General features: G+C 59.6%; 52 protein-coding genes (1 of these 52 cut by a window edge). 36 read left to right on the forward strand and 16 right to left on the reverse strand.

The features are described from left to right. Nucleotides 1-110 precede the first annotated feature (110 nt). Complete coding sequence (locus ACZ9IM_RS13875) at nt 111-770, reverse strand: methyltransferase family protein (protein ID WP_427623038.1); 660 nt, start codon at nt 768-770, stop codon at nt 111-113. A gap of 239 nt (nt 771-1,009) precedes the next feature. Here ACZ9IM_RS13875 and ACZ9IM_RS13880 point away from each other — a divergent pair, with 239 nt between their 5' ends. Further along, nucleotides 1,010-1,942 carry a pyridoxal-phosphate dependent enzyme gene (locus ACZ9IM_RS13880; RefSeq protein WP_427623039.1) on the forward strand — a complete coding sequence of 311 codons (933 nt, stop codon included), beginning with the start codon at nt 1,010-1,012 and terminating at the stop codon, nt 1,940-1,942. Nucleotides 1,943-2,007: 65 nt separating this feature from the next. On the opposite strand, the gene ACZ9IM_RS13885 is transcribed toward ACZ9IM_RS13880, so the two are convergent. Then, the gene (locus ACZ9IM_RS13885) at nt 2,008-2,304 is read right to left on the reverse strand and encodes a DUF2388 domain-containing protein (RefSeq protein WP_008012177.1); all 297 of its coding nucleotides are present in this window, start codon (nt 2,302-2,304) and stop codon (nt 2,008-2,010) included. A gap of 277 nt (nt 2,305-2,581) precedes the next feature. Here ACZ9IM_RS13885 and ACZ9IM_RS13890 point away from each other — a divergent pair, with 277 nt between their 5' ends. Continuing rightward, nucleotides 2,582-3,700, forward strand: a complete 1,119-nt coding sequence (locus tag ACZ9IM_RS13890; protein ID WP_476224244.1) for an NAD(P)/FAD-dependent oxidoreductase — start codon at nt 2,582-2,584, stop codon at nt 3,698-3,700. Between the two features lie 224 nt (nt 3,701-3,924). Continuing rightward, entirely contained in the window at nt 3,925-4,431 is a 507-nt protein-coding gene (locus ACZ9IM_RS13895; protein ID WP_008070680.1) for a DinB family protein, read from the forward strand. A 196-nt stretch (nt 4,432-4,627) separates the two neighbouring features. Here the strand turns inward: ACZ9IM_RS13895 and ACZ9IM_RS13900 are convergent, their stop codons facing one another. Next, on the reverse strand, nt 4,628-6,022 hold the full coding sequence (locus tag ACZ9IM_RS13900; RefSeq protein ID WP_476224245.1) for a sensor histidine kinase: 1,395 nt from the start codon (nt 6,020-6,022) through the stop codon (nt 4,628-4,630). After that, the gene (locus ACZ9IM_RS13905; protein ID WP_123494142.1) at nt 6,000-6,683 is read right to left on the reverse strand and encodes a response regulator transcription factor; all 684 of its coding nucleotides are present in this window, start codon (nt 6,681-6,683) and stop codon (nt 6,000-6,002) included. Before ACZ9IM_RS13905 ends, ACZ9IM_RS13900 begins: the two co-directional genes overlap by 23 nt. A 161-nt stretch (nt 6,684-6,844) precedes the next feature. Between ACZ9IM_RS13905 and ACZ9IM_RS13910 the strand changes: the two genes are divergently transcribed. The 3 genes from ACZ9IM_RS13910 (at nt 6,845) to ACZ9IM_RS13920 (ending at nt 9,070) form a co-directional block, all read left to right on the forward strand. Then, on the forward strand, nt 6,845-7,168 hold the full coding sequence (locus ACZ9IM_RS13910; protein WP_123360836.1) for a YdcA family protein: 324 nt from the start codon (nt 6,845-6,847) through the stop codon (nt 7,166-7,168). Between the two features lie 182 nt (nt 7,169-7,350). Beyond that, nucleotides 7,351-8,298, forward strand: a complete 948-nt coding sequence (locus tag ACZ9IM_RS13915) for a hypothetical protein (RefSeq protein WP_427623042.1) — start codon at nt 7,351-7,353, stop codon at nt 8,296-8,298. Between the two features lie 232 nt (nt 8,299-8,530). Further along, nucleotides 8,531-9,070 (forward strand): hypothetical protein, encoded by a 540-nt coding sequence (locus tag ACZ9IM_RS13920; RefSeq protein ID WP_476224246.1) that lies wholly within the window; start codon nt 8,531-8,533, stop codon nt 9,068-9,070. A gap of 228 nt (nt 9,071-9,298) precedes the next feature. Here the strand turns inward: ACZ9IM_RS13920 and ACZ9IM_RS13925 are convergent, their stop codons facing one another. Further along, nucleotides 9,299-9,910 (reverse strand): glutathione S-transferase, encoded by a 612-nt coding sequence (locus ACZ9IM_RS13925; protein WP_476224247.1) that lies wholly within the window; start codon nt 9,908-9,910, stop codon nt 9,299-9,301. Nucleotides 9,911-9,998: 88 nt separating this feature from the next. After that, nucleotides 9,999-10,919 (reverse strand): MurR/RpiR family transcriptional regulator, encoded by a 921-nt coding sequence (locus ACZ9IM_RS13930; protein ID WP_007907898.1) that lies wholly within the window; start codon nt 10,917-10,919, stop codon nt 9,999-10,001. Between the two features lie 310 nt (nt 10,920-11,229). Between ACZ9IM_RS13930 and ACZ9IM_RS13935 the strand changes: the two genes are divergently transcribed. From ACZ9IM_RS13935 to ACZ9IM_RS14005, 15 genes are all read left to right on the forward strand, one after another. After that, nucleotides 11,230-13,167, forward strand: a complete 1,938-nt coding sequence (locus ACZ9IM_RS13935; RefSeq protein ID WP_476224248.1) for a bifunctional 5-dehydro-2-deoxygluconokinase/5-dehydro-2-deoxyphosphogluconate aldolase — start codon at nt 11,230-11,232, stop codon at nt 13,165-13,167. 202 nt (nt 13,168-13,369) lie between these two features. Next, a complete protein-coding gene (gene iolE, locus ACZ9IM_RS13940) occupies nt 13,370-14,260 on the forward strand; it encodes a myo-inosose-2 dehydratase (protein ID WP_427623046.1) in 891 nt (296 codons plus the stop codon). Continuing rightward, on the forward strand, nt 14,260-15,069 hold the full coding sequence (gene iolB / locus ACZ9IM_RS13945; RefSeq protein WP_123494154.1) for a 5-deoxy-glucuronate isomerase: 810 nt from the start codon (nt 14,260-14,262) through the stop codon (nt 15,067-15,069). Before iolE ends, iolB begins: the two co-directional genes overlap by 1 nt. Nucleotides 15,070-15,099: 30 nt before the next feature. Next, entirely contained in the window at nt 15,100-16,602 is a 1,503-nt protein-coding gene (locus ACZ9IM_RS13950) for a CoA-acylating methylmalonate-semialdehyde dehydrogenase (RefSeq protein WP_476224249.1), read from the forward strand. 26 nt (nt 16,603-16,628) lie between these two features. Next, the gene (locus tag ACZ9IM_RS13955; RefSeq protein ID WP_123494158.1) at nt 16,629-17,450 is read left to right on the forward strand and encodes a TIM barrel protein; all 822 of its coding nucleotides are present in this window, start codon (nt 16,629-16,631) and stop codon (nt 17,448-17,450) included. A 147-nt stretch (nt 17,451-17,597) separates the two neighbouring features. Next, the gene (iolD, locus tag ACZ9IM_RS13960) at nt 17,598-19,529 is read left to right on the forward strand and encodes a 3D-(3,5/4)-trihydroxycyclohexane-1,2-dione acylhydrolase (decyclizing) (RefSeq protein WP_476224250.1); all 1,932 of its coding nucleotides are present in this window, start codon (nt 17,598-17,600) and stop codon (nt 19,527-19,529) included. A gap of 31 nt (nt 19,530-19,560) precedes the next feature. Next, nucleotides 19,561-20,586, forward strand: coding sequence for a bifunctional inositol 2-dehydrogenase/D-chiro-inositol 1-dehydrogenase (gene iolG / locus ACZ9IM_RS13965; RefSeq protein WP_123494162.1), 1,026 nt, complete (start codon nt 19,561-19,563; stop codon nt 20,584-20,586). Between the two features lie 153 nt (nt 20,587-20,739). Further along, nucleotides 20,740-21,600: a sugar phosphate isomerase/epimerase family protein gene (locus ACZ9IM_RS13970; RefSeq protein ID WP_448724532.1), complete on the forward strand. Its 861-nt coding sequence runs from the start codon at nt 20,740-20,742 to the stop codon at nt 21,598-21,600. A gap of 149 nt (nt 21,601-21,749) precedes the next feature. Then, nucleotides 21,750-22,802, forward strand: coding sequence for a Gfo/Idh/MocA family protein (locus ACZ9IM_RS13975; protein ID WP_476224251.1), 1,053 nt, complete (start codon nt 21,750-21,752; stop codon nt 22,800-22,802). A gap of 144 nt (nt 22,803-22,946) precedes the next feature. Beyond that, complete coding sequence (locus ACZ9IM_RS13980; protein WP_185022027.1) at nt 22,947-23,117, forward strand: hypothetical protein; 171 nt, start codon at nt 22,947-22,949, stop codon at nt 23,115-23,117. 52 nt (nt 23,118-23,169) lie between these two features. Beyond that, the gene (locus ACZ9IM_RS13985) at nt 23,170-24,096 is read left to right on the forward strand and encodes a sugar ABC transporter substrate-binding protein (RefSeq protein ID WP_007907891.1); all 927 of its coding nucleotides are present in this window, start codon (nt 23,170-23,172) and stop codon (nt 24,094-24,096) included. Nucleotides 24,097-24,165: 69 nt separating this feature from the next. Continuing rightward, nucleotides 24,166-25,731 (forward strand): sugar ABC transporter ATP-binding protein, encoded by a 1,566-nt coding sequence (locus tag ACZ9IM_RS13990; RefSeq protein ID WP_123494373.1) that lies wholly within the window; start codon nt 24,166-24,168, stop codon nt 25,729-25,731. 56 nt (nt 25,732-25,787) lie between these two features. Beyond that, complete coding sequence (locus tag ACZ9IM_RS13995) at nt 25,788-26,810, forward strand: ABC transporter permease (RefSeq protein ID WP_007907889.1); 1,023 nt, start codon at nt 25,788-25,790, stop codon at nt 26,808-26,810. A gap of 327 nt (nt 26,811-27,137) precedes the next feature. Then, nucleotides 27,138-27,542 (forward strand): TraR/DksA family transcriptional regulator, encoded by a 405-nt coding sequence (locus ACZ9IM_RS14000; RefSeq protein WP_007907888.1) that lies wholly within the window; start codon nt 27,138-27,140, stop codon nt 27,540-27,542. 630 nt (nt 27,543-28,172) lie between these two features. Beyond that, nucleotides 28,173-29,396 (forward strand): methyl-accepting chemotaxis protein, encoded by a 1,224-nt coding sequence (locus tag ACZ9IM_RS14005; RefSeq protein WP_476224347.1) that lies wholly within the window; start codon nt 28,173-28,175, stop codon nt 29,394-29,396. A gap of 26 nt (nt 29,397-29,422) precedes the next feature. On the opposite strand, the gene ACZ9IM_RS14010 is transcribed toward ACZ9IM_RS14005, so the two are convergent. From ACZ9IM_RS14010 to ACZ9IM_RS14020, 3 genes are all read right to left on the reverse strand, one after another. Next, nucleotides 29,423-29,662, reverse strand: a complete 240-nt coding sequence (locus ACZ9IM_RS14010) for a DUF2789 domain-containing protein (RefSeq protein WP_063343278.1) — start codon at nt 29,660-29,662, stop codon at nt 29,423-29,425. A 139-nt stretch (nt 29,663-29,801) separates the two neighbouring features. Further along, nucleotides 29,802-30,032 carry a hypothetical protein gene (locus ACZ9IM_RS14015; RefSeq protein WP_008067701.1) on the reverse strand — a complete coding sequence of 77 codons (231 nt, stop codon included), beginning with the start codon at nt 30,030-30,032 and terminating at the stop codon, nt 29,802-29,804. Between the two features lie 157 nt (nt 30,033-30,189). Then, nucleotides 30,190-30,438 carry a hypothetical protein gene (locus ACZ9IM_RS14020; protein ID WP_123494172.1) on the reverse strand — a complete coding sequence of 83 codons (249 nt, stop codon included), beginning with the start codon at nt 30,436-30,438 and terminating at the stop codon, nt 30,190-30,192. Nucleotides 30,439-30,848: 410 nt separating this feature from the next. Between ACZ9IM_RS14020 and ACZ9IM_RS14025 the strand changes: the two genes are divergently transcribed. The 4 genes from ACZ9IM_RS14025 to ACZ9IM_RS14040 all read left to right on the forward strand — a co-directional run bounded on the left by ACZ9IM_RS14025 (nt 30,849) and on the right by ACZ9IM_RS14040 (nt 33,324). After that, nucleotides 30,849-31,319 (forward strand): hypothetical protein, encoded by a 471-nt coding sequence (locus tag ACZ9IM_RS14025; protein ID WP_008067697.1) that lies wholly within the window; start codon nt 30,849-30,851, stop codon nt 31,317-31,319. Then, nucleotides 31,319-31,522 (forward strand): hypothetical protein, encoded by a 204-nt coding sequence (locus ACZ9IM_RS14030; RefSeq protein ID WP_008012114.1) that lies wholly within the window; start codon nt 31,319-31,321, stop codon nt 31,520-31,522. The genes ACZ9IM_RS14025 and ACZ9IM_RS14030 overlap by 1 nt, the downstream gene beginning before the upstream one ends. A gap of 119 nt (nt 31,523-31,641) precedes the next feature. After that, nucleotides 31,642-32,658, forward strand: a complete 1,017-nt coding sequence (locus ACZ9IM_RS14035) for an ABC transporter substrate-binding protein (RefSeq protein ID WP_123494174.1) — start codon at nt 31,642-31,644, stop codon at nt 32,656-32,658. 228 nt (nt 32,659-32,886) lie between these two features. Then, a complete protein-coding gene (locus tag ACZ9IM_RS14040) occupies nt 32,887-33,324 on the forward strand; it encodes a DUF3995 domain-containing protein (RefSeq protein ID WP_123494176.1) in 438 nt (145 codons plus the stop codon). A 125-nt stretch (nt 33,325-33,449) separates the two neighbouring features. Here the strand turns inward: ACZ9IM_RS14040 and ACZ9IM_RS14045 are convergent, their stop codons facing one another. From ACZ9IM_RS14045 to ACZ9IM_RS14075, 7 genes are all read right to left on the reverse strand, one after another. After that, nucleotides 33,450-33,812 carry a Na+/H+ antiporter subunit G gene (locus tag ACZ9IM_RS14045; protein WP_123494178.1) on the reverse strand — a complete coding sequence of 121 codons (363 nt, stop codon included), beginning with the start codon at nt 33,810-33,812 and terminating at the stop codon, nt 33,450-33,452. After that, nucleotides 33,809-34,087: a K+/H+ antiporter subunit F gene (locus tag ACZ9IM_RS14050; protein WP_123494180.1), complete on the reverse strand. Its 279-nt coding sequence runs from the start codon at nt 34,085-34,087 to the stop codon at nt 33,809-33,811. The genes ACZ9IM_RS14045 and ACZ9IM_RS14050 overlap by 4 nt, the downstream gene beginning before the upstream one ends. Then, nucleotides 34,084-34,572 (reverse strand): Na+/H+ antiporter subunit E, encoded by a 489-nt coding sequence (locus ACZ9IM_RS14055; RefSeq protein ID WP_123722258.1) that lies wholly within the window; start codon nt 34,570-34,572, stop codon nt 34,084-34,086. The genes ACZ9IM_RS14050 and ACZ9IM_RS14055 overlap by 4 nt, the downstream gene beginning before the upstream one ends. Beyond that, nucleotides 34,569-36,254 (reverse strand): monovalent cation/H+ antiporter subunit D, encoded by a 1,686-nt coding sequence (locus tag ACZ9IM_RS14060; protein WP_476224253.1) that lies wholly within the window; start codon nt 36,252-36,254, stop codon nt 34,569-34,571. Before ACZ9IM_RS14060 ends, ACZ9IM_RS14055 begins: the two co-directional genes overlap by 4 nt. Then, nucleotides 36,251-36,595, reverse strand: a complete 345-nt coding sequence (locus ACZ9IM_RS14065) for a Na+/H+ antiporter subunit C (RefSeq protein ID WP_008029186.1) — start codon at nt 36,593-36,595, stop codon at nt 36,251-36,253. Before ACZ9IM_RS14065 ends, ACZ9IM_RS14060 begins: the two co-directional genes overlap by 4 nt. Beyond that, a complete protein-coding gene (locus ACZ9IM_RS14070; protein WP_476224254.1) occupies nt 36,595-39,525 on the reverse strand; it encodes a monovalent cation/H+ antiporter subunit A in 2,931 nt (976 codons plus the stop codon). Before ACZ9IM_RS14070 ends, ACZ9IM_RS14065 begins: the two co-directional genes overlap by 1 nt. A gap of 236 nt (nt 39,526-39,761) precedes the next feature. Then, nucleotides 39,762-40,769, reverse strand: coding sequence for a DMT family transporter (locus ACZ9IM_RS14075; protein WP_192343198.1), 1,008 nt, complete (start codon nt 40,767-40,769; stop codon nt 39,762-39,764). Nucleotides 40,770-40,784: 15 nt separating this feature from the next. Between ACZ9IM_RS14075 and ACZ9IM_RS14080 the strand changes: the two genes are divergently transcribed. From ACZ9IM_RS14080 to ACZ9IM_RS14130, 11 genes are all read left to right on the forward strand, one after another. Further along, entirely contained in the window at nt 40,785-41,348 is a 564-nt protein-coding gene (locus tag ACZ9IM_RS14080) for a helix-turn-helix domain-containing protein (RefSeq protein ID WP_427623057.1), read from the forward strand. Nucleotides 41,349-41,477: 129 nt separating this feature from the next. After that, entirely contained in the window at nt 41,478-41,822 is a 345-nt protein-coding gene (locus ACZ9IM_RS14085) for a hypothetical protein (RefSeq protein ID WP_476224255.1), read from the forward strand. A 156-nt stretch (nt 41,823-41,978) separates the two neighbouring features. Then, nucleotides 41,979-43,406 carry an FAD/NAD(P)-binding protein gene (locus ACZ9IM_RS14090; RefSeq protein WP_476224256.1) on the forward strand — a complete coding sequence of 476 codons (1,428 nt, stop codon included), beginning with the start codon at nt 41,979-41,981 and terminating at the stop codon, nt 43,404-43,406. Nucleotides 43,407-43,890: 484 nt separating this feature from the next. Further along, the gene (locus tag ACZ9IM_RS14095; RefSeq protein ID WP_476224348.1) at nt 43,891-45,600 is read left to right on the forward strand and encodes a ShlB/FhaC/HecB family hemolysin secretion/activation protein; all 1,710 of its coding nucleotides are present in this window, start codon (nt 43,891-43,893) and stop codon (nt 45,598-45,600) included. Nucleotides 45,601-45,630: 30 nt separating this feature from the next. Continuing rightward, nucleotides 45,631-54,225, forward strand: a complete 8,595-nt coding sequence (locus tag ACZ9IM_RS14100) for a two-partner secretion domain-containing protein (protein WP_476224257.1) — start codon at nt 45,631-45,633, stop codon at nt 54,223-54,225. After that, nucleotides 54,222-54,467 (forward strand): Imm74 family immunity protein, encoded by a 246-nt coding sequence (locus tag ACZ9IM_RS14105; protein WP_427623064.1) that lies wholly within the window; start codon nt 54,222-54,224, stop codon nt 54,465-54,467. Before ACZ9IM_RS14100 ends, ACZ9IM_RS14105 begins: the two co-directional genes overlap by 4 nt. A 277-nt stretch (nt 54,468-54,744) precedes the next feature. Beyond that, nucleotides 54,745-55,206: an SMI1/KNR4 family protein gene (locus ACZ9IM_RS14110; RefSeq protein WP_427623065.1), complete on the forward strand. Its 462-nt coding sequence runs from the start codon at nt 54,745-54,747 to the stop codon at nt 55,204-55,206. 370 nt (nt 55,207-55,576) lie between these two features. Further along, a complete protein-coding gene (locus ACZ9IM_RS14115) occupies nt 55,577-55,984 on the forward strand; it encodes a hypothetical protein (RefSeq protein ID WP_427623066.1) in 408 nt (135 codons plus the stop codon). A 257-nt stretch (nt 55,985-56,241) separates the two neighbouring features. After that, nucleotides 56,242-56,691, forward strand: a complete 450-nt coding sequence (locus ACZ9IM_RS14120; RefSeq protein WP_476224258.1) for an SMI1/KNR4 family protein — start codon at nt 56,242-56,244, stop codon at nt 56,689-56,691. A 101-nt stretch (nt 56,692-56,792) separates the two neighbouring features. After that, complete coding sequence (locus tag ACZ9IM_RS14125) at nt 56,793-56,921, forward strand: HNH endonuclease (protein WP_476224259.1); 129 nt, start codon at nt 56,793-56,795, stop codon at nt 56,919-56,921. 2 nt (nt 56,922-56,923) lie between these two features. After that, a protein-coding gene (locus ACZ9IM_RS14130; protein WP_427623069.1) for a hypothetical protein crosses the window boundary here: on the forward strand, nt 56,924-56,965 show its start. The gene runs 330 nt beyond the window's last position; 42 of the gene's 372 nt are visible here — the first part of the coding sequence; its start codon is at nt 56,924-56,926; its stop codon lies off the right edge, out of view.

The following is a 56,965-nucleotide window of genomic DNA, read 5'->3' on the forward strand; positions in this document are numbered from 1 at the left end:
CTTGCACGGGTCGTATTTGCACTGCTGAAAGGGCAGAGTGAATACCAAGCGAAAACGGGTTGAGGGCTTCCCCTCAACCATAGAATCTCCCACAGTAGATTGTGGTGGGTTCAGTAAATCCCCGGAATCAATCGCCAGCTACGGGCGCAGTAAGCCTCGTATTCACTGCCAAACTGCGCGCGTAACAGCGCTTCTTCGGAGCGAATGCGGGCAATCAGCGGGATCAACATCAGCGCCACCAGCAGCAACCCGACCCCGGAGCGAAAGGCCAGCGCCCAGCCCACGCCATTGATCAGCAGCCCCAAATAACTGGGGTTGCGCAAGGTCCGATAAATCCCGTCGGTGACCAGCCGGTGCCCCGGCTGAATCGCCACCAGACCGCTGAAGCGTTTGCCCAATACAAACACCGGCCACATCCGCAGTGCGCCGCCGCCGATGAACAACAGCGCGCCCAGCCAGCGCACGCCCTCGCCACCGAAGGTCCAGAAGTCGATCCGGTCGGTATAGGCTGGCAGGTACCCACTCAACAGCCCAAGTACCCCGAAAACCGGCAATACCCAGCGATTGGCCCGGTCTTCACGTTCGCCGGAGCTCAGGTTGCCCTCGCTGAACAAAGACACGATCGCCATCACCAGGGTTGCAAGCGCAATGACCACCAGCGGCGGGTGCGAGAAAAAAGCTGCCAACCCGCCCAGCCCGACTACCGCCAGAGCGAGGTAGGCAAGGGTGCTGACGAGGGCGAAAAACGCGAGTTTGGCCGAGATTTTCATGACTGACTTCGCAAAGGACATGTAGGAGCTGCCGAAGGCTGCGATCTTTTGACCCTATCAATATCGCTCAAAAATCAAAAGATCGCAGCCTGCGGCAGCTCCTGCGCGGGGCAGCGCGTTATCGCCAGGACGATAGCCGCGGGGCTGGGTGAACTAAGCTTGGATAAGGATGATTCTATCTATTCACTCCCGGCGCGTTGGACATCTCGTTGAGTCGGGAGCGTCACAAGGAGCACACGATGCTTCACATCAGAACGCCCCTGATTCTGCACCCAGGCCTGTCAACCCCGACCCGGCGAATCTGGCTCAAGCTGGAAAACCTGCAACCCAGCGGCTCGTTCAAACTGCGCGGCATGGGCCTGCTGTGCAGTCAGGCAGCGGAGCAGGGCAAGCACAAAGTGGTCTGTCCTTCCGGGGGGAATGCCGGGTTGGCCACCGCTGTGGCCGCTGCCAGCCTGGGGCTGAAAGCCTGCATCGTGGTGCCGAATACCACCCCGGAAACCACCCGCGCCAGGATCAGGAAAACCGGTGCCGAGGTGATCGTTCATGGCAAGGTCTGGGACGAAGCCAATCAACGGGCGAAAGAACTCGCAAAGGGCGCGGACACCGAATACGTGCCAGCCTTCGATCATCCAGTGTTGTGGGAAGGGCACAGCACGATGATCGATGAAATTCTCGAGGACTGTCCTCAGGTCGATGTGTTGGTGACGTCGGTGGGCGGCGGAGGGTTGCTGGCGGGCCTGCTCACTGGACTGATCCGTCATCAGCGTATGGATTGTCGAATCGTTGCTTGCGAAACCCAGGGCGCGGCGTCTTTCGCGGCCGCCATCAGTGCCGGCCACCCGGTCAGATTGCCGCGCATCGATACCGTCGCCACCTCACTTGGCGCGGCGCAGGTGGCGGCCTGGCCGGTGCAACACATCCTCGATTTTGCGCATGAGTGCGTGGTGCTCAGCGATGATGAGGCGATCATGGGCGTGGTTCGTTACGCCAACGACCTGCGTCAGTTGGTCGAGCCAGCGTGCGGCGTTTCATTGGCGGTGGCGTACCTCGACCATCCGGCGATCGCCGAGGCCCATGATGTGGTGATTGTGGTGTGCGGCGGCGTCAGCATCAGCGCGCAATTGGTCGCCGGCTGGGCACGCCTGTCCGCTGGGGCGCAAGCAACCTAGGGCCCGAACACTATCCAGTGTTGCGAGCCCCACGGCTGATTTTTGCAGGTTTCAGCGACTGGATCTTATTGAGCGAGGATTGCTTTGGCCAAGTCCTCGTCGCTTGCCTTGAGGTCGGGATGATTCTGTCGAATTTCCTTCAGCACCGACTCCAGATAAACGCCGCGAATCGTACCGCCACTCGCCACGAAGCTAGAGGCATCATCCCGTGCGGGAATCACGATTTTGTCATCCTTGAACGTCGAGTACAGCGATGCGGAGACCCCGGCCGAAGTGGCGACATCTTTTGCATCTACATCGGCCATGGCCGAACCAACGGGCAAACAAAGCACTAGTGAAGATATGAGCAACAGACGGCGCATGACGGCGTCCTCCGAAAGCGGAAAGGAAGTAACACATAATTTAGGATGCCTGACGGTGCTCAGGAGTTCCCTGCCGATTCGATATAGGCACAGGTGAGCGCTCAGAACCGCACGGTTGCGCCATCGTCAGCCACTGATCACGCAGCCGGATCGTGGTATCTGACGAACACCCGACCCTGTATGTAACCCGTGACGGGATCTTCATGGGCATGCTGGCGATAATCTCCAGCGTGGTCGATTATCGAGGCGAGGGCTGGCTTGAATGAATGGAGGGCAGGTGAGCGTCGATATCGAATGCGTGGTGGTCGGGGCCGGTGTGGTCGGGCTGGCGGTGGCCAGGGCTTTGGCGCGGATCGGGCGAGAAGTGATTCTGGTCGAGGCTGGCGAGGGGATTGGCGTGGGCATCAGCTCGCGCAATTCGGAAGTGATCCACGCCGGTATCTATTACCCGAGCGGCAGTCTCAAGGCGCAATTGTGCGTGGAGGGCAGGCAACGGCTGTACGCCTTCTGCGATGAACGCGGCGTCGATTACCGGCGTATCGGCAAGCTGATCGTGGCCACCGATGAACGTCAGCGCCATGCCTTGCAGGCGTTGCTGGAGCAGGGCCGGCGCAACGGTGTCGATGACCTGCAATGGCTGGATACCGGGCAGGCGCGGGCGCTTGAACCGGCGTTGTCCTGCGTTGCCGCGCTCTGGTCGCCATCCACCGGCATCGTCGATTCCCATGCCCTGATGCTGGCGCTTCAGGCAGATGCTGAAGCGTGCGGTACTTCGATAGCCTTTCACACGCCATTGGAATCGGCCCGTTGCACCGGGCACGGTTTCGAGTTGTACATGGGTGGGGCCCAGCCGATGACGTTGAGCTGTCGTCAGTTGATCAATTGCGCGGGATTGTCCGCGCCTGAAGTGGCGCGCCGGATCGAAGGCTTGCCAGCGCAGCACGTTCCCAAGGCCTGGCTGTGCAAGGGCAGTTACTTCAGTTTCAGCGGCCGGGCGCCGTTCCGGCATCTGGTTTACCCGGCACCGGAAAGCGCCGGGCTGGGCGTGCACATGACCCTGGACCTGGGCGGTCAGGCGCGTTTCGGGCCGGATGTCGAATGGGTCGAGCAAGTCGATTACCGCGTCGATCCCCGCCGTAGCGAAGGTTTCTATCAGGCGATCCGGCGTTACTGGCCGGCATTGCCCGATAACAGCCTGCAACCGGCCTACAGCGGGATTCGCCCGAAGATCAGCGGGCCGAGCGAACCGGCCGCAGACTTCATCATCAGCGGCCCGGATGTGCATGGCGTGCCGGGGTTGGTCAACCTGTTCGGCATCGAATCACCGGGGCTGACCAGTTGCCTGGCGCTGGCCGACCGGGTGGTAAAAATACTAGCCGCTCCGCATTCCTCGTAGCAGCTGGCGCAGCCTGCGTTCGGCTGCGAAGCAGTCGTGAATTCAGGCACTGCGGTCTATCAGGTAAACCGCATGGGCAGGTTTTACGACTGCTGCGCAGCCGAACGCAGGCTTCGCCAGCTGCTACACAGGTCGTCGTGAAGGTGCCGGTTATCAGTGTCTGCGATGCCATTCACCGCGAGGGCTATTCTTGGCAATGCGCCCATCCTCATGGGAGACCTCTGATGATCAACGTACGCACTGCCCGCATGCTCGCCGATTACAGGCACTGGGCCGATCAGCGACTCTTTGACAGCCTCATGGCGCTGCCACCGGAAGAGCTCAACCGCAAACGGGTGTCGGTGTTCAACAACATCATCGGCACCTTGAACCATATCTACGTGGTGGACTGCATCTGGCAAGCCCACCTGGAGGGCCGAGGGCACGACTTCAAAACCTCACATGACCTGCTCCATACCGAACTCCCCGAGCTGCGAATGGCGCAACAGGAGATCGATCAATGGTTCTGTGGATGGAGTGCGGCCCAGACCGACGATTCGCTGGATCAACCCATCGAATTCACCTCCGTCGCGGGGGAAAGCGGGGTCATGAGCGCCGGCGCGATGCTGTTGCATGTGGTCAACCACGCCAGTTATCACCGAGGCTGGGTGGTCCAGATGTACGTCGAGATTCCGGCCCTGCCGCCGATCACTGATCTGCCGGTGTTTCTGCGCGAGGTTCCGGGGTATTGAATCGAGTTTCCCGGCCCAAGCAAATCCCCTGTGGGAGCGACCTGTGGCGAGGGGGCTTGCCCCCGTTGGGCTGCGAAGCAGCCCCAAAATCTCTGATGTACCAAAGATCTTGTGAGTGCTGCGCACTCAAACGGGGGCAAGCCCCCTCGCCACAAGCCCGCTCCCACAGGTTATGTGTCAGTTCAGGAGATTTGGGTCAGGCCTGAGCAATCAAACTCTGCCGGCAATCAAGCACCAACAACGCACCACCCAGTTCGCTGCTGCCCACTTCCAGCGTAAACCCATGCAGGCTGACGATGGCCGCGACGATCGACAGGCCCAGCCCGAATCCGCTTTGCGGGTTACCGCCCTCGGCGCGATAGAAGCGCTGAAACACCGCCTCACGTTCGGCCAGCGCAATGCCGGGGCCGGAGTCGAGTACTTCGATTCGTGTATGCCCGGCGTCATTCACCCCACGCAAAATCACCTTGCCACCCGGCGGCGTGAACTTGATCGAGTTGCTCAGCAAATTCGCCACGGCTTCGAACAGCAGCGCCCGGTCGCCATTGAGTCGGGGCAGGGACTCGGGCAGTTGCAGTTCAAAGGTCAGTTCGCCTTCTTCGGCCAGCGGCAGATAAAAGTCATGCAACTCTTGCAGCAACGGCACCGGGTCCAGTTGCACGAAACCCGAACGGCGCTGGCGATCCTCCAGCTCGGAAATCCGCAACAGCCCACGAAAACGCGCCATCAAGGTATCGGCTTCGCCGAGCACCGAATCCAGTTGCACGGCCAGCGTCGAACCGTCATCGGCCTGCTGCTGAATCCGGTACAGCTGCGCCCGCAGGCGCGTCAGCGGTGTGCGCAGGTCATGGGCGATGTTGTCGCACACGCCCTTGACCTCGTTCATCAAGCGCTCGATGCGTTCAAGCATGGCGTTGACGATGGCGGCGAGCATGTCCAGTTCGTCACGGCGGTTGGACAGCGGCAGGCGCCGGGTCAAGTCACCGGCGACGATGGCTTCGGCGCTGGCCTGGATCGCCCGGATCCGCCGCAGCGGGCGCCGTCTCAATAAGTGCCAGCCGGCGATGCCGGGCAGAATGGTCAGCGACACGCCCCACAGCAGCGCATGCAGGATGATCCGGGTCACGGCAAACAACGAACCGTTGTCCCGCACCAGTACCAGCCAGCGCCCGTCCAGGGTTCGGGTTGCCGTGGCATCGCAACTGTCGGCGGGCAGGGTCGGGTCGTCGGCGTCGACGCAATCGCTGAGAATGTGAATTTTGCCGTCCAGCGGCAGGCCTTGGGGGATCTGGCGCAAGGGCCCGCTGAGGTGACGCCGCTGGTCATCGAACAGGCCATAGGCATCGATGCCGCGAACGTCGAAGGTCACACTGGCGGCGAGGGCGTCCTCCAGTTGCGCGCCCTGGAATCGGGAAAACAGATGCTGACGTTGCATCAACGAATGCTTGGCCAGGGTGTCCAGGTAGCTGGACACCTCGTAGTACATGACCCCCATGAGAATCCCGCTCCAGGCCACGAACAGCGAACTGTAGAGCGCCAGCAAGCGGCTGCTGGAGGAACGCCAGCCTTTAGAGGGGTTCAGCAATGACATAACCCGAGCCTCGCACGGTCCGAATCAGTGGGGCTTTGCCGGGCGGGTCGATCTTTTTGCGCAGACGGCCGATGTGCACGTCGATCAGGTTGGTGCCGGGGTCGAAGTGATAACCCCAGACCTCTTCGAAAATCATCATTCGCGACAAGATCTGCCCGGTGTTGCGCATCAGAAATTCCAGCAACTTGTATTCGGTGGGCAGCAGCGTCAGCAACTGGCTGTCGCGGCTGGCCTCGTGGCTGATCAGGTTCAGCTCCAGATCCGCCACGCGCAATGTGGTGGCCTGGGCGGTCACGGTGTTCTGCCGGCGCAGCAAGACTTCGACCCGGGCGGCCATTTCATCGGTGGCGAATGGTTTGGTCAGGTAATCGTCGCCGCCGGCGCGCAAGCCGCGAACCCGTTCATCGACATCGGAGAGGGCGCTGATCATCAGGATCGGCGTGGCCACGCCCATGGTGCGCAGGGTGGTGACAATCGCCAGGCCATCGAGCTCCGGCAGCATGCGGTCGAGGGTGATCAGGTCGTAGTCGCCACTGACCGCGCGCGCAAGCCCCTCGCGGCCATTGTCGACCCAATCCACGTCGAGGCCGTGGCTACTCAGTTCGGCGACGATTTCCCGGGCGGTCACAGCGTCGTCTTCGATGGTCAAGATGCGGGTCATAGGGCTTGCCTGATAATCGGTTCAATACGAAGTGGGGCTCATTTTGCCAAGAATTACGCGCGGCTTTTTAAATTAACTTTCATGTTGCCTCGTGAGCCTGCCCGGAACGTTGATATCATCCGGCCATAACTCTAAAGGGAAGCTGCACTGTGCGCACTTTAATGGTTCGTGGCTGGATGCCGATGTTTTTGCTGTTGTTGTGCATGTTCGGCTCCTCCGCCTGGGCTGCCAACACGCCATGTTCGGGGAAGAAGGGCGGCATCGATCGTTGCGACGGCGATCTGTTCCTGTGCAATGACGGCTCCATCAGTGGTTCGAAGAAAAGTTGCTCGGCGATGTTTGGCAGTAAAGACCAAGCGCGACCGCAGACGCTGTTGCAGGATTCCGATGGCTGCGCCTGCGGCACCGGCACGTTCTGCACCGGGCCAAGAGGCGGGGTGTATTGCCTGACGCCCAGCGGCAACAAGAGCTACAAGCGCAAGTAATTCATTTAGCGCAATGCATAAAACCCGCCGATATGGCCGGCTCCTTGCAAACTGCATGACCCTGAGAAGTTCATTGTTTTCAACTTATTGAAATAGAAAGATTTATCTAAGTGGTGCGACTGGCACGTTGACTGCAATTGCTCGTTTGACGAGTTGTAACACCTGCCTGGAGCACTACAACAATGAACAGATCCTCTGATGGTTTTTATCCTGTCGCAGATGAGTTCAGCACGCTCTCGGGCGTGTCCTGGGCCGCTATCTTCGCCGGGGCTGCGGCGGCTGCGGCGTTGTCGCTGATTCTCGTACTGCTTGGTTTTGGCCTGGGTTTTTCGGCGGTTTCGCCGTGGGCCCATGAAGGCGTCAGCGCCAAGGGCCTGGGTATCTCGACGATTATCTGGCTGGCCTTTACTCAGATCGTGGCGTCTGGGCTCGGCGGCTACATCGCCGGTCGCCTGCGGGTGAGGTGGGCCTACCTGCACGGCGATGAGGTCTACTTCCGTGACACCGCCCATGGCTTCCTGGCCTGGTGTATCGCGACGCTGGTGACCGCGACCCTGGTGGTCGGTTCGGTCAGCAACATCGTCAGCGGCGGCGTGCAGGCCGGGGCAACGGTCGCCGGCGGTGCCGCCAGCGCCATGACCCAGGCTGCCGGTAGCGCGGTCGGTAATACCGACAATGATCCGTACGGTTACTTCATCGACAGCCTGTTTCGTGATGATCGGCCAGTCGCTGTCAGCGAGGACGCCGTCAATGGCACCGTCACCCGGATCTTCGCGCGCAGCCTGCGTAACGACGGTCAACTGGCGCCCGAGGATCGGACCTACCTGGCACAACTGGTCGCCCAGCGGACCAACCTCACTCAAGCGGACGCCGAACGTCGTGTCGATGAAGTCTATGCCCGCACCCAAAAAGCCGTCGCCGACGCCAAACTGGCCGCGCAACAAGCGGCTGATACCGCGGCCAAAGCCGCAGCGTTGACGGCGTTGTGGATGTTCGTCGCGCTACTGGCCGGTGCATTTTTTGCCAGCCTCGCCGCGATCTTCGGCGGTCGTCGTCGGGATGCCGTGGAGTACCTGGAAACCGATGCCTACGTGACCACCACAACCACGACGCTGCCACCTGTTCGCTAACCCGGGAGAACCCTCATGCGCTCTATATTGCTGTTCCTTCTTGGTGTACCGATCCCGATCATCATTCTGATTGCCTTGCTGACGTGATCCCTTTGAGACGCTTGCCTGCGCCGCTTCTATCTCCGGTAGAAGCGGCGTTTTGCTTTTCGGATGCCCAAGCAGCGAGAATCGCCCCAGCAGGAGCTCATCCGCTCCCACTTTTAATGTTGTGTTGCCTGACAGGAGAAATACCTTGGACAAAAAGGAAAGCAAACGGCAACTGGTGACGATGCTCGAAAGCGGGCGTTCGAAGACCGAAATTTTCAAGACGCTGTCCGGCGGGGAGGTCAAGGATCGGGTGCTGGCGTACTGGATCGGTGCCTATGCGGACCCTGCGCTGTGTCAGCGGCACTCCGGCAAGATCAAGACATTACTGTTTCTGACGATTGCTCAAGCGTTGCTCGGTGCAGTCTTCGGGTTCTTCCTCGGCTCGATGATCGGGCCAGGTGCCGCTGTGTTTTTCACCCTGTTTGCCGCAGGGGTGCCGCTGCTGTTCGCCTGGGGTTTTTACAGGAACGTTGCGCAGGCCTACACCATTTACGTGATCCTGTCCCTGAGCCAGTTTCCACGCATGTTTCAAGGGTTTGAGGAAGATCCGTTGCTGACGCTCGTCGGTGCCGGGATCACCCTGGGCATGGTGTTTTTTGTCGCTTACCTCAAAACGCTGTTGTTCCCGGACTTGGGATTCCTCGGCTCGAAGAAGGTCAAAGGACGCTACGTGTTTTCCAGCTGAAGATCGGTGCCGAGCGCGGCAGAAATGGAATGCTTGAGGACGCCTTCGCGGGCAAGTCGGATCGCCGCACCGCTCGCTCCTACAGGTAGCCCGCATGATCGGCGATGACCTGTGATGATCGTTCCCACGCTCCGCGTGGGAATGCCGCCCCGGACGCTCCGCGTCCGATATGACGCAGAGCGTCATTGGATGCATTCCCACGCAGAGCATGGGAACGATCGTTGTGGCTCAGTTAATCGGCGTACCGACAAACACCTCAAGCCCCTCGGCATACGCCGTGAACGCGCTGATCCGCGCAAACCGCGCGGCTTCCACCTGATCCGGCACCACCAGGTTGGTAAAACTCCAGGCCACCGCCAGGGTAATCCCGTCCTGCGCAATCGAACCGTCGGTCTTCAGTGGCTGTTTTTCCAGCTCCCGCTCCAGCGCCGAATACGCCGCGGCCAATTGCCCTTCGACCCGTTCCACCCAGGGCGCGTACTGAATTTCCGCTGGCCGCAGGTTACGTTCGTAGTAAAGCTGCACCGACTTCTCACATGCTGCCAACGCCAGGCCGATCAGCCGTAGCGAGCGCAAGCGTTGCTGCAGATCGTTGGGTATCAGGCTGTTACCCGGCGCGGCCAGAGCTTCCAGGTAGTCGATGATCAGCGTCGAATCCATCAACACCTCGCCGTCATCCAGCACCAGGGTCGGCGCTTTCACCACCGGGTTGATCTGCTGGAACTGCTCGAAGTTTCTGAACACCGAAACCGACTCGTGCTCCAGTGGTATGCCCAGGCATTTGGCGGAAATGGCGACGCGCCGTACGTAGGGCGAATCCAGCATGCCGATCAGTTTCATTAAGCCTCTCCTCGACGGTCCTTGGGGGATGGACAACCTTAGCTGAGGTTCAGCAACTCGCAAACAGCCTCGCGTTAATCCTCAAAGGCTAATCCTCAAACCCCACCTGCTCATGAATCTCATCGACCTTCAATTCCAGTCGATAAGCCACGGCGATAAACAGCGCCTGGCACAGGCACAAGGTCGCGCTCAACGAACGGAAGGCAAACGAACTGCCTTCGTTGACCAACAGCACCGTGTTGGCGCGCTTGGCCAAAGGTGAAAGGTTGCTGTCGGTGATGATCAGGGTTTTCGCCTGATGGTGCTGGGCAATACGCAGGCAGTGCTGGGTTTCCTTGCCGTAGGGCGTAAAGCTGATGGCGATCACCAGGTCATTGGCGCGCACGCTGCGCATCTGCTCGCGGTAACTGCCGCCCAGACCCGACACCAGGTGGATGCGCTTGTTGGTGTGTTGCAGGTTGTAGACCAGGTAGTCGGCCACCGCGAACGAGCGGCGCACCCCGACTACGTAGATGTTGTCGGCATTCACCACTAGGTCCACGGCCTTGTCGAAGGCTTGGTCATCGAGTTCCAGCCCCAGCCGCTCGATGCCCGACAGGGTGGCATTGATGCATTCGCGCGCCAGGTCGCCGCCGCTGGCTTTCTGCGACTTGTTGGCGATCATGCTGCGAATACGCTGCTGGTAATTCTGCACCGGCGTGGTCTTGTGGGTGTAGGCCTCGCGAAACAGCGCCTGCATTTCACTGAAACCGCTGAACCCGAAACGCTGGGAAAACCGCACGATGGCCGACGGGTGCACTTCGCATTCACGGGCGATGTCGCTGATGCGGTCGACCATGATCCGGTCGCTCTGCTGGCTCATATAGCTGGCGATGCGTTTGAGCTGGCGCGGCAGGCTTTCGTATTCATCGGTGATCAACTGCAACAAACGCTCGGCATTGATCGGAGGGCTGGCGAGATCGCTGTCGGGCGTGCTCTCGGTCGTAGCCGGCTGATCGGTGCGGGACATAAGGAATCCTTCTGGCTTGTGCTTATAGAGATGACAGGTCGCGTCATCCCCTGACAATAGGTTGGCTGTGCGCAGTCTACAGGGTAGGCCGGAATAAAATCTTGAGCTTGCGCCCGCCTTGGGGTCTGCTGAAACGATGCACTGTGTCTGGAACGCTTGTGTAAAAGTTTATTGGAAAAAATATTCCACGCAAAAATATTTAGAATAATTATTGATTGTTCGGTCCCGGTCGTTTTAGTCTGCATCCACCAAGAGTGTTCGGCGCCTTCATCGCCCCGAACGCAGGCTGATAAAAATAACAGGAGCCAGCATGGGCCAGACTCGTTTTGCCAGTGGGCGTCAATTGGATCTGATTTGCCTGGGGCGCCTAGGCGTCGACCTCTATGCGCAGCAAGTCGGAGCGCGGCTGGAGGATGTGAGCAGCTTCGCCAAATACCTCGGCGGTTCGTCCGCCAACATCGCCTTCGGCACCGCTCGGCTAGGTCTGAAGTCGGCGATGCTGAGCCGGGTAGGGGACGACCACATGGGTCGCTTCCTCGTTGAATCGCTGGCCCGCGAAGGCTGCGACGTCAACGGCATCAAGGTCGATCCGGAACGTCTGACCGCCATGGTCCTGCTGGGCCTCAAGGACCGCGAAACCTTTCCGTTGGTGTTCTACCGCGAAAACTGCGCCGACATGGCGTTGCGCGCCGAAGACATCAACGAAGCCTTCATTGCTTCCAGCAAAGCCCTGCTGATTACCGGCACCCATTTCTCCACCGACGGCGTCTACAAGGCGAGCATTCAGGCGCTGGACTATGCCGAGAAGCACAACGTCAAACGGGTGCTGGACATCGACTATCGCCCGGTGCTCTGGGGCCTGGCCGGCAAGGCAGACGGCGAAACCCGGTTCGTCGCCGACCAGAATGTCAGCCAGCACGTGCAGAAAATCCTCCCGCGCTTCGACCTGATCGTCGGCACTGAAGAAGAATTCCTGATTGCCGGGGGCTCCGAGGATTTGCTCACTGCATTGCAAAACGTCCGGCGCCTGAGCGCGGCGACGTTGGTGGTCAAGCTCGGCCCGCAAGGCTGCACGGTGATTCACGGAGTGATTCCGGCGCGTCTCGAAGACGGCGCGATCTACCCCGGCGTGCGCGTCGAAGTGCTGAATGTGCTGGGGGCCGGCGATGCCTTCATGTCGGGTTTCCTCAGCGGCTGGCTGGAGGATGCCAGCGACGAGCGTTGCTGCCAGTTGGCCAATGCCTGTGGCGCTCTGGTGGTGTCGCGCCACGCCTGCGCCCCGGCGATGCCGACCCGTGCCGAACTCGACTATCTATTCAACAGCCCGGTGCCAATCACCCGGCCGGATCAGGACGCCGTGTTGCAGCGACTGCATCAGGTCAGCGTGCCACGCAAACAGTGGAAGCAACTGTTCATCTTCGCTTTCGATCATCGCGGGCAACTGGTGGAACTGGCCCACAAGGGCGGACGCGACCTGAGCAGCATTGGCGAACTCAAACAACTCTTTATCAAAGCCGTGGAACGGGTCGAAGCGGATTTGCGTGAGCAGGGCGTCGACGCCGACGTCGGCTTGCTGGCCGATCAACGTTTCGGTCAGGACTCGCTGAATGCTGCCACCGGTCGCGGCTGGTGGGTGGCACGGCCGGTGGAGGTGCAGGGCTCGCGGCCATTGGCGTTCGAGCACGGTCGCTCGATCGGCAGCAACCTGATCGCTTGGCCACAAGAGCAGATCATCAAATGCCTGGTGCAATTCCACCCCGACGACGAGCCACTGCTGCGTCTGGAGCAGGAAGCACAGATCAAGGGCCTGTATCAGGCGTCGCAAGTCAGCGGTCATGAACTGCTGCTGGAGATTATTCCGCCCAAGGATCACCCATCACAGCATCCGGAAGTGCTGTATCGCGCCCTCAAACGCCTCTACAACCTGGGCATCTACCCAGCATGGTGGAAGATCGAAGCGCAAAGCGCCGAGGAATGGAAACAACTCGACGAGCTGATTCAGGAACGCGATCCGTATTGCCGTGGCGTGGTGCTGCTGGGCTTGAATGCACCGGCGGCAGCGTTGGCCGAAGGGTTTCAGCAGGCCAGCCAGAGCCAGACCTGTCGTGGTTTCGCCGTAGGCCGGACGATTTTCCAGGAGCCGAGCCGCGCGTGGATGGCCGGTGAAATCGACGACGAAACGCTGATCCGCCAGGTGCAGGGCACGTTCGTCGAATTGATCGAGGCCTGGCGCACGGCCCGGGCCTGAACAAATTAGCTGATTGATGGGGCTTTTGTGGCGAGGGAGCTTGCTCCCGCTGGACTGCGAAGCAGTCCCAAATCAACCAGCCCGGTGCATCAGGTAAACCGCATTCACAGGTTTGCGACTGCTTCGCAGCCGAGCGGGAGCAAGCTCCCTCGCCACATGTGATCGGTTGAACATTTTAGTAAAAACAATAAAAGGTGCAGCCATGCCCGCTATCCGAATTGGCATCAACCCGATCTCCTGGAGCAACGACGACTTGCCGTCCCTCGGTGGCGAGACGCCGTTGAGCACCGCCCTCAGCGAAGGCAAGGACATCGGCTACGAAGGCTTCGAACTCAACGGTAAATTCCCCAAGGACGCCAAAGGCGTCGGCGACGTGCTGCGGCCCTACGATCTGGCGCTGGTGTCCGGCTGGTATTCCAGCCGTCTGGCCCGCCGCTCCGTGGCCGAGGAAATCGACGCCATCGCCAGCCATGTCGAGCTGCTGGCGAAGAACGGCGCCAAGGTGCTGGTCTATGGCGAAGTCGCCGACTCGATTCAAGGCCAGCGCATCCCACTGGTCGAGCGTCCACGTTTTCACACCGAGCAGGCCTGGCAGGAATACGCCGACAAACTCACCGAACTGGCACGCTTCACCCTGTCCCAGGGCGTGCGTCTGGCGTATCACCATCACATGGGCGCCTACGTCGAATCCCCGGCCGACATCGACAAACTGATGGCATTGACCGGCAGCGAAGTCGGCCTGCTGTTCGATTCGGGCCACTGCTACATGGGCGGCGGTGAGCCCTTGCAGGTGCTGCGCAAACACATCGAACGCATCTGCCACGTGCATTTCAAGGACGTGCGCAAACCGGTGGTGCAACTGGCGCGCAACAACCTGTGGAGCTTCCCGGACTGCATCATCAATGGCACGTTCACCGTGCCCGGCGATGGCGATATCGATTTTGGCGCCTTGCTCGACGTCCTGCTGGGCGCCGATTACCACGGCTGGCTGGTGGTCGAGGCCGAGCAGGATCCGGCGGTGGCACCGAGTTATGTCTATGCCAAAAAAGGCTACGACACGCTGCGTGCGCTGCTCGACGAGAGGATTAAGTGATGAGCCTGTTGGTCAAGAGTAATGCACGCGGGCGGACCATGGTCGAGTTGGGGCAGGGTGAACTGGAATACGTCGGCTTCGCCGCTTACCGCCTGAGCCTCGGCGAAACCCTGCCGGTCAGCGCCGGTGACAAGGAACTGTGTCTGGTGCTGCTCAGCGGTCGGGTCAGCATCAAAGGTGAAGCTCCGGGGCAGGGCGCGTTTGACTGGGACAACATCGGCGATCGCCAATCGGTCTTCGAAGACAAATCGCCATTCGCCGCGTACTTGCCACCGGGCAGTCAGGCGCAAGTGGTCGCACTCAGCGACGTGCAGATCGCCGTCTGCGCCGCGCCCGGTTCGACCGCCGAAAATCACAGCCCACGGCTGATCAAACCCGACAGCATGAAACGCAGCGTGCGCGGCAAGGGCGCCAATACCCGTTACGTCTGCGACATCCTGCCGGACACCGAACCGGCCCATTCGCTGCTGGTGGTGGAAGTGCGTACGCCGTCCGGGCACTCCTCGAGCTACCCGCCGCACAAGCACGACACCGACGATCTACCGCACCAGAGCTTTCTCGAAGAAACCTATTACCACCAGATCAACCCGCCCCAGGGCTTCGTGTTCCAGCGGGTCTACACCGACGATCGCAGCATCGACCAGGCCATGGCCGTGGAAAACAGCGACCTGGTCGTCGTGCCCAAGGGCTATCACCCGGTCAGCGTGCCCTACGGCTACGAGTCGTATTACCTGAACGTGATGGCCGGGCCGAAACGCGTCTGGCAGTTCCACAACGATCCGCAGCACAGCTGGCTGTTGGATCTCTGAATTTCAACATTCAAAGGGAGAACAAGAACAATGAGCGATGCCCCGGTAATAGGCCATTACATCGACGGTCAGGTACAGGACAGTGGTAGCGAACGCTTCAGCAATGTCTTCAACCCGGCCACCGGCGCGGTACAGGCGCGGGTCGGGCTGGCCAGCCAGAAGACCGTGGACGATGCCGTCGCCTCGGCCCTGCAGGCGTTCCCTGCGTGGTCCGAGCAATCGTCCCTGCGCCGTTCGCGGGTGATGTTCAAGTTCAAGGAACTGCTCGACCGTCATCACAATGAACTGGCGCAAATCATCAGCCGCGAACACGGCAAGGTGTTCTCGGACGCCAAGGGCGAAGTAACGCGCGGCATCGAAATCGTCGAGTACGCCTGTGGCGCACCGAACCTGCTGAAAACCGATTTCAGCGACAACATCGGCGGCGGCATCGACAACTGGAACCTGCGCCAGCCGTTGGGTGTGTGTGCCGGCGTCACGCCGTTCAACTTCCCGGTGATGGTGCCGCTGTGGATGATCCCGCTGGCGCTGGTCACCGGTAACTGCTTCATCCTCAAACCTTCCGAGCGCGACCCGTCGGCCAGTTTGCTGATGGCCCGTTTGCTCACCGAAGCCGGGTTGCCGGACGGTGTGTTCAACGTGGTCCAGGGCGACAAGGCCGCGGTCGACGCCTTGCTGCAACACCCGGACATCGAGGCGATTTCCTTTGTCGGCTCAACGCCGATTGCCGAGTACATCCACCAGCAAGCGACCTCGCGCGGCAAACGCGTACAGGCGCTGGGCGGGGCGAAGAACCACATGATCGTCATGCCCGACGCCGATCTGGACCAAGCGGCAGATGCATTGATCGGCGCCGCTTACGGCTCGGCCGGTGAGCGCTGCATGGCGATTTCGATTGCCGTGGCGGTCGGCGATGTCGGCGACCAACTGATTGCCAAACTGCTGCCGCGCATCGATCAACTGAAAGTCGGCGATGGCATGCAGGGCGACAGCGACATGGGGCCACTGGTGACCGCCGAGCACAAGGCCAAGGTCGAGGGCTTTATCGGTGAAGGCGTGGCCCAGGGTGCGCAGCTGATTGTCGACGGGCGCAACTTCAAGGTGCCGGGGGCCGAGAACGGTTTCTTCGTCGGCGCGACGCTGTTCGACAACGTCACGACCGAGATGAGCATCTACCAGCAAGAGATCTTCGGGCCGGTGCTGGGCATCGTGCGCGTGCCGGATTTCGCCAGCGCCGTGGCGCTGATCAATGCCCATGAATTCGGCAACGGCGTGTCGTGTTTTACCAGCGATGGCGGCATCGCCCGCTCGTTTGCCCGCAACATCAAGGTCGGCATGGTCGGCATCAACGTACCGATTCCGGTGCCCATGGCCTGGCATTCGTTTGGCGGCTGGAAGCGCTCGCTGTTCGGTGATCACCACGCTTACGGTGAAGAAGGCATCCGCTTCTACAGCCGCTACAAAAGCGTGATGCAACGCTGGCCTGACAGCATCGCCAAGGGCCCTGAATTCAGTATGCCGACAGCCAAATAATTCACTTGTGCGGAGAACAATAAAAAATGAGCAAACCCCTGCGTTTCGCCCTGAATCGTATGGTCGCCCCACGTTTGTCCCTGCCCGCGTTCATCGAGTTGGCGGTGACCCTCAAGGCTGACGCCATCGAGATCCGCAACGACCTCAAGGGTGTCGAGATCGAGGACGGCACCGCGCCCGAACACGTGCGTGAGTTGTGCGCGGCCAAAGGCATCACCGTATTGTCGATCAACGCGCTGTATCCGTTCGATGTGTGGAATGACGAGCGCCGTGCACACGCTCTGAAACTCGCCGCTTATGCCCGTGATTGTGGCGCGCAGGGTTTGGTGATGTGCCCGTTGAACGACCGTGCCGATCCACGAACCGAGGCGCAGCGTGCTTCCGGGCTGCGCACGGCGTTGAGTGAACTGGCGCCGATCCTGCGCGATCACGGCATCCTCGGTTTCATCGAGCCGCTGGGTTTCGAAGAATGCTCGCTACGGCGCAAACGCACGGCGGTCGACGCGATCAAGGCCATCGGTGGGCTGGATGTGTTCCGTCTGGTGCATGACACCTTTCACCATCACTTGGCCAGCGAACATGAATTCTTCCCCGAGCTGACCGGGCTGGTGCACATCTCCGGCGTCGAAGATGCCGAGGCGCCACTGGCGACCATCCGCGACGGCCACCGGGTGCTGGTGGGCGAGGGCGACATCCTCGGTAACGCGGCGCAGATCGACACCTTGCTCAGTAGCGGCTACAGCGGCTACCTGTCGTTCGAACCGTTCGCCGACAGCGTCCATGGCCTGGCGGATATCCAGACGGCGATTGGCGCGAGTATGGACCACTTGCAGAAATCCCTGGCCTGACAACACTTTTGGGCTGATGGAGATCAACTGTGGGAGCGAGCCTGCTCGCGATGATGGCGGCACATTCAACATTGATATCGCCTGACACACCGCAATCGCGAGCAGGCTCGCTCCCACAGGGTTTCTTCACGTATTGAAGGATCGGACATGACCACAACAAGACTGACCATGGCCCAGGCCCTGGTGAAATTCCTCGATAACCAGTACATCGAGGTCGATGGGGTTCAGAGCAAATTCGTCGCCGGGATCTTTACCATTTTCGGCCACGGTAACGTGCTGGGTCTGGGGCAAGCCCTGGAACAGGACAGCGGCGACCTGATCGTCCATCAGGGTCGCAACGAGCAAGGCATGGCCCACGCCGCCATCGGTTTTGCCAAGCAACACCTGCGGCGCAAGATCTACGCCTGCTCTTCATCGGTAGGGCCGGGGGCGGCGAACATGCTGACCGCTGCCGCGACGGCCACTGCCAACCGTATTCCCTTGCTGCTGTTGCCCGGTGACGTTTATGCGTGCCGCCAACCGGACCCGGTGTTGCAACAGATCGAGCAGTTCCACGACCTGAGCATCAGCACCAACGATGCGTTCAAGGCCGTGAGCAAATACTGGGACCGGATCAACCGCCCTGAGCAACTGATGACCGCGGCGATCCACGCCATGCGCGTGCTCACCGACCCCGCCGAAACCGGCGCGGTGACCCTGGCCTTGCCGCAAGACGTGCAGGCCGAGGCGTACGACTATCCCGATTACTTCCTGAAAAAACGCGTACACCGCATCGAACGCCGGCCGGGCACCGAAGCGATGCTCGGTGATGCGTTGGCCCTGTTCAAAGGCAAGCGCAAGCCGCTGATCATCTGCGGCGGTGGGGTCAAATATTCCGGCGCCAATGCAGCGTTGCAGGCGTTCGCGGAGCGCTTCGATATTCCCTTTGCCGAAACCCAGGCCGGCAAGAGCGCGGTGGTGTCCAGCCATCCGCTGAACGTTGGCGGGATCGGCGAAACCGGTTGCCTGGCGGCGAACCTGCTGGCCAAGGACGCTGATTTGATCATCGGTGTCGGCACTCGCTACAGCGATTTCACCACCGCTTCGAAATCCTTGTTCAAGCACCCGGACGTGCAATTTCTCAACCTCAACATCAGCCCCTGCGATGCGCTGAAGCTCGACGGCGTGCAGCTGCTGGCGGACGCCAAAACCGGCTTGCAGGCACTGGCCGAAGCACTGGGCGATTACCGCTCGAGCTGGGGCGATCAACCCCGTCAAGCCAAGGCGCAACTGGATGAAGAAGTCGATCGCATTTATCAGGTCGAATACCAAGCGAAAGATTTCGTTCCGGAAATCAACGACCACATGGACCCGGCAGTGCTGCGCGAATTCATCGAGCTGACCGGTTCCTGCCTGACTCAGAGCCGGGTGCTCGGCGTGCTCAATGAAACCCTGGCCGATGACGCCGTGATCGTCGCTGCCGCTGGCAGTTTGCCCGGTGACCTGCAACGCAGCTGGCGCAGCAAGGGCGTGAACACCTACCACGTCGAGTACGGTTATTCGTGCATGGGTTACGAGGTGAACGCCGCACTGGGCGTGAAGCTTGCCGAGCCTGAGCGCGAGGTCTACGCACTGGTGGGCGACGGCTCCTACATGATGCTGCACTCGGAGCTGGCGACCTCGATCCAGGAGCGGCGCAAGATCAACGTGGTGCTGCTGGACAACATGACCTTCGGCTGCATCAACAACCTGCAAATGGAACACGGCATGGACAGCTTCGGCACCGAGTTCCGTTTTCGCAACCCTGAAACCGGCAAGCTCGATGGCGGTTTCGTGCCGGTGGATTTCGCCATGAGCGCGGCGGCTTATGGCTGCAAGACTTACAAAGTGAACACCGTTGAAGAGTTGCAAGCTGCGTTGGCGGATGCGCGGTTGCAGACGGTGTCGACGCTGATCGATATCAAGGTTTTGCCCAAGACGATGATTCACAAATACCTGTCGTGGTGGCGGGTCGGCGTGGCGCAAGTCTCCACCAGCGCCCGCACCGATGCGGTGGCCAAGACCCTGAACGAACGACTGGCCAAGGCCCGTCAATACTGATTGCCCTGAACGAACCCACAGGAGTGTTTATATGTCTTTGCTTTCCAATTCGTTGCGGATCGGCGTTATCGGCACCGGGGCCATCGGCCAGGACCACATCCGTCGTTGCAGCCAGACCTTGCTCAACAGCCAGGTCGTCGCGGTCACCGACATCAATTTGCAGCAAGCGGCCAAGGTCGTTTCCGATCTGAAACTGACTGCCGAGGTCTATCCCGACGGTCATGCGCTGATCAAGGCACCGGAAGTCGAAGCGATCCTCGTGACCTCCTGGGGCCCGAGCCACGAAGAATTTGTACTGGCAGCGATTGCCGCCGGCAAACCGGTGTTCTGCGAGAAACCACTGGCGGTCACTGCCGAAGGCTGCCGCAAGATCGTCGAGGCCGAAGTGGCCCACGGCAAGCGGCTGGTGCAGGTCGGTTTCATGCGCCCGTACGATGAGGGTTATCGGGCGTTGAAAGCAGTGATCGACAGCGGCCAGATCGGCGAGCCGTTGATGCTGCATTGCGCCCACCGCAACCCGACCGTGGGTGAGAACTACAAGACCGACATGGCGATCACCGACACGCTGATCCATGAGCTGGATGTGTTGCGCTGGTTGCTCGACGACGATTATGTGTCGGTGCAAGTGGTGTTCCCGCGCAAGACCAGCAAGGCCCACGCCCATTTGAAAGACCCGCAGATCGTGCTGCTGGAAACCGCCAAGGGCACGCGCATCGATGTGGAAGTGTTCGTCAACTGCCAGTACGGCTACGACATCCAGTGCGAAGTGGTGGGGGAGACCGGCATCGCCAAACTGCCGGAGCCGTCGCAGGTTCAATTGCGCAGCGGGGCGAAGCTGTCCAATGCAATTTTGATGGACTGGAAGGACCGGTTCATCGCCGCGTATGACGTCGAATTGCAGGCGTTCATTGATGGCGTGCGGACCGGGCAGGTCGGCGGGCCATCGGCATGGGATGGTTTCGCGGCAGCGGTGGCGGCGGATGCCTGCATCGAAGCGCAGAACAGCGGCCAGATCGTCAAAGTCGGCCTGCCAGACCGCCCCCATTTCTACGGCTAACCACTGATCCTCTGTAACTGATCGTTCCCACGCTCTGCGTGGGAATGCATCCCGTGACGCTCCGCGTCACAAAACGGACGCAGAGCGTCCATGGCGGCGTTCCCACGCAGATCGTGGGAACGATCAGCGTAAGGTGATGGAGAACAAAAAAACATGCGCATCGCACTAGACCCCTACATGTACCGCAACCTGTCCCTGGGAAAGATGGTCGACAAGGTTGCCGAGCTTGGTTACGAACACATCGAGTTGTCGCCCCGGGAAGATTTCCTGCCGTTCTATAAAGCCCCGCGGGTCGACAAGGCGCGGATCAAGGAATTTCGCAAAGCCTTGAGCGACACCGGGGTCAAACTCTCTTCCTTATTACCGATGTACCACTGGGCTGCCGCCGATGAAGGTTTGCGTGTGGCCGCCGTGCGTAACTGGAAGCGCGCGATCCAGATTGCCGTGGAGATGGACTGCGAACTGGTCAATACCGAGTTCACCGGCCAGTCGGACAACCCGCTGGTGTGCGAAAACCAGTTCATGCGCTCCATGGACGAGCTGATCCCCGAGTTCGAACGCGAAGGCATCAAGCTCGATATCCAGGCCCATCCTTATGACTTCTGCGAGCGCAACAATGAGTCGGTAGACATCATTCGCGGTCTGGACCGTGACTGGATCAACTACCTCTACGCCGCGCCGCACACGTTTTTCTATGACGACGGTGTCGGTGACATCGCCTCGATGCTCAAGTACGCCGGCTCGAAACTGACGCACCTGATCATCGCCGATACCTACAACCACAAGGCGTCCTCGGGCTTGCGCTACATCGTCAACCCGCCGGGCGTCACCGCCACCGTGCACCAGCATCTGGACATCGGCCAGGGTGAGGTCGACTGGGAAGCGTTCTTCGGCACTTTGCGCGAGATCAAGTTCGATGGCATCGCGACCGTCTCGGTATTCGCCTGGGAAGACCGGCCGGACGAGTCCAACCGCATGATGCTCGAACGCGTGACCCGCGAACTCTGCCAATAACCCCGTAACCGATCGTTCCCACGCTCCGCGTGGGAATGCATCCCGTGACGCTTTGCGTCACAAAGCGGACGCAGAGCGTCCATGGCGGCATTCCCACGCAGAGCGTGGGAATGATCATCGGGTGCATAACAATAAGAAGGAGTTGATTCATGCGTATCGGACTTGTCGGTTACGGCCATGGCGGCCGGTTTTTTCATGCTCCGCTGATCAGCAGTTTGCCGGCGGCGACCTTTGTAGGCGTGGTCACCCGTTCTGCCGAGCGCCGACAACTGCTGGCGGCGGAACATCCCGGTGTGCCGGCCTTCGACAGCATCGGTCAACTGGTCGAAGCCGGGGTCGATGTGCTGGTGATCTCCACGCCACTCAAAGGTCGCCCGGCGCTGGTGCTCGACGCCATCGAACACGAAGTGGCGGTGGTCAGCGACAAGCCGTTCGCTGCTGATGCGCAACAAGCGCAAACCCTGATCACCATGGCTGAGCGCCAAGGCGTGCAACTGAGCGTCTACCAGAACCGGCGCTGGGACTCGGACTTTCTCACCGTGCGCAAACTCATCGAGTCCGGTGCGCTGGGTCAGGTCACCCGTTTCGAATCGCGGATCGAGCGCTATTCGCCACAGTCGGTGAACAACGGCAGCGGCGGCGGTTTTTTGCGCGATCTAGGCAGTCATCTGGTGGATCAGGCGCTCTTGTTGTTCGGCCCCGTCACCCGGGTTTACTCCGAACTGGATTACCTCGAAAAAGACCAGACCTTCGACAACGGCTTCTTTATGTCCCTGACCCATGCCAACGGAGTGATCTCGCACCTGGGCGGCAGTTGCCTGCAAAACACCCCCGGCCCGCGTTTTCGCGTGACCGGCACCCAGGGCTGTTACAGCGTCGATGGTCTGGACGGGCAGGAGGCGTCAACCCTCGCCGGGCTCTCGCCGAAATCCGAAGGCGAGCGCTGGGGCGTCGAAGAGCACCGGCGCTGGGGCTGGTTCGAGCAGGGCGAGGTGCGTGAGCGGGTGCCGTCCGAGCGTGGCTGTTGGAATCAGTTCTATTTGCAGCTACAAACCGCGTTACAGAGCGGTGGCCCACTGCCGGTCGAGGCACGTGATGCACTGGCGACCACCCGCGTGCTAGACGCTGCGCGGCTCAGCTTCGAGCGACATCAAGTGGTGGCACTGAGCCCGTTTGAGAGCCATGGAATAAAATCAGAATAAAATTCTAAAATGAGTTGATATAGAAATTATTTTCCAATAAAGTCATTTCCAGGTTGCCGACTATCAACGTCCGATCACGCTCAAGCAGGCCTTGAACGGGTGAAGGACGCACCAAAAACAAGAAACAAAAGCCAGGTACCGTCGATGAAAACCTTCAACCCTGCTTTGCATGCTTTACGTTCCGCGCTGCACCTCTCTCGCGACCTGCCTCGCGTCTCGTTTCATTCCTTCTTTCGCTTGCTTTGCGTCGAACGCAACGGCGCCCTGGTCTGCTGTATTCCGGGTGCACCGATTGTCCGCTTGCCCGCTCACTGAAATCGTCACGCCTTATCCATAAAACCAACAAGAATGTGGAGAAAGACTTTTCATGAAGACCAAGATCCGTTTCGCCTCGCTGGCCTTGTCCCTGATGTTCGCCAGCGGCGCCGCACTCGCTGACATGAAGATCGGCGTCAGCATGTCGCAGTTCGATGACACCTGGCTGACCTACCTGCGCGAATCCATGGACACCAAAGCCAAGTCCTATCCCGATGGCGTCAAGCTGCAGTTCGAAGACGCCCGCAGCGACGTGGTCAGGCAGTTGAGCCAGGTAGAAAGCTTCATCAGCCAGAAGGTCGACGCCATTGTGGTCAACCCGGTGGATACCGCCGCCACCAAAAAAATCACTGAAGCAGCGGTCAAGGCCGGTATTCCGCTGGTGTACGTCAATCGCCGTCCCGATGACCTGAACCTGCCCAAAGGCGTGGTCACTGTCGCCTCCAACGATCTGGAGGCCGGCCAGATGCAGATGCAGTACCTGGCCGAAAAAATGGGCGGCAAGGGCGACATCGTGATTCTGCTCGGTGATTTGGCCAACAACTCCACCACCAACCGCACCAAGGGCGTAAAAGAGGTGCTGACCAAGTACCCGAACATCAAGATCGAGCAAGAGCAGTCCGGCATCTGGTCGCGGGACAAGGGCATGACCCTGGTTAACGACTGGCTGACCCAGGGCCGAAAATTCGACGCGGTGGTCTCTAACAACGACGAGATGGCGATTGGCGCGGCAATGGCGCTGCAACAGGCTGGCGTCGCCAAAGGCAGTGTGCTGATCGCCGGTGTCGACGGTACGCCCGACGGTTTGAACGCGGTGAAGAAGGGCTCTCTGCTGGTCTCGGTGTTCCAGGACGCCAAGGGTCAGGCGGACGGTTCGATCGACACGGCGGTAAAAATGGCCAAAAACGAACCGGTCGAGCCGGCCGTGTGGGTGCCATACCGCCTGATCACGCTGCAAAACGTCGACACCTTCAAATAGTCTGTCCGTTCGATAACAACAATAAGCACGCAAGGTTGCAACGCGACCTTGCTGATGGAGTACCTGATCATGTTCGCTTCAGCGACTGCTTCGAGCACCCCGTTAATGGGTGTCCAGCCAACTGCAACACCTGTCGATGAGCCGTACCTGCTGGAGATCATCAACGTCAGCAAGGGGTTTCCCGGTGTGGTGGCCTTGTCTGACGTACAGCTGCGGGTACGTCCCGGTTCCGTGCTGGCGCTGATGGGCGAGAACGGCGCCGGCAAATCCACCCTGATGAAAATCATTGCAGGCATCTACCAGCCGGACGCCGGCGAGTTGCGACTGCGGGGCAAGCCGGTGGTCTTTGAAACACCACTGGCTGCGCTCCAGGCCGGGATCGCGATGATCCACCAGGAACTCAACCTGATGCCGCACATGAGCATCGCCGAGAACATCTGGATCGGCCGCGAACAGCTCAACGGCCTGCACATGATCGACCATCGCGAGATGCACCGTTGCACCGCCAAACTGCTGGAACGTCTGCGGATCAACCTCGACCCGGAAGAGCAGGTGGGCAACCTGAGCATCGCCGAACGGCAGATGGTCGAGATCGCCAAGGCTGTGTCCTATGACTCCGACGTCCTGATCATGGACGAGCCGACCTCGGCCATCACCGATAAGGAAGTCGCCCATCTGTTCTCGATCATTGCCGACCTCAAGAGCCAGGGCAAAGGCATCATCTACATCACCCACAAAATGAACGAAGTGTTCAGCATCGCCGATGAAGTGGCGGTGTTCCGTGACGGCGCCTACATCGGCTTGCAGCGGGCCGACAGCATGGACGGCGACAGCCTGATTTCGATGATGGTTGGTCGCGAGCTGAGCCAGTTGTTCCCGGTGCGCGAGAAGCCGATCGGCGATCTGTTGCTGTCGGTACGCGACCTCAAGCTGGACGGAATTTTCAAGGACGTCTCCTTCGACCTGCATGCCGGGGAGATCCTGGGCATCGCCGGGTTGATGGGCTCGGGGCGGACCAACGTCGCCGAAGCGATTTTCGGCATCACCCCAAGCGACGGTGGCGAAATCCGCCTCGACGGTGAGGTGGTGCGCATCAGCGATCCGCACATGGCGATCGAGAAGGGCTTCGCGCTGTTAACCGAAGATCGCAAGCTCAGCGGCCTGTTCCCGTGTCTGTCGGTGCTGGAAAACATGGAAATGGCAGTCTTGCCCCATTACGTCGGCAACGGCTTCATCCAGCAGAAAGCCTTGCGCGCGTTATGTGAAGACATGTGCAAGAAGCTGCGGGTGAAAACCCCGTCCCTGGAGCAATGCATCGACACGCTGTCCGGCGGTAATCAGCAGAAGGCCTTGCTGGCGCGCTGGCTGATGACCAATCCACGCATCCTGATTCTCGACGAGCCGACCCGGGGCATCGATGTCGGCGCAAAGGCCGAGATCTACCGGCTTATCTCCTACCTCGCCAGCGAAGGCATGGCGGTGATCATGATTTCCTCGGAACTGCCGGAAGTGCTGGGCATGAGCGACCGGGTCATGGTCATGCACGAGGGCGACCTGATGGGCACTCTCGACCGCAGCGAAGCGACCCAGGAACGGGTGATGCAACTGGCCTCGGGCATGTCCGCGGTTCACTAATGGATGCTGGCGGTGGCCATGGCCGCCGTCGCGACGCAATAGAAGGGTGAGTGGTTATGAACGCGATACTGGAAAACAAGCCTGCAGCGGTACCGGTCAAGAGTCGCCGGCGCTTTCCGACCGAGTTGAGTATCTTCCTGGTGCTGATCGGCATCGGCCTGGTCTTCGAAATGTTCGGCTGGATCGTGCGGGACCAGAGCTTCCTGATGAACTCTCAGCGTCTGGTGCTGATGATCCTGCAAGTGTCGATCATCGGCCTGCTGGCGATCGGGGTGACCCAGGTCATCATCACCACCGGTATCGACCTGTCTTCCGGTTCGGTGCTGGCGCTGTCGGCGATGATTGCCGCCAGCCTGGCCCAGACCTCGGACTTTGCCCGGGCGGTGTTTCCGTCCCTGACTGACTTGCCGGTGTGGATTCCAGTGATCGTCGGGCTCGGGGTGGGATTGCTGGCAGGCGCGATCAACGGCAGCATCATTGCGATCACCGGGATTCCGCCGTTCATTGCCACCCTCGGCATGATGGTCTCGGCCCGGGGCCTGGCGCGCTACTACACCGAAGGTCAGCCGGTGAGCATGCTCTCGGATTCCTACACGGCCATCGGACACGGCGCGATGCCGGTGATCATCTTTCTGGTGGTGGCGGTGATCTTTCATATCGCCCTGCGCTACACCAAGTACGGCAAGTACACCTACGCCATCGGCGGCAACATGCAGGCGGCGCGCACCTCCGGGATCAACGTCAAGCGGCATCTTGTGATCGTCTACAGCATCGCCGGGTTGCTTGCAGGCCTGGCAGGAGTGGTGGCGTCGGCGCGGGCCGCGACCGGGCAGGCCGGGATGGGCATGTCTTATGAACTGGACGCGATTGCCGCCGCGGTCATCGGCGGCACTAGCCTGGCCGGTGGCGTAGGGCGGATCACCGGCACCGTGATCGGCGCGTTGATCCTCGGGGTCATGGCCAGCGGCTTTACCTTTGTCGGTGTTGATGCTTATATTCAAGACATCATCAAAGGGCTGATTATTGTGGTGGCGGTGGTCATCGACCAATACCGCAACAAGCGCAAACTCAAGCGCTGAAGCCGGAAGAAACACGAAAATGCGCCACGCCTGACCCGCGTGGCGCAGCCGTTTGTCTTCTATATACAGCCGCTCGACTGAATTTCTTGCTATAAACGCACTCCGATAAGCGGCTCAAAGCCTGCCGTAGCGCACTTTCAGGGCTTTGTCGGACAGATTTGCTGTCTTTTCAGTTGCTGAGGCCTCAAGTCGGCCTTAGACTGCCGCCCCTCGTAAATTGAGTGCCGGGTGGCGCTTGGAATAAACGGCGCCTTTCCAATGAACGCTTCAGGTTCAACGGATCGCTCCCTAATTCGCCTTAATGCACGTTTTTTTATAGAGATATCAATGACAAAGGACAAGTTGCTGGCCATGCCGGCGGATGACTACATGAATGCCGAGCAACATGCTTTTTTCTCTGAGCTGTTGCAGAACATGAAAGTCGAAACCCATGAGCGCATCGAGCAGAATCGCATCGCCATCGAGAGCCTGGACACCCCGGCCGATCCGGCTGACGCGGCTTCCGTCGAAGAAGAGCGCACCTGGCTGGTGAACGCGATCGATCGCGACCAGCGCATGCTGCCTCAGTTGGAACAGGCCCTGGAACGCATCAAGGAAGACAGCTTTGGCTGGTGCGACGACAGCGGCGAGGCCATCGGCCTGAAACGCCTGCTGATCAGCCCGACCACCAAGTACTGCATCGAAGCTCAAGAGCGTCACGAGCAGATCGACAAGCACCAGCGTCAGGCTTGATTCAATGAGGCAACCCATTGAAGGTGGGTTGCCTTGAAAAGATCGCAGCCTTCGGCAGCTCCAGGTTTATGCGAACCTCTGTAGGAGCTGCCGAAGGCTGCGATCTTTGCTTTTCGACGTCTGCGAAAAATCTCACGCACTTCTATTGATCTGCTGCAACCCCCCCCACTACTAACGGACCATAGATAATGGCTTTGTAGTGGCGTTTAATGCGATCACAACAACTAGAAGACGTGTGGGGTGACGAAGATGACGAGGGACGGATCTCTGGTTGGGGCAATGCCTGCACCAGCACTTTTGCCGAAAAACCTTTGGCTGACGCCGATCCTGCAAAGCATCGCCCTGATGCTATTGCTGTGCGGCATGGCATTGGCTGGCTGGTCGCTTTACCTTGGCCTGCCATTGGCCGTGCTGATTATCTGGCTGCCGCGCCTGCGCTCGCGCACTCTCCCTGAGGCAACCCCTTCGGACGGCACCAGCGCCATCGCCGGATTGACTCGCGATCTCTCCTACACCACCAGTCATAACGCTTTGTCGGCCGCCGGCGTGGCCTATTCGGTCAAGCAACTGGCGGACAAACTGCAATCGCAGCTCAACGCCGCGGCGCAGATTGTCAGCAGCGCTGAAGTGATGATCGCCACCGAGCACGCTACGTCGAAACTCAGTCGGGAAGCCTTGAGCGCCGCCAGCGAAGCCCATCAGAGCAGCGCGGCAGGGCGCACGGAACTGGTCGAGTCGATTGCGCGTATGCATCAACTCAGTGAGCGTGCCAGCAGCAGTCGCGAGCTGATCGAAGCGCTGAGCCTGCGCAGCGACGATATCCAGCGGGTCACGCTGGTGATTCAGTCCATCGCCAGCCAGACCAATTTGTTGGCGCTGAACGCGGCCATCGAAGCGGCGCGGGCCGGCGAGCACGGTCGCGGTTTTGCGGTAGTGGCCGATGAGGTTCGCGGGCTGGCCGCGCGCACGGCGACGGCGACCGGTGAAGTCGGGGAGATGGTCGCCGACATTCAGCAGCGCACCGCGCAAGTGGTGGAACAGATTCGTCAACTGGCGAGCGATCTGAATACCGGTGTTGCGCAAGTCGAGCACACCGGGCAGCACCTGGAAAACATCGCGCGCCTGGCCGCCGGGGTCGAAAGGCAGGTCGGGGAAATCGCTCAGGGCGCAGACACCAACCGCGAACAACTCGACAGTCTGTTCCACGCCATCGAACAGATGCGCAGTGATCTGGCGATCAGCGACCAGCAGACCCAGCGGCTTGCCCTGGCAGCGGTGCAAATGGAAGGGCAGGCCGAAACCATCAGCGAACGCCTGGCCGAAGTCGGGCTGGATGACTATCACCAGCGGATTTACGACCTGGCCCGCGAAGGGGCGAGTCAGATTGCTGCACGCTTTGAAGCGGATATCGATCAGGGCCGGATCAGCCTCGATGACCTGTTTGATCGCAGTTACCAGACGATCCCCAACACCAGCCCGGCCAAATACCAGACCCGTTTCGACCGCTACACCGATCAGGTATTGCCGGCGATTCAGGAACCGTTGCTGCCGCGCCATGAAGGCCTGGTGTTCGCCATCGCCTGCACGCAGCAGGGTTATGTGCCGACCCATAACACCGTGTTCAGCCAGCCGCTGACCGGTGACGTACAGGTCGATACCCTGCACAACCGCACCAAGCGCAAATTCGCCGACCGCACCGGGATCCGCTGCGGCAGCCATCAACAGGCCGTGTTGTTGCAGACTTACACACGCGATACCGGTGAACTGATGCACGACCTGTCGGTGCCGATCATGTTCAAGGGCCGGCATTGGGGTGGTTTGCGCCTGGGTTACAAGCCGCAAAGTCCTCGCTGACGAGGCCCGGCAATTGTTATCGGTTATTAGTGGATCTGGTGCATGCGCAGGTTCAGATCGTCGACCACATGCGCCCAATCGGCGTCTTCACGCAGTTGTTCTTTGAGGAAGCCGGCTTGTTGCGGGGTCCAGAACTCGGCGTCGATGAGTTTCTTGTCATCGGCCAAGGGGGAATGACTGGCAATGAAATCGTCGATGGCCTTTTCGCTGGAGTCCAGACCGAGCTGGTCGAACAGGCCTTTCAAATCATGTGTGGGTGAGTCCATCTTCATCTCCTTGCAGATAATTCGTCGCGTCGAGTGCGAGATCCGAGGTGCGGCTTCATTGCAGCTGAGAGAACCGCGCTTCGGGAGTTCGATAGCGATATTCAAAAGCAGGGATGAGCATAGACTGCAAATCCGGTGATCAGGCTTTCAATGCACCTTCATCGACGGCAAGCTTCAGCGCCTTGGCGGCATCCTGGGCGGCAACGGCCGCGACATCCGCGGTCTTGAACCAGCGATCCTTTTCGACCTGATGAGACGTCACAGTGGTCAACGGCGGTTTGGCGCGCATGATAATGACTGCCTGGAATTCGCCTTCGACCTCTCTGGCTTCGCCCCGGATAAAAAATTCACCGATATCAAATTCCGTCACGTAGCAGTCTTCCCTTGGAAATAGTTGTTGTGTTGAACGCCGTCCGCCCTGGGGGCGGGTTTCATTGGTCGGGCAGTATGGCAGTAGTTGCCTGCCGGCGGCTGAGTTAAGTCACCGGTGTGACGAAACGTCTATAGAAGTGAGCGCTGCAGGTGCCTCAACTGCGTGCCTCGAGTAAACGGGCAAGGGCGCAGGCATCGTTATGATTGCCGCGGAAACCTCTTACACGTCCGGTGGATATTTCCCTGATGTGGAAAAAGGCGTTGCCGGCCAATACCACCTGAAAACGTGGGAGCAGACGCTCTTCAGGCAGGAAATCCTGCTCGTGGAACACCATCGAATGCAGAGATGACGAGCCATTTGTGTGTCGGATGTGAGGCTGGGCAAAGTGAGTCAGTGTGCACATATGAAGTCCTTTTCGTGGTTTTACCGACGTGTGTACGGTGTTATGGGTAGTCTCGGTGAGCATGGCTGCTCTAGAATCGCCATTGATGGTTGGCGATTGATGCCCATCTAAAGCAATTTTTTACTGGCGATATGTCGGAAAAGTGCTTTTTTTAAAGAGATTTTTCCCTAAAGTTGGTAATCCGGTTTTTTCTGGCCGTCAGAAGGACGTTTTCCTTCAACATCTGACGACCGCCAGGCAGGACGACGTGAGGGATGTTCCAGTAATCTTCTCAAACCTCGCGATGAATGGGCCCTCTGCTCATTCCAGGATTCGACCCGGGTCATTTGGCTACACCTCGGCATTGCCGCTTTTTTCTGCTGTGCGCGTTTCCGGCGTATGGCGTCATTTTCAGATGTGGGGATGTTTCCTTGGCAGTAAGTAATCTCGATATGCATGCTTTGTTCGTACTGGGTGATTTGCGCGCAAAGCTGGTTAAACAGTTCCAGTCACGTTTCGTCTACATCACCGAACAGAACGCTGAAGGCATTTACATTGCCGAGCTCGACACCGAAGCAGCGCTGGTGGTGGATGACAAGCCAGGGCTTAAACTCAAGGTCGGCGATCATTTCAGCGCCTCCGTATTGCCCAGTCGCGAAGGCGGCAAGCTGGACATCAAGTTCCGCGAAATCAAACTGACGGTGTACGGGCTGGGGGATTACGCGTTCGTGACCACCGCAGACGGCCACGGCATTGTGTTCAAGGAAGGTCATAGCGTGGTGATGGTGTTTGCGGCCCATCAACAATTGCAGGAAGGCCTGACCAAAACCCTGAAAGCGGTGACCGCCAAGGCCGCCAAGTGGCGCAAGGGCGAACTGGTGACCTTCAAGGCCAGCGAGTAATGACCCTGACCCGCGCCGATTTCCACGAGCAGAACCAGGCCAGTGCCCACGCCGAGGCGCAGCGCCTGTTGGCTCAAAAGGCCGTTCTGCAGGGGGGCTGGCTGAATTGGGTGGCGTCACAGATCTACCTGTTGCGTCCGGCGGCGTACGCCAGCATGGTCAGAAGAGAGCTTGCGCGCTTGCAGGAACCTTGCGAAAAGTAATCCAGTCCCCTCGAAAGCAGGAACCTCTACTACAGTCAATTGACTGAGTATCCAGAGGCTTGCGGTCTTCTTTGTCAGGCCATCCTGCTATTGCTGTGAACAGCGCGAGGTGCAAAAGCATGAGGGGATTTCGACGGTTGCTGGCCGCTACCCTGGCCACGTTCGGTTTATTGGCTTCACCCGTTCCGGTGTTCGCTGCCCAGGCGCCGATCCATTTCGCCGACCTGAACTGGGAAAGCGGCAGCCTGATCACCGATATCCTGCGGATCATCGTCGAGAAGGGCTATGGCTTGCCGACCGACACCTTGCCGGGGACGACCATTACCCTGGAGACCGCGCTGGCCAACAATGACATTCAGGTTATTGGCGAGGAATGGGCCGGTCGCAGTCCGGTCTGGGTCAAGGCTGAGGCCGAGGGCAAAGTCGCTGCCCTGGGCGATACGGTCAAGGGCGCCACTGAGGGCTGGTGGGTGCCGGAGTATGTGATCAAGGGCGACCCGGCCAAGGGCATCAAGCCGATGGCGCCGGATCTGCGCAGTATCAGTGATCTGCCACGCTACAAAGACGTGTTCAAAGACCCGGAAACCCCGGGCAAGGGGCGTTTTCTCAACAGCCCGATCGGCTGGACGTCGGAAGTGGTCAACAAGCAGAAGCTCAAGGCGTATGGGCTGGACGACAGTTACGTGAATTTTCGCAGTGGTTCCGGGGCGGCACTGGATGCAGAGATCAGCTCGTCGATTCGTCGCGGCAAGCCAGTCCTGTTCTATTACTGGTCGCCGACACCGTTGCTCGGTCGCTTCAAGCTGATTCAGTTGCAAGAGCCACCGTTCGACGCCGACGCCTGGAAAACCCTGACCGACGCGGACAACCCCAATCCGAAACCGACGCGCTCGCTGCCCTCCAAGCTGTCCATCGGCGTGTCCACGCCATTTCAAAAACAATACCCGCAGATTACCGAGTTCTTCACCAAGGTCGATTTACCGATCGAAGCGTTGAACAAGGCCCTGGCTGACATGAGCGAAAAACACACCCCGCCACGTCAAGCGGCAGAGGCTTTCATGAAGGCGCACCCGGACGTATGGCAGGCCTGGGTGCCGAAGGATGTGGCGGATAAAGTTTCTGCCGCCCTGAAATAGGGGGGGCAGAGGACTGGATTGATCCCGGTATTCCTGGCCGACGCGAATCCAGTGTGGGAGCGGGCTTGCTCGCGAAAGCGGTTCGTCAGTCACCTCCAGGTTGGATGTGCCGCCGTCTTCGCGGGCAAGCCCGCTCCCACAAGGGGAACTCCGTCAATGACGAATACCCTTACAAAAACGCGTAAGGAAGTTCATCCTGCTGCAACATTTCACACCGGATGCCTGAATATGAGTCTTTTGGTCGCGCAATGGATTGCTGCAATCTTTTTATTGATCAGCCTGGTCCACCTGTATTGGGCGGCGGGTGGCAAATGGGGCAGCGAGGCGGCGGTGCCGCGCGTACCCGGGGAGGGCGGTGAGGCATCAAGGCCGGCGTTCAAGCCGTCGGGCTTTGCCACGTTGCTGGTGGCGGTGGGTTTACTGCTGATCGCGATGCTGGTGTGCCTGCGGGTCGGGCTGTATCTGCCCACGGTGCATCACTGGTCGCTGCAATGGGTGATCAGCGCGATCGCGATGCTGATGTTCGCCCGGGCGATCGGCGATTCGAATTTGGTGGGGTTCTTCAAGCAGGTCAAGGATTCGAAGTTTGCCCGGCTCGACACATGGGCGTATTCGCCGTTGTGTGTGGTATTGGGCGCGGGGTTGTTGGCAGTGGCCTGGGTCTGAGCCGACCTGACTATTGCCATCGCGAGCAGGCTCGCTCCCGCAGGGATTTTGTGAACACTGAAGATCCAATGTGGGAGCGAGCCTGCTCGCGATGAGGTCAGCCCAATCCACAAAAACGTTTGAACTTAGCTCTCGGTTTCCGTGCGCCGGCTACTCACCTCAGCCGGCACATCATCCCCCGCCATGCGCTTGCGAAACAACGCCGCCCGGGCCAGCAGCAACGTGGTCACCGGCACGGTGATCGACAGCAGAACCGGAATCAGCCAGGCATGCAGCACCGGCGCCGACTTAAGCGCCGAAAAGTAAATGATCGAAGCCAGCGCCACGCACCACGCGCCCAAGGTCGAGGCCAGCGCCGGTGGGTGCATGCGCTGGAAATAATCCTTCATCCGCAGCAGTCCGGCCGCGCCGATCAGCGTAAACAGGCTGCTCAGCACCAGCAGAATCGCCACTGCAATTTCCACCCACAGAGACAATTCAGGCCTCATTCGATCACCTCGCCACGCAGCAGGAATTTGGCCAGGGCAAACGAGCCGACGAAGCCGAACAGGGCGATCAGTAGCGCCGCCTCGAAATAAGTGTCACTGGCATAACGAATACCCAACGCAAGCATCATCAGCATGGCGATGATGTACAGGTAATCCAGGGCCAGAACCCGATCCTGGGCCGACGGGCCCTGGAATAGCCGGATCAGGGTCAGAATCATTGCCATCGAAAAGATGAACAGGCTCAGCAGGATCGCGTTCGACAGCAATGCGCTCATTCGAAGATCTCCATCAAGGGGCGCTCGTAGGTCGTCTTGAAGTGCTGGATGAATTGGTTTTCGTCATCCAGATCGAAGACGTGCAGCAACAGAATACTGCGATCCAGCGCCAGTTCCGACCAGACCGTGCCGGGCACCACCGTGCAGATCATCGATAGCGCCGCCAGGCCGTTGGCATCGCGCAAATCCAGCGGCACCTTGATGAACCGCGAGCGGGGCGCACGACGGCCCGCGTTGAGCACGCCCCAGGCCACGGCGAGGTTGGACACGATCACGTCGCGCCCGACCAGCAAGAACAAACGCAGGATCACCCCAGGCCGACGAATGCGGATCGGCAGCGGCCGCAGTTTGCGCATCATCAACGGCGCGCAGAACCCCAGCATGGCGCCCAGCAGTAGATTGCCGGGGCTCATCGACAGGTTCAAAACCAGCCACAGCAGCCACAGCGCCAACGACAACCAGGGTGCAGGAAACAGGCGCTTCATGGTTGCACCTCCAGCAGCGCTGTCTTGGCTTGCGGGTTTGGAATTACACGGGTTTCGAGCACCGCCATCACGTATTGCTGAGGGTTGTTCAATGCCACGGCCGCCGCTTGGGTGTAGCGCAGCAGCGGTTCGGCCTTGAACGTCAGCGCAATGCTCAGCCCCAGCAGCACGACGATTGGCACGCATTCCAGGCGCCGCAGCAAGGGCGACGGCCGCTCTTGCGGGGTCCAGAAACGCTGGATGCCCAAACGCGAGAAAGCGATCAACGAGGCCAGACCGGACAAGATCAACAGGGCGAGCAACCCCCACGCGCGGTTCGACACCGGTTCGTCGTTGCCATTGCCCAGACCCAGCGGATTGAGCAGGGCGCTGAGCAGGCTGAGTTTGCCGATAAACCCGGAAAGCGGCGGCATGCCGATGATCAGCAGGGCGCAGGCGATGAAGCTCAAACCGAGGAAAGCCATGGTCCAGGGAATCACTTGTCCGACCACGGCTTTCTGTTCGTCATCAAGGTTGAAGCCTTTGGGCGGCTGTAAGGATTCGAGGGGCCGTGGCAGCAGCTCGCCATCATCGAACAGCGGCATTTCGTTGGCCGAACGCGAACGCTCGATCAGCTCGGCCAGCAGGAACAGCGCGCTCAAGGCCAGGGTCGAGCTGACGAGATAGAACAGCGCCGCGCCGATCAGGTTCGGCTGGGCGAAACCGATGGCCGACAACAGAATGCCTGCCGACACCAGAATGCTCAGGCTGGCCATGCGCTCCAGGCGTTGCGCGGCGAGGATCGCCACGGCGGCGCAAACGATGGTCGCCATGCCGCCGTAGATCAGCCAGTCGCCACCAAAATACGCGGATGCCCCGGCCTGGCCGGAGAACAGCAGCGTCCACAAACGCAGCAAAGTGTAGACGCCGACCTTGGTCATGATCGCGAACATCGCCGCCACGGGCGCGCTGGCCGCGGAGTAGGCCGGCACCAGCCAGAAGTTCAGCGGCCACATCCCGGCCTTGGCCAGGAACGCCACCGCCAGAATCGCCGCGCCGGCGTGCAGCAAGCCGCGATCGGCTTCCGGCACCAGCGGGATTTTCAGCGCGAGGTCGGCCATGTTCAGCGTACCGGTGACGCCGTAGATCAGCGCCGCGCCAATCAGGAACAGTGACGAGGCCAGCAGGTTGATAGAAATGTAATGCAGCCCCGACGACACCCGCGCCCGGCCCGAACCGTGCAGCATCAGCCCGTAAGAGGCGGCCAGCAGCACTTCGAAAAACACGAACAGGTTGAACAGGTCTGCCGTCAGGAAGGCGCCATACAGACCCATCAACTGAATCTGGAACAGCGCGTGGAAACTCGAACCCGCACCGTCCCAGCGGGCCATGGCGAACAGCAAGGCGCTGACGCCGATGATCCCGGTCAGCACCAGCATCAGCGCCGACAGACGATCGACCACCAGCACAATACCGAACGGCACCTGCCAGTTGCCCGGCAGGTACACACCGATGGAGCCCGGCACGCCGGTGGTTTGCGTCCATTGCAGCAGCATCACGGCAATGCCCAGCCCCAGCAGGCTGGAGAACAGATTGATTTTGGCCTTTAACGGGCGGTGTTTCTCGCCCAGCATCAGCATCACCGCGGCGGTCAGCAGCGGTAGCAGAATGGGGGCTGCGATCAGGTGCGCCATCGGATTCATTCTTTAGGCTCCCGGCCATCCACATGGTCGGTACCGGTCAGGCCCCGGGAGGCGAGCAGCACCACCAGGAACAACGCGGTCATGGCGAAGCTGATGACGATCGCGGTCAGCACCAACGCTTGCGGCAGCGGGTCGGTGTAGTGCAGCAAATCCTGAGGCACGCCGTCCTTGATGTTCGGCTCCTTGCCGATGAACAGGCTGCCCATGCTGAAGATGAACAGGTTGACGCCGTAGGACAGCAGGCACAGGCCCATGACCACCTGGAACGTCCGTGGTCGCAGCACCAGCCACACGCCGGACGCGGCCAGCACGCCAATGGCGATTGCGATGACTTCTTCCATCAGATGGCTCCTTGCGTGGCAGCCGCTTTGGCCATGGGCTTGGGTTGCGCGCTGGTTTTATGACCGCGTACCGATTGGTGGGCGAGGGCGGTCAGGATCAACAGCGTCGAGCCGACCACCACGGCGTACACACCGATGTCGAAGAACAGCGCGCTGGCGATGTGAATCTCGCCGAGCAGCGGCAATGCGAAATGCCAGGTGTGAGTGGTAAGGAATGGATACCCGGCCACCATCGCCCCGAGCCCGGTGACCGTGGCGAACAGCAGCCCGGTGCCCATCCAGCGCAGCGGCCGCAGGCTCATTTGTGCCTCGACCCACTGGGTGCCGGCGACCATGTATTGCAGGATGAACGCCACCGACATCACCAGACCGGCGACGAAACCGCCGCCCGGTTGATTGTGCCCGCGCATGAACAGGTAGACCGACACCACAAACGCAATCGGCAGCAGCAGACGCACCAGCACCGCTGGCACCATCATGAAACCGAGCGCGGTGTCGCTGGCATGACGCGGGTTGACCAGGTCGGTGACCACGTCGGGCGCCAGCAAGCGCTGTTGGGCCGGCAGTTGCAGGCTTTCTTTCGGTGGACGGAAGCGTCGCAGCAGGGCGAACACAGCCAGGGCCACCGCCACCAGCACGGTGATTTCGCCGAGGGTGTCGAAGCCACGGAAGTCCACCAGCATCACGTTGACCACGTTGCTGCCGCCGCCTTCGGGCAGGGCGCGACTGAGGTAGAACGAGGAAATGTCGTTGGGCGTCTGGCGGGTCAGCATCGCGTAGGACAGCAACGCCATGCCGCCACCGACCGCGATCGACAGCAGCAAGTCGCGGATACGGCGGATGCGTGCCTTGCGCAGACTGCTCGGCAACGGCGACACCTCTTCGATCCGTCGCGGCAACCAGCGCAGGCCCAGCAGGATCAGCACTGTGGTCACCACTTCGACCACCAGTTGCGTCAGCGCCAGGTCCGGCGCCGAGAACCAGACGAAGGTCACGCAGGTCATCAGGCCGCAGACGCTGACCATGGTCAGGGCCGCGAGCCGGTGATACTTGGCTTGCCACGCCGCGCCAAGGGCACAGGCAATCGCCAGCAGCCAGAGGATCACGAACACGATCGAGCCCGGAATCTTCGGACGGTCGCCCCAGCTCAGGCTGCTGTGCAGCATCGGGATCAACCCGGCCAGCACCGCGGCGAGCACCACCAGGAACAATTGGGTTTGCAGGCGCCGGGTGCTGATCCGCCGCTCCAGGCGACGGGCCAGGCGCATCATGATCACCAGGCCGCGCTCGAACAGGCTCTTGCCGTTGAAATGGCTGATCACCGGCGGGTGCGGGAAGCGCCCGCGCTTGAGCTGATTGCGCAACAGTAGATAGAGGGTGATGCCGCAGGACATGGCGATCAGGCTCATGATCATCGGCGCGTTCCAGCCGTGCCAGATCGCCAGGCTGTACTCGGGCAGCGTACCGCCCACCACCGGCAATGCCGCCGCCGCGAGCAACGGGCCGACCACTTGAGCGGGGAAGATCCCCACCACCAGACAGGTAAACACCAGCAATTCCACCGGCGCGCGCATCCAGCGTGGCGGCTCGTGCGGGGTGTGCGGCAGGTCGGTGGCGGTCGGGCCGAAGAACACGTCAACGGTGAAGCGCAGGGAGTAAGCCACGCTGAACGTCCCGGCGATGGTCGCGACGATCGGCAGGGTCATCTCGATCCAGGCCGTCGCGTTGATGAACACGGTTTCGGCGAAGAACATCTCTTTGGACAGGAAACCGTTGAGCAGCGGCACGCCGGCCATGGAGGCACTGGCGACCATGGCCAGGGTGGCGCTGAACGGGATCAGTTTGATCAGGCCGCTGAGTTTGCGAATATCCCGGGTGCCGCTTTCGTGGTCGATGATTCCGGCGGCCATGAACAGCGAGGCCTTGAACGTGGCGTGGTTGAGAATGTGGAACACCGCGGCGACGGCGGCCAGCGGACTGTTCAGGCCCAGCAGCAAAGTGATCAGGCCCAGGTGGCTGATGGTCGAGTAGGCCAGCAGGCCCTTGAGGTCGTTCTGGAACATCGCGCAGTAAGCGCCGAGCAACAACGTACAAGCGCCAGCCCCGCTGACGATGTAGAACCATTCTTCACTGCCGGACAGCGACGGCCACAGGCGTGCGAGCAGGAAGACCCCGGCCTTGACCATGGTCGCCGAGTGTAGATAGGCCGAAACCGGCGTCGGCGCTGCCATGGCGTGGGGCAGCCAGAAGTGGAAGGGGAATTGCGCACTTTTACTCAGGGCGCCGATCAGGATCAGGGGAAGCAGAATAGGGTAGAGGGCATGTGTGCGAATCAGATCGCCGGCGGCCAGGACCTTGTCCAGGTCATAGCTGCCCACCACATGGCCAAGCAGCATGACCCCCGCCAGCAAACACAAACCACCGCCACCGGTGACCATCAACGCCATATAGGCGCCACGTCGCGCATCGGCGCGATGGTGCCAGTAGCCGATCAACAGGAATGAAAAGAGGCTGGTCAGCTCCCAGAAAAATACGATCTGGATCAGGTTGCCGGAGATCACCAACCCCAGCATGGCGCCCATGAACGCCAGGAAAAACGCGAAGAAACGCGGCACCGGATCGTCCGGCGACATGTAGTAGCGGGCGTATAGCGAAACCAGCGTACCGATGCCCAGCACCAGCATAGAGAACAGCCAGGCGAAACCGTCCATGCGCAGAACGAAGTTCAGGCCCAGGCTCGGTAACCAGAAGAACTCTTCGCGGATCACGCCGCCATCGGCGATTTGCGGGTACAAGAGGGCGACCTGGACGGTGCCGATCAGGGCAACCAGGCCAGCCAACAGCGATTCGGTATTACGCGCGTTGTGCGGCAGCAAGGCTGCCAGACAACTGCCGATAAAAGGCAGAAGCAGTAGAACTATCAGAGACATAGGCTTCTAATCTGCGGAAGTTTGTGAAGCATCATACGTGCCAGCTCCCCGATCACCAAACGCCAAGCTGTCGCAGAATCCTACAAAGTAAACGGCAAATTCGTGTTTATCATTGTTTCAGATCGCTATCGATCGTTCCCACGCTCCCGCGTGGGAATGCCTCAATGGACGCTCTGCGTCCGCTCTTGGGACGCGGAGCGTCCCGGGCTGCATTCCCACGCAGAGCATGGGAACGATCAGTGCTCGGCTTCGCGATCCAGATCGTCCTCAACCTCAAGAACCACCTTACCCTTGGTCTTCAACTCACTGACAATCACCGCAGCGACAATCAACCCCGCGCCAACCAACGCTATCGCCGGCAACCGCTCCCCGGCGATCCGCCCGACAATCCCGGCCCACACCGGCTCCCCGGCATAGATCAACGTCGCCCGAGTCGGCGAAACACTCTTCTGCGCCCAGTTCATCGCCACCTGAATCGCCGCACTCGCCGCGCCCAGGCCCAATGCGCTGCACAACAGCAACCACGAGAACCCCGGAATCACTTCCTGAGTCGGCACCACCATCAGAAACGCCAGCACCGAAGTCACCGCCAGCTGCACCACCGTCACCCGGCGCACGTCGACCTGACCGGCATAGGTGCTGATCAGAATGATCTCCGCCGCAATCGCCACGGCGCTGATTAATGTGGCGATTTCACCGGGGCTGAAATTAAACGAAGCGCCGGACGGCCCCGACAACAGCATCAACCCGGTAAAGGCCAGCATGATCCCGATACTCGGCATCAACCCCGGACGCCGTCCCAGCACCAGCCATTGCAGCAACGGCACGAACGGCACATACAGCGCGGTAATAAACGCCGACTGACTGCTTGGAATGCTCTGCAAGCCCACGGTCTGCAAGCCGTAACCGAGCATGATCGCCACGCCGATAAACGCCCCGGCCTTGAGTTCGAACAGGGTCAGTTCGCGCAGATGACGCCAGGAGAACAGGGCAACGATAATCGCTGCCGCGGCAAAACGCAGGCCTACGAAAAACATCGGCCCGCTGACGGTCATTGCATGCTGCACCAGCAAAAAGGTGCCGCCCCAGACCATAGTGATCAGCACCAACACGCATTCAGCTTTGCTGAACCGTGAGAAACGGGAGGAAGCAGGGGAGGAGTTCACCGACGTCATGGCCTTGCGTGCTACCTGAGGGAGACGCACAATGCGTCGGAAGTTGGGCAGTATACTGCGCAACACCATCAAGTGAGCAATATAGTGCACAAAGATTCCACCCAACGGGCGTCGGTCCTCCAGCACGTCAGCCAAAACGTCCGACGTCTGCGCCACGCCGCCGACATGAGCCAGACTGCCCTGGCGGAAAAATCCGGTGTCAGTCGCCGCATGCTGGTGGCCATCGAGGCCGGCGAGAAGAACGTCAGCCTGACCACTCTTGATCGCGTGGCCGAAGCGCTGGACGTTGCCTTCAGCGACTTGATCCAGGCCCCTGAAGCCCGCGACCCGAGCCGCATCAATGAACTGGCCTGGGCCGGCACGATCCCAGGCAGTAAAGCGGTGTTGCTGGCCAAAGCTACCGCCACTCGTGAAGTGGAACTCTGGGAATGGCGCCTTGAGCCAGGCGAGCATTACCCCTCGGAGCCGGATGCCGATGGCTATAGCGAACAGATTTATGTGTTTGAAGGCTGCCTGACCCTGATGCTCGGCAACGAGCCGCAGAAAATCGCGGCGGGTGAGTTCTTTATGTTTGCCAGTAATCAGCCGCATTCCTATCGCAATGAGGGGGACGTGGCGGCGCGCTTTGTGCGTAATGTGGTGATTTGATCGGTGCCGATTTTGTCGCGTAAAACACGTATATACCTGTTGCTTCTCACAGTAGACGATGTGCCTCGGATCCAACAATGATGAGTGCGCCGGCGGATGGCGGCCCACTCCTTAAAATCGGATTCAGACATGTCTATTAATCACAAAAAGCCGTCAGAGCTTTTACCTGCACCCGTACTACCAGTGGCCTACGGCGACAATGTCTTTCTCGAAGATGTCATTGCCGGTGCCCGGGTCGATATTGAATTGAACCGGAACGTCTATCCGGGCACGCAGGTGACCCTTGAATACAAGGTTGGCAACACTCCCAATAGATTAGTGATTCCACTTCAAGAGGGACGAGCATCATTCTTGATTCCTGCTTGCGCATTTATTAACAGTCTGTGGGTGGGGGGAATACAGATGCGGTATTGGGTCGACGATCCATTCCATAAAAGCGAAGTGCTCGATTTGGGCGTATCGATGCGTTGTTGAGACAGGCCAGGCTGTTGGCGGGGCAACAGTGGAACATCTTGCATTTTTTAGTTGATGTGTTTTCTTCTACGCTGGGCTGTCCGGCAGCGCCGATGTGACTGCATGGGGCGATATGCCCGATGTCTATTCATGTAAACATTGACCAGTGAGAACGGCATGACTGACACCCCAAGCGGACAGGCGACCAAACCCATCCGCCACGCGGATATCCTGATCATCGGTGGTGGCCTGAGCGGCACGATGCTGGCGGCGCAGTTGTTGCGTTTGCCGGGCAAGCGTCAGGCGTTGGTGATCGAGCCCCGCGCCGAACTCGGTCGGGGCGAGGCCTATAGCGCGGTCGAACTGGGGCATACGCTTAACGGCAACGCGGCGCGCATGAGTGTCGATCCCGACAACGCTGATGATTTGACCCAATGGCTCACCAAACACATCGCGACGGGTGGATGGCCGGAGTCGGATCAGCAACATGTGCCAGTCAGTGAATTGTTCCCGCCGCGTGGGCTGTTTGGGGTCTATGTGCAGCAGCGTCTGGCCGAAGCGCAGGCAGTGGGTGAGCGCCACGGTTCGACCGTCGAACATGTGCGTGCCGAAGTGGTGGACCTGCAAACCCGGGACGATTCAGTGCAATTGACCTTGAGTGATGGGCAATGCTTGCAAGGCGCCTATGCGGTACTGGCCACCGGTATGTTCCCCGCCGCACGCACGCCGCAGACCGAATCCAGCGGCCTGAACGCCGCCGCCCTCGACCCGTGGGATGTGGCTTCCATGCGGCAGCTCGATCCACAATCCACGGTGCTGATCATCGGTTCCGGGTTGACCATGGTCGATGCCGTGGTGTCGCTGGAGCAGGCCGGGCATCGCGGGCCGATCGAAGTGTTTTCCCGTCATGGTCTGCTGCCTCACGTGCGTAGGCAGCCGCCAGCCTGGGTGGATTTTTTGGCCGAGGATCACAGCATTCGCACACCGCGTCAGCTGATGCGCGAACTGCGTCGGCATTGCCGCGACGCCATCGCCCAAGGCATCGACTGGCAAGCGCCACTCGACACGGTGCGGGCGCACATCGGGCGGTTGTGGAACCAGGCGACGGACGTGCAACGCCGGCAATTCGTGCGCCATGTGCGGCCGTGGTGGGAGAGCCATCACCATCGCTCTCCGCCGTTGAGTGCCGAGTTGGTGGCGCGGCTGCACGGGGAAGGGCGGTTGCGGATTCATGCTGCATCGTTCAAAGGGTTGGAGCCTTCGTTGAGCGGTGGGGTGAGTATCCGCATCCGTCGCCGTGGCGAGGCCGAAACCTGCGTGGTGCACGGCGCGGCACTGATCAATTCCAGCGGCATCGAATACGACTGGCGGCGGGTGGCGCGGCCATTGCCGCAGCAGCTATTGGCGCGCGGGCTGGTGCGGCCGGGGCCATTGGCGTTGGGCATTGCCGCCGCGGATGACGGCGCGGTATTAAGCGCCGATGGGCAGGTCGCCAGCCGTTTGTTCGCCATGGGCCCACCGTTGCGCGGCATGTGGTGGGAGAGCACGGCAGTGACCGACGTGGCGAGCCAGGCCAAGTCTCTTGCGGCGCGATTGGTGGATTGACCGAAAGTTGGAGGGGGCCTTTTCGGGCCTCTTCGCGAGCAAGCCCGCACATTTGATCTCAGGCGTACACAGATCGTGTGTTCACCGAAGATCCCCGGTGGGAGCGGGCTTGCTCGCGAAGAGGCCAGTACAGTCACTACAACGCTCAGGCCACTAAACAAGCATTGTTTAAACGACACTCTTTTCCACGTCGACCCCGAGGTCGATAACGAAACCCTGCTGGCCGCAACCCAACGGGGGCAAGCCTCTCGCTGCTGTATCGAGCCCGCCGCGTGGTTCAGTTGGTCTGACACATTTGATATTAATTTCCTTGTCGGCTGAATTTTTCAAAATGTGTGGGGTCTGTTTACCGTCCGTGATGGCTGGCGTCATTTAGCCAGTATTTCTGACATCAATTTCAGGGTGACCACGACCCTTCTCCTGCGGGCATCAATGTACGCCCTCAGCACTTATGACATGGAGCGTTATGCTTATCTCCCCACGGATGTGGCCGGTGCTGTGCGCGCTATTGCTTGGCTTGGGTACACAGAGCAGCGCCGATGGCGCCAGCCTGCCAACGCCGGGCGACCAGGACCTGATCCGCGATCGCCAGAACCGCCTGATTGAAGAACAGCAGCGTCGACTGGAAGAACTCAAGGAACTGCCGGGCAAGCCAACATTGCCCGCAACACCGGCCGCCCCGGTGGATACACGTTGCTTTCCTATCAAAGACATCGAACTCAAGGGCGCCGACAGTCTGTCCGCTGCCGACCGCGAGCGCTTGCTCAAGCCTTATATCGGTCAATGCCTGGGCGTCTCGCAACTCAACGAATTGCTCAAGGTCATCACCGACCATTACATCGGCAAGGGCATGATCACCAGCCGCGCCTACTTGCCGCAGCAAGACCTCTCCAGCGGCCACTTAAGTGTGTTTGTAGTCGAGGGCAAACTCGAGGGTTTGAAGGGCGCTGACGACAGCCATATTTCCGATTGGGAACTGTCCATGACCTTCCCCGGTAAAACGGGCGAACTGCTCAATCTTCGTGAAATAGAACAACTGGTGGATCAGTTGAACCGCTTGCCCTCCAACCAGGCGCAAATGGAACTGACCCCCGGCGTTCAGGTCGGCGGCAGTAACGTGCTGGTCAAGAACAACCCGCAAAAGCCTTGGCGTGCCAACCTGTCGCGTAACAACGACGGTCAGAAAAGCACCGGTGAACAGCAGTGGGGCGCGGGCTTTGAGTGGGACAGCCCGCTGGGGCTGGCCGACCAGTTGATGTTGCGCGGCGGCCATGACGCGTTGAGCGATCACCAGAAAACCTCGAAAAACGCCATGCTCTATTACAACGTGCCTTGGGGCTGGTGGAACTTCAGTTATACCTACAGCCAGAGCGAATACCGCTCCCAGGCCCAAGGCAATGGTTTCAACTTCAGCCAGAGCGGCGACAGCGAGAGTCATCAATTTCGCGCCGAGCGCCTCGTCCATCGCGATGCGGTGAGCAAAACGTCGATCAATGCCGGCTTCGCCCATCTGCGCACTAACAACTACATCGAAGATAGCCGCCTGGATAACAGCAGCCAGCGTATTACCGAAGCCCAGTTGGGTATCAACCACGGCCGGCGTATTGGCCAGTCGTTCGTCAACCTGGACCTGGGCATGCAGCAGGGCATCGGCGCGCTGGATGCACAAGGCAACGACCAGCGTCGTGATGATGCCGGCAATCTTACCGCCAACGCTCGCTATCGAAAGTACACCGCCACGGCCAGTTACCTGTTGCCGTTCAACTGGCTGGGCGAGTCCTTCACGTTCAGCAGCCTCGCCACGGGCCAGCGCAGCGAAGACGTGTTGTTCAGTCCGCAACGCATCAGCCTGGGTGGCAGCTCATCGGTGCGTGGCTATAAAGACCAGTTTTTATCCGGGGACAGCGGCGGCTACTGGCGCAACGAGCTGCGCTGGACCCGCCCGGTGACTGTCGATTGGCTGCGCCCGGCACTGAGCGAGTACGGCACCAGTGTCGGCTATGACCAAGGCGTGATCAGCAATGACCGATACAACAGCGAAGTGCATGGCCGAATGTCCAGCAACTCTCTGGAACTCTTCGCCCGCGGCAAGTACCTCGCCACTCGCGTGACGTTCGCCCACTCGCTGGAACGCCCCACCGTGCTCACCGAGCGCGAGGCGCCGATCTACTTCCAGGTCGACCTGTTTCTTTAATTCATTTGTTATCGCGTCGAGATTCTGAATATGGACGTTCACCAGCTTGCCTTTCTGTCCCGCCAGCCTTCGGCTGCCGTGGCCCCTCGCACGCACTTCCTGGGCATGCCCAAACGCTTGCTGGCATTGCTGCTGGCGAACGTCATGTTCTGGCAGCCGATCTGGGCCCAGGCCGAGGGCATCGCCGTCAGTGGCAACACCCAGACCGGCATAGGGCAGGCCGGCAACGGCGTACCGGTGATCAATATTGCCGCGCCCAACGGTGCCGGGCTCTCGCACAACCAGTTCAAGGATTACAACGTCGGTCGCCAGGGCGTGATCCTCAACAACGCGACGAACGCGGTGCAGAACACCCAACTGGGCGGCCACATCCTGGGCAACAGCCAGCTCGGTGGACGGGCAGCCGGCACCATCCTCAACGAAGTCAACGGCGGTAGCCCCAGCCAGCTCAACGGCTACACCGAAGTGGCAGGTCGGTCAGCAAGGGTCATCATTGCCAACCCTTACGGCGTGAGCTGTAACGGTTGCGGCTTCATCAACACGCCGCGCGTGACCCTCAGCACCGGCAAGCCTGTACTCGACGGCAGCGGCAAGCTTGATCACTTCGAGGTTGATGGCGGCAGCATCACCATCGATGGCATGGGGCTTGATGCGGCCAACATTGATCAATTCGACCTGATTACCCGTTCGGCGAAGATCAACGCAGACATCCATGCCCGGCAATTGAATGTCATTACCGGTGCCAACAACGTCAACGCCGACAGCCTGGCCACCACCCCTCGCGCGGCCCGTGATGCCGACAAGCCTCAACTGGCAATCGATGCGGCGGCGCTGGGCGGGATGTATGCCAACACCATCAAACTGGTGGGCACCGAGCAGGGCGTCGGGGTCAAGCTTGCGGGCAACATGGCTGCCAGTGCCGGCGATATTCAAATCGATGCCGGTGGCCATCTGAGCATGGCGCAGACATCGGCCCAAGGTGCCTTGCGGGTCAACGCGCAGAGTGTCGAGATGACCGGCAAGGCTTACGCCGGCAGCGTCGATGTACGTACGCCCGGCGAGCTGGTCAACCGGCAGAGTCTGGCCGCCCGCAACCGCATCGACATCAATGCGGGAAAACTCAGTAACTCCGGCGTGATTGCCGCGGGCATCGAGGCCGATAACAGCCGCAACTCCACGGGCGACCTGAGCATCACCAGCCCCTCCGTGACCAACACCGGCAGTCTCGAAGCCAGTCGCTCGTTGAGCATCCGTGCGAGCACAACCCTGACCAATCAAGGCGTGGTTCAGGGCGCGGCGGTCGATCTGACCAGCGCCCGGGTGACCAATCAGGGCGCTGCTGCGCGAATCGTCGGTGACCAGCAGCTGGTGATCAATACGCCGGCCATCGTCAACCTGGCAGGGGTGATCCGCTTTGGCGCAGGGCAGGCGGCGTCCTTGCAACTCGACAGCCTGGACAACCGCGAAGGCTTGATCCAGGTGCTGGGCGGCAGCCTGACAATCACCGCCCGCCAGCTGGATAACCGTGGCGGGCAAATCGACGCTGGCGGCCTCATCGTCGATACCACCACGCTTGATAATCGCGCCGGCCTGCTTTCTGCCAGCGCCGGTAATGCGCGGGTGAACACGCGTGGCAGGTTCGACAACACTTCGGGCACTCTCCAGGCGAAAAACCAGCTTTCAGTCACGGGCCAGGAGGTCATCAACCATGGCGGCAGGCTGCTGGCGGTCAATGGTGACCTCGATCTGAAAGCCTCGAGCCTCGATAACCAGCTCGGCAGCGTGCTGGGGACCAAGGTCAGCATTCGCGCGCCGGGTGGGCAGGTCGACAACCGCGGCGGGAAAATCGTCGGCGAGCGCGTTGATCTGAACGCCTCGGGGCTCGACAACAGCAACGCGGGGCTGCTGGCGGCAGGCGCCCGGGGCATGAGCCTGATTTTCGATCCGGCGGCCATCAAGGCGCAGTTGCTCAATAACAAAGGGCGCATTCAGAGCGACGGCGGCCTTTTGCTGCAAGGTGGCTGGCTGGACAACAGCGCGGGCACAGTGCTCGGTAAAACCATCCAGGTCGATGCTCAACGGCTGATCAACAACGGCAAGGGCGCACTGGTCAGCAATGGCGGCGACGTTGTCCTGAATGTCAGCAACCTGTTGAGCAACCTCACCGGTGTGATCGATGCCGGTAACAGCACGGTCACCGTCACCGGCGCGAGCCTGATCGATAACCAGGGTGGCACGATTCGCGGCCAGCAACTGGGCCTTCAGGCGGCCACTTTGCTCAACGGTCAGAAGGGGCAACTGGTCGCAGGGTCCGGTGGGTTGACCTACAGCGGGAACCGACTGGACAACAGCGGCGGCGTTATTCTCGCCGACGGTGGGCTTGCCAGCCTGAAGCTCGGCAAGGGCAGCATCGGCAACCTTGGCGGCACGATCCAGGGCGACACCGTCGAGGTGACCGCCGGCAGTCTCGATAACAGCAGCGATGGCACCAAGGCCGGCATGATCGCCAGCCTGGCGGGTGAACTGAAGCTGACCGTCGATTCACTGACCAGCCGCGCCGGCAAACTCTTCGCCAAGACCGCGCTGGTGTTCAAAGGCTCCACGCTGGACAACAGCGGTGGACAGCTCAGTGGCAACACCGTTGACCTGACGGCCGACCAACTGACCAACCAGGGTGGCCTGATCGAATCCAACACCTGGCTTGCACTCCAGGGCGGCACGCTGGACAACAGCGCTTCCGGGCGGATCCGTGCGCTGGGCAACAACGTCAGTACTCTTCGCGTCTCGACAGACGACATCAGCACGCTCGATTTCAGCGACACCGTCAATAACCACAATGGCACCATCGAGGTCGGTAACTCGTCGTTCAGTTTCAAATCCAGCACGCTGGATAACCGTACCGGGACCCTCGAACACGCCAACACCGGGTTATTTACCTTGCACCTCGATCGCCTGACCGGTGCCGGTGGTGATATCACCGGCCTGGGCAGCGGCGACTGGAATTTTGGCGCGGTGGATGGGCTGGGGCGTGCACAGCTCAACGAGGCCCTGACTTACACCAGCGATTCGCTGACGCTTCAGTCTGGCGATCGCCTGGCCAGCAGCACCGCCCTGGTGCTCAACCTCGGCAGCCTGAATAACGGCGGCGAGTTGCTCAGCGATGGCGACCTCACGCTGAACCTTACGGGCGATCTGTTCAACAGCGGTCGGTTATCCGCGCAAAAAATGCTGGCTATCACCGCCCATGACGTGCGCCAGAACGGCGGACGCATGGGGGGCGGCACCGACACACGCCTCAACCTGAGCGGTACGCTGGATAACCTCGGTTACCTGACTGCCCGCCAGAACCTGCGCATCGACGCGGCGCAAATCGACAACCGCGGCACACTGGGTGCCCAAGGCAAAGTCGACCTCACCGCCACCGGCGGCATCACCAACGGCGCCGATACATTGCTGTTCAGCGGCGGCGACATGAGCTTGCGCGCCAGTAGCCTGCTGAACTGGTATGGCGACCTCTACAGCGCCGGCAATCTTAGCTTCGCCGGCATCGACGGCGCCGCCGCGCAAAGTTTCAGAAACCTCTCCGGGACCGTCGAAAGCCAAGGCAATATCAGCCTTCACGCCGTCTCGCTGGAAAATGCCAAAGCCGAATTCGAGCTGGACCAACAACGGGTGAGCGGCACCTTGAAGTGGGCGTGCAGCCAACACTGTGGCGGACATGACTCCTTCAAACGCGGCTGGATCACCATTGGCCAAACGTTCATCGAGCGCGCCATCAAAGACTCTGCTTCGGCGCGCCTGGTTGCAGGCAAAGACCTCAACATCCAGGCCTCAAGCGTGCAGAACCGCTACAGCCTGCTGGCCGCCAACAACAACCTGACCATCATTGCCGATGACCTGCTCAACCAGGGCGCGTCCACTCGCACCGGGCAGAACACCATCGTGATCCGTACACCGAGGCGCATTTCCACCGGTTATTGGGATCAGATGGAGTACGTCGACGTCCCGGCCTTCAACGCGGCCGTTGCCGCCGGGAACTACGACGACGCCCGCTTCGAACTGCTGAAATCGCGTTCCAGCGACAGCCGCTTCCAGGAGCGCAGCAATGTCACCGTCTGGACCGACAACCCTGAGCCGACCTACGCCGCCACGATTCAAGCCGGCGCCACCGTCAACCTCAGCGTCACGCGTACCGTGCAAAACGGCACGCTGCACGAGAACACGCTCGAACAACTGACCGGTACGCTGGGCGACGACCAGACCGGCGTCGGGGTAGGTGAGGTCAATATCAACCTCACCCCGCAGGCGACCGGTGCCGCCGCCGTGACGCCTGCCGCTGTGCAACCCATCGAGCGTATCGCGGCGGATGGCAGCGTACAGACCGTCTTCAAACCGGTGGATTACAGCGGGCTACCTTTCACCTCTGTGGACCCGACGGCCGGGCCGAATTTCCAAACGCCCAAGGGCGATTACGGGTTGTTCATCAAGAACCCCGACCCGACAAGCCGCTACCTGATCGAGACCAACCCGAACCTCACGAACCTGTCGCAGTTCTTTGGTTCGGACTACCTGCTCAAGCTGTTGAACGTCAACGCCGACAGCACTTGGCGTCGACTCGGCGATGGCCTCTACGAGCAGCGCCTGATTCGCGATGCGGTGCTGGCGAAAACCGGCCAGCGTTTTCTCGCCGGCGGTTTGACCAGCGATTACGAGCAATACCGCTACCTGATGGATAACGCCCTCGCCAGCAAAGACGCACTGCGCCTGAGCCTTGGCGTCTCGTTGACGGGCGAGCAGGTCAGCGCGCTGACCCATGACATTGTTTGGATGGAAAACCGCATCGTCGACGGGCAAAAAGTCCTCGTGCCAGTGCTGTACCTGGCCCAGGCAGATAACCGTAACGTACGCGGCAGCAGCCTGATTCAGGGCCGGGACTTGAACCTGTTCACCGGCGGCGATCTGGTCAACGTCGGCACGCTGCGCGCCAGCAATAACCTCAACCTCCAAAGCACCGGCAGCGTCTACCAGGGCGGGCTGGTCGAGGCCGGCAACGACCTGCAAATACTGGCGCAAGACAGCATTCGCAACGCCATGGTCGGCGAGATCCGCGCCAGCCAGGTCAGCCTTGTCGCGCTCAAGGGCGACATCATCAACGACCGCACCGCGATTCAGGTTCGTGACGGCGCCGGCATGCGCACCCTGACCGACGCGGGCAGCAGCATCAGCGCCCGGGAAAACCTGGCCGTTGCGGCCGGCCGCGACCTGACCAACCACGGCGCCTTGAGCAGTGGCGGCAACGCGACCCTGACGGCGGGCCGGGACATCAACCTGGCGGCCAAAACCGATACCAGCGAGAAACACGAATTCAGCGACGGCGGCCACAAGTCGAGCATCACCACTGACGTGAAGAACCTCGCCGCGACCGTTACTGTCGGCGGCAACCTGACCGTGGATGCGGGCCGCGACGTCAATGTCATTGCCAGCCAGGTCAAGGCCGGGAACAACCTGACCATCAGCGCCGGCCAGGACTTCAACGTGACCTCGGCCGACGAAATCCACAACGTCGCGAGCAAAACCAAGGACGGCAAAAAACGCATCACTGAAGAAAACGACCGTACCACCCAGATCGCCAGCATCTTGAGCGCGGGCAACAACTTCAACGCCCAGGCCGCTCGTGACATCAACCTCATCGCCAGCAAGATCAGCGCCGGCAACGAAGCGTATCTGTACAGCGGCAACAAGCTGAGCCTGCTGGCCGCGCAGAACAGTATGCATACGCTGTATGACATGAAGGAAAAGGGTAACTGGGGCGCCAAGAAGGCCCAGCGCGATGAAGTCACTCAGATCACCCACGTCGGTACCGAGATCAACACCGGCGGCCGCCTCACCCTCGCCAGTGCCGGCGATCAGCGCTACCAGGTCGCCAAGCTCAACAGTGGCAAAGACCTGATTCTTGAAAGCGGCGGTGCCATCGCTTTCGAGGGGGTCAAGGACTACCACGACGAAAGCCACACCAAGAGCAAGAGCGATTTGGCCTGGACCAGCTCCAAGGGTAAGGGCAATACCGATGAGACGTTGCGTCAGAGCACGCTGATTGCCCAAGGCTCGTTGGCCATTCGGGCTGTCGATGGGCTGAAAATCGACATCAAACAGATCAATCAAAACACCGTCAGCCAGACCATCGATGCGATGGTCAAGGCCGACCCGCAACTGGCCTGGGTCAAGGAAGCGGAAAAACGCGGGGATGTGGACTGGCGCCAAGTGAAGGAGGTGCATGACTCCTTCAAGTACAGCCACTCCAGCCTGGGCCAGGGCGCGATGCTGGCGATCATCATTATCGTGACGATCCTCACCGCAGGTGCGGCCAGTGGTCTGGCTGGCGCGGCGGCCGGGGCTCAGGCCGGCACCGCCTCCGCCATGGCGGCGGCGACGACTGCCGAGGCAGTGGCCGCAGGGGCAACCTATGTCGGGGCAGGCTGGGGCAACGTCATGGCCACGGCGGCGATGACGTCCATGGCCAGCACGGGTGCTGTCAGCGTAATCAACAACAAGGGAAATCTGGGCGCGGCTGTTAAAGACACGTTCAGCAGCGACAGCCTGAAAAATGCCGCCATTTCCGGGATGGTCGCCGGGTTTACCACTGGCGTGATCGACCCGAAATTGGGCGGGACAACCAAGCCTTACAACAGCATCACCAAGGGTTTCGACTTATCCACCCTTGAGGGCATAGGTGGTTTCGCCGTGCATGCCGGCGCACAAGGCGTTACCTCGGGCGTGGTCAAAACCGCAGTCAACGGCGGCAGCCTGGGCGACAACCTGGTCGATGAACTCGTGGCCCAGGCCGGGACCGTTGCGGCGGCTGTGGGGTTCAGCCAGGTCGGCAGCTTCGCTCAGAAAGAGTACCTCAAGGCAGCGGCCGATAAAGACTCGGTCGGCATGGCGCTGTGGGCCGAGGGTGGCGCTGGACGAACCGCGCTGCACGCCATGATGGGCGGCGCGATGTCCTCGGCCACCGGCGGCGACTTCGCGACCGGTGCAGTGGCCGCCGGTGCCAGCCAGGCCATGGCTGGCGCTTTGAATGATGTCTTCAAAACGCAGCCGGAATATCGCGAGGCCGCCGCACAAATCGTCGGCCTGACCGCCGCCGGTCTTGCCGGTAAAGACGTTGAAAAAGCGGCCTGGGTTTCGCTGATGGCCGATCAGTACAACCGCCAGCTTCATCCAGACGAAATCCCGTTGCTGAAGAAACAGGCCGACAGTCTGGCGAAGGAAGCCAATCTCAGCCCTGAAGAAGCGGAAAGTCGCTTGGCCAAAGCGCTGGTTTATTACACCGACAAAGACTGGAACGGTGTGCTGAGCGGCCAAGGTGCTGCGCCCGATGCCCTGACGGTGAAGCATTTGGGCATCGCGCTGGCACCGCTGGGCGCCACGTACGCACCCGCAGCGGCGACGGATGTTCCGGCAACCGGTCCCGAGAAAACCTACACCCCCACCGAAACCGCCGCGTTAATCGCCAACTACAGCAGCACCCATGCGGCGCAGTACGCGGACAACAAAATCAATGCCATCAACCTGCAAGGGCTATTCACAGGCGATCTCGGTTATGAATACGCCAATTACTACCACAAGAACCTGGCGGTCGGCCCGGGCCTGACGGATTGGGGCACGGTAACCGGCAGCACCCAAGGTGCGGGGAAGGCATTGTCGGAGGCAGCGGGTTCGGCGTGGGCCTTGCTGAGCAACCCGGTGCAAGGCAGCGAACAAATCGCCAATGGCCTGGTAGGGCTGACCAAGCACCCGGTCGACTCGTTGATGAGTAGCGTCGAGGCGAGCCAAACCAAAGCGGCATTGGCAACCCTGTACGACATGCAAGGTAACACCGCCGCCAGCGCCGCGATCCGGGCGCAAAGCGACGTTGAATTTGCGTTGAACTTCCTTCCGGTGAACCGGGTTAAGACGCTGGCGAAGTTGGGGGCGGGTAGTACGGTCATTAAAGCCGCTGACAACGTTGTACTTCCAGCGGGGTATCGTGAGGGTAGCTCAGCAGGAGCGGCGTTTAACGAGACGGGTGCACTGCCGGAAGGCTATCGTCGGGTCGTTAATACCAGGACCGGTAATACTGAAGTCGTCGGCTCTGATGGCATCTTTTATTACGAAACCGCCGAGGGTGGACTGAGGCCGAAGGCTGGGGGTAATCTGGCAGAGTTGGTGGCGGCTGAGGCGAAGATTGCGGGTGCAAAAGGCGTATCGACTAATCCAAATGAGGCGTTTTTCTGGTCTGGTCGAACTGATGGGGTTGGTGGTGCAGATATAGCCCAGCAGATTGCTACGCAACAAGGAGGAACAACCCTTGAAGCATTGATGGCCCAACGTGGTATACAAATGCCAGCATGGGACGCTACAAATCCAGTCGTTGTGAAGGCATGGCAAGACATCTCTGCTCAGTATGCAAATGGAGTTTCTGGGACCGTGCGTGCAGTAATCGGACAGAGTTTACGTCCCGGAAACGTGTGGGAAACAGCAGAGTTGCCTGCGTTGATGAAAAATCCTAACGTAGATAAAATTATTACTATCGATCCTGTAACAATGGGCGAGAAAGTTATTTATGTGAGGGGTGAGCAGTGATTCTTGAAGTCTCTCGAGGTCATATCAAAGTAAAAATTGGAGATAGAACGGCGACCGCTCAAGGCGAGATGTTCTTTCCTGGTAACGATAAAATGGGCTTTGTGGTGTATAGAAACTCCATGAGGTTTTGGGACGTGCCTAACCAACATCAGATTATGACTTCCGAGGATATCGATACGGTTATCTCTGATATTCAGGCCGATTTTTTCAGGGGAGGGCATACCTTAGAGATTGAGAATTAAAAAGGTGCAAAAGATGGAGGTGCGAGTGGGCTCAGTGGTGGTAAACCATCTGTGGTGGATGATCCATATAGCCCGAGCGCTGTTACTGAGCGTTCTAAAGTAAGGGGAATAGGGAAGGGAAAGGGGACGGGAAAGGGGACGGATTTATTTGTTTGCTTCGGGCGTAGTGGTCAGAAAATAAATCTGTCCCCTTTGTTTCTTGTATTGATAGGGCAGCTTTTGATAAGTGGAAGGTGCAGTACTGGCAGCGACGATCTGCAGATTTTAGGAGTTGGGAATGAGCCAAATTACGGCGCATCAAATTGAGGATTTAGTATCACTGCATCCTGATATCGTGTGCTTTGGTAGTGAGGTCGATCACGTGGGTGACGACTGGATTAAGAAGGCGGAGCAGAGGCTAGGGCTAGAACTGCCAGGGTCGTACAAGTGGTTTTTAAAGACGTATGCGGGTGGGGAAATTGGTACTGAAGAAATTTACAGTATCTATGGCGTGGACTTTGAGAGTGTCAATGGGGGAGATATTGTCTATCAACATATTGTGGGCACAAAAAATAATCTGGTAGATGAAAAAAAGCTTGTGATTAGCGGAACTGACATGGGGGAAGTCTTTTTCTTTGACTATTCAAGGTTTAAAGATGGTGAGTGCCCCGTGAGTCTTCGGCTTCCATCTGGCGAGAATGTTAATTACGCTTCAGATTTTTATGAATTTTTATATAAACGAATTTCTGCTCATATTTGATAGATATCCTCATCCTACACCGGCCCCGTGCCGGTGTTGTGTTATCTACTTACTGCAAAACAGCCCTTCCTTCACTGCTCGCTTTAGTCGTGGCCTGAGCGATATCTGTGCAACGAATTTTTGTTGGCTCTTAGGTAGCCGGTCAATGGCTTCCAATTGCTGCTGCCATTTCGGAGCGAGTCCACGCTTACGCACGGTGAGGAAAAGGGGGCGGATTTATTTGTTTGCTTCGGGCGTAGCGTTCAGAAAATAAATCTGTCTCCTTTTTTTAGCATTCAGAGTTGGCGAGTTTCTATTCAAAAGTATTTACCGAGGCAGGCGTCGAAAACTTTAAGTTTTTAATCGCTCCGGCGACTAAGTGAGGCGTGTAATGAGTAGTGATCGGGAAGTGTTGGAACAAATTCTTGGCGGAACAATTGAGCAGCGTGGGCAACGTGCGCTGCCAGGCTTAAGACCTGTTGAGGGGGTGGAGTTTGTTTACTACGAAGACGATGGGAAGAGTAAAGCCAAGAAACAATTTAACGCCATCTTGGATTCTGCAGGTTCAATAAGGGCAACTAGCGGTGGCGTTGTGTCCGACAGTTGCAAAATTTATATGCCGGATGGCCATCTATTTCATGTGTTGTCTTACCATGGAGATATAGAAGGTTGGCGGGAGGCAGTTGAGTCAGGAGCAAAGGCTCGTGGCCTACTTCTTGCCCGAATTGAAGGTGATCAATTTGCCATCTCCGATGGCCGCTCGATCCCTCTGTCAGAGTGCAAAATAGAGTTCTCTTGAACCCTGGCAACCTTCAACACCGACCTCGTGCCGGTGTTGTTTTATCTGCCGAACTGTTGATTCTTTTCTGCTATTCGGCAGCTACCGAACTGCTACTTATCCGCTCTCAACTGGTATCAGGAAAAGGGGATGGATTTATTTTTTTTGCTTCGGGCGCATGGTCAGAAAATAAATCCCCTTATGTCACGAGGTGTAGAACATCAGGGAGGCATTAATAGAGCGCAAGGTTCAGCAGAAAAATTATTTGGTAGATAACTATGAAAAATGCAGTAGAAATGCGAAAGCTTATAGGCGCAATAACATCCGCTGAGCTTTATGAAGGGGGTTATGGTGACTGTATATCTAATGTTGATGCCATACTGAACGGCGTTGACGATTCGGACCGAAGAGGTGTGCCTACTGATTATCTGGAATTTCTTGCGGACTTTGGATTCGGTGAGCTAGACGCTGCGTTTTATGTAAATGATGGTCCAGTAAAGTATTCTTCTATGTCTGGTAGAGAAGTAGATGGGTATGAGGGTGTGTATGTATTTGCTGGTAACTCAAGTGATGTGCTATATGCTTTTGATTCCAGGGATAATTGGTCGGTAGTGGAGATTAGCTCTGAAGCTGATGGGTTTAAAGTGTTGTCGGTGGATTTTTCTAGTTTTATGTTGGATAAGCTTAAGTATGTTAAGGGGCTAGTCGAATGGCGTGCAGAAAACTGAGCGTCGAAAAATTTTAAGAATGGCGGATAAGGGGACGGATTTATTTGTTTGCTTCGGGCGTAGTGGTCAGAAAATAAATCTGTCCCCTTATTTTGATTGAAATGGGCGCTAGGAAAATTGATGATTACACATGGCATCACCATCAGGATAACGGCCGAATGCAATTGATTCCTGAGATGGTACATAAAAAGACGGGGCATATCGGTGGCGAAGCTATAGGAGGAATGTAATTATGTTGAATTTCGAGCGCTATAACGACGAGTTGATGGGGTTC

The organism is Pseudomonas sp. TE12508 (assembly GCF_056279485.1).

What these genes read in the sequence shown, in the direction of transcription:
- ACZ9IM_RS13875 (WP_427623038.1), bottom strand. Translation starts at nt 770, where the DNA reads ATGAAAATCTCGGCCAAACTCGCGTTTTTCGCCCTCGTCAGCACCCTT.
- ACZ9IM_RS13880 (WP_427623039.1), top strand. Translation starts at nt 1,010, where the DNA reads ATGCTTCACATCAGAACGCCCCTGATTCTGCACCCAGGCCTGTCAACC.
- ACZ9IM_RS13885 (WP_008012177.1), bottom strand. Translation starts at nt 2,304, where the DNA reads ATGCGCCGTCTGTTGCTCATATCTTCACTAGTGCTTTGTTTGCCCGTT.
- ACZ9IM_RS13895 (WP_008070680.1), top strand. Translation starts at nt 3,925, where the DNA reads ATGATCAACGTACGCACTGCCCGCATGCTCGCCGATTACAGGCACTGG.
- ACZ9IM_RS13900 (WP_476224245.1), bottom strand. Translation starts at nt 6,022, where the DNA reads ATGTCATTGCTGAACCCCTCTAAAGGCTGGCGTTCCTCCAGCAGCCGC.
- ACZ9IM_RS13905 (WP_123494142.1), bottom strand. Translation starts at nt 6,683, where the DNA reads ATGACCCGCATCTTGACCATCGAAGACGACGCTGTGACCGCCCGGGAA.
- ACZ9IM_RS13910 (WP_123360836.1), top strand. Translation starts at nt 6,845, where the DNA reads ATGGTTCGTGGCTGGATGCCGATGTTTTTGCTGTTGTTGTGCATGTTC.
- ACZ9IM_RS13915 (WP_427623042.1), top strand. Translation starts at nt 7,351, where the DNA reads ATGAACAGATCCTCTGATGGTTTTTATCCTGTCGCAGATGAGTTCAGC.
- ACZ9IM_RS13925 (WP_476224247.1), bottom strand. Translation starts at nt 9,910, where the DNA reads ATGAAACTGATCGGCATGCTGGATTCGCCCTACGTACGGCGCGTCGCC.
- ACZ9IM_RS13930 (WP_007907898.1), bottom strand. Translation starts at nt 10,919, where the DNA reads ATGTCCCGCACCGATCAGCCGGCTACGACCGAGAGCACGCCCGACAGC.
- ACZ9IM_RS13935 (WP_476224248.1), top strand. Translation starts at nt 11,230, where the DNA reads ATGGGCCAGACTCGTTTTGCCAGTGGGCGTCAATTGGATCTGATTTGC.
- iolE (WP_427623046.1), top strand. Translation starts at nt 13,370, where the DNA reads ATGCCCGCTATCCGAATTGGCATCAACCCGATCTCCTGGAGCAACGAC.
- iolB (WP_123494154.1), top strand. Translation starts at nt 14,260, where the DNA reads ATGAGCCTGTTGGTCAAGAGTAATGCACGCGGGCGGACCATGGTCGAG.
- ACZ9IM_RS13950 (WP_476224249.1), top strand. Translation starts at nt 15,100, where the DNA reads ATGAGCGATGCCCCGGTAATAGGCCATTACATCGACGGTCAGGTACAG.
- ACZ9IM_RS13955 (WP_123494158.1), top strand. Translation starts at nt 16,629, where the DNA reads ATGAGCAAACCCCTGCGTTTCGCCCTGAATCGTATGGTCGCCCCACGT.
- iolD (WP_476224250.1), top strand. Translation starts at nt 17,598, where the DNA reads ATGACCACAACAAGACTGACCATGGCCCAGGCCCTGGTGAAATTCCTC.
- iolG (WP_123494162.1), top strand. Translation starts at nt 19,561, where the DNA reads ATGTCTTTGCTTTCCAATTCGTTGCGGATCGGCGTTATCGGCACCGGG.
- ACZ9IM_RS13970 (WP_448724532.1), top strand. Translation starts at nt 20,740, where the DNA reads ATGCGCATCGCACTAGACCCCTACATGTACCGCAACCTGTCCCTGGGA.
- ACZ9IM_RS13975 (WP_476224251.1), top strand. Translation starts at nt 21,750, where the DNA reads ATGCGTATCGGACTTGTCGGTTACGGCCATGGCGGCCGGTTTTTTCAT.
- ACZ9IM_RS13980 (WP_185022027.1), top strand. Translation starts at nt 22,947, where the DNA reads ATGAAAACCTTCAACCCTGCTTTGCATGCTTTACGTTCCGCGCTGCAC.
- ACZ9IM_RS13985 (WP_007907891.1), top strand. Translation starts at nt 23,170, where the DNA reads ATGAAGACCAAGATCCGTTTCGCCTCGCTGGCCTTGTCCCTGATGTTC.
- ACZ9IM_RS13990 (WP_123494373.1), top strand. Translation starts at nt 24,166, where the DNA reads ATGTTCGCTTCAGCGACTGCTTCGAGCACCCCGTTAATGGGTGTCCAG.
- ACZ9IM_RS13995 (WP_007907889.1), top strand. Translation starts at nt 25,788, where the DNA reads ATGAACGCGATACTGGAAAACAAGCCTGCAGCGGTACCGGTCAAGAGT.
- ACZ9IM_RS14000 (WP_007907888.1), top strand. Translation starts at nt 27,138, where the DNA reads ATGACAAAGGACAAGTTGCTGGCCATGCCGGCGGATGACTACATGAAT.
- ACZ9IM_RS14005 (WP_476224347.1), top strand. Translation starts at nt 28,173, where the DNA reads ATGATCGCCACCGAGCACGCTACGTCGAAACTCAGTCGGGAAGCCTTG.
- ACZ9IM_RS14010 (WP_063343278.1), bottom strand. Translation starts at nt 29,662, where the DNA reads ATGGACTCACCCACACATGATTTGAAAGGCCTGTTCGACCAGCTCGGT.
- ACZ9IM_RS14020 (WP_123494172.1), bottom strand. Translation starts at nt 30,438, where the DNA reads ATGTGCACACTGACTCACTTTGCCCAGCCTCACATCCGACACACAAAT.
- ACZ9IM_RS14030 (WP_008012114.1), top strand. Translation starts at nt 31,319, where the DNA reads ATGACCCTGACCCGCGCCGATTTCCACGAGCAGAACCAGGCCAGTGCC.
- ACZ9IM_RS14035 (WP_123494174.1), top strand. Translation starts at nt 31,642, where the DNA reads ATGAGGGGATTTCGACGGTTGCTGGCCGCTACCCTGGCCACGTTCGGT.
- ACZ9IM_RS14040 (WP_123494176.1), top strand. Translation starts at nt 32,887, where the DNA reads ATGAGTCTTTTGGTCGCGCAATGGATTGCTGCAATCTTTTTATTGATC.
- ACZ9IM_RS14045 (WP_123494178.1), bottom strand. Translation starts at nt 33,812, where the DNA reads ATGAGGCCTGAATTGTCTCTGTGGGTGGAAATTGCAGTGGCGATTCTG.
- ACZ9IM_RS14050 (WP_123494180.1), bottom strand. Translation starts at nt 34,087, where the DNA reads ATGAGCGCATTGCTGTCGAACGCGATCCTGCTGAGCCTGTTCATCTTT.
- ACZ9IM_RS14055 (WP_123722258.1), bottom strand. Translation starts at nt 34,572, where the DNA reads ATGAAGCGCCTGTTTCCTGCACCCTGGTTGTCGTTGGCGCTGTGGCTG.
- ACZ9IM_RS14060 (WP_476224253.1), bottom strand. Translation starts at nt 36,254, where the DNA reads ATGAATCCGATGGCGCACCTGATCGCAGCCCCCATTCTGCTACCGCTG.
- ACZ9IM_RS14065 (WP_008029186.1), bottom strand. Translation starts at nt 36,595, where the DNA reads ATGGAAGAAGTCATCGCAATCGCCATTGGCGTGCTGGCCGCGTCCGGC.
- ACZ9IM_RS14070 (WP_476224254.1), bottom strand. Translation starts at nt 39,525, where the DNA reads ATGTCTCTGATAGTTCTACTGCTTCTGCCTTTTATCGGCAGTTGTCTG.
- ACZ9IM_RS14075 (WP_192343198.1), bottom strand. Translation starts at nt 40,769, where the DNA reads ATGGTGTTGCGCAGTATACTGCCCAACTTCCGACGCATTGTGCGTCTC.
- ACZ9IM_RS14085 (WP_476224255.1), top strand. Translation starts at nt 41,478, where the DNA reads ATGTCTATTAATCACAAAAAGCCGTCAGAGCTTTTACCTGCACCCGTA.
- ACZ9IM_RS14090 (WP_476224256.1), top strand. Translation starts at nt 41,979, where the DNA reads ATGACTGACACCCCAAGCGGACAGGCGACCAAACCCATCCGCCACGCG.
- ACZ9IM_RS14095 (WP_476224348.1), top strand. Translation starts at nt 43,891, where the DNA reads ATGTGGCCGGTGCTGTGCGCGCTATTGCTTGGCTTGGGTACACAGAGC.
- ACZ9IM_RS14100 (WP_476224257.1), top strand. Translation starts at nt 45,631, where the DNA reads ATGGACGTTCACCAGCTTGCCTTTCTGTCCCGCCAGCCTTCGGCTGCC.
- ACZ9IM_RS14110 (WP_427623065.1), top strand. Translation starts at nt 54,745, where the DNA reads ATGAGCCAAATTACGGCGCATCAAATTGAGGATTTAGTATCACTGCAT.
- ACZ9IM_RS14115 (WP_427623066.1), top strand. Translation starts at nt 55,577, where the DNA reads ATGAGTAGTGATCGGGAAGTGTTGGAACAAATTCTTGGCGGAACAATT.
- ACZ9IM_RS14120 (WP_476224258.1), top strand. Translation starts at nt 56,242, where the DNA reads ATGAAAAATGCAGTAGAAATGCGAAAGCTTATAGGCGCAATAACATCC.
- ACZ9IM_RS14125 (WP_476224259.1), top strand. Translation starts at nt 56,793, where the DNA reads ATGGGCGCTAGGAAAATTGATGATTACACATGGCATCACCATCAGGAT.